At 52.4% G+C, this 57,671-nt stretch carries 46 protein-coding genes, 7 tRNA genes, 1 rRNA gene and 1 other RNA gene (1 of these 55 running past the window's edge); 42 read left to right on the forward strand and 13 right to left on the reverse strand.

The annotated features are described in order from the left end of the window. From rrf to EB241_RS17940, 3 genes are all read left to right on the forward strand, one after another. Nucleotides 1–115 (forward strand): 5S ribosomal RNA (rrf, locus tag EB241_RS17930). A 116-nt stretch (nucleotides 116–231) separates the two neighbouring features. Continuing rightward, nucleotides 232–308 (forward strand) — tRNA-Asp (locus EB241_RS17935). A 7-nt stretch (nucleotides 309–315) separates the two neighbouring features. Further along, nucleotides 316–391: transfer RNA gene (locus EB241_RS17940), tRNA-Trp, on the forward strand. A 280-nt stretch (nucleotides 392–671) separates the two neighbouring features. Here the strand turns inward: EB241_RS17940 and hdfR are convergent. Then, the gene (hdfR, locus tag EB241_RS17945; protein ID WP_124234465.1) at nucleotides 672–1,499 is read right to left on the reverse strand and encodes an HTH-type transcriptional regulator HdfR; all 828 of its coding nucleotides are present in this window, start codon (nucleotides 1,497–1,499) and stop codon (nucleotides 672–674) included. Between the two features lie 121 nt (nucleotides 1,500–1,620). On the opposite strand from hdfR, the gene EB241_RS17950 reads away from it, so the two are divergent. Then, nucleotides 1,621–1,959, forward strand: coding sequence for a DUF413 domain-containing protein (locus EB241_RS17950; RefSeq protein ID WP_124234466.1), 339 nt, complete (start codon nucleotides 1,621–1,623; stop codon nucleotides 1,957–1,959). A gap of 110 nt (nucleotides 1,960–2,069) precedes the next feature. Here the strand turns inward: EB241_RS17950 and EB241_RS17955 are convergent, their stop codons facing one another. Next, on the reverse strand, nucleotides 2,070–3,593 hold the full coding sequence (locus tag EB241_RS17955) for a YifB family Mg chelatase-like AAA ATPase (protein WP_124234467.1): 1,524 nt from the start codon (nucleotides 3,591–3,593) through the stop codon (nucleotides 2,070–2,072). A 345-nt stretch (nucleotides 3,594–3,938) separates the two neighbouring features. On the opposite strand from EB241_RS17955, the gene ilvL reads away from it, so the two are divergent. From ilvL to ilvA, 6 genes are all read left to right on the forward strand, one after another. Next, on the forward strand, nucleotides 3,939–4,037 hold the full coding sequence (gene ilvL / locus EB241_RS17960) for an ilv operon leader peptide (RefSeq protein WP_124234468.1): 99 nt from the start codon (nucleotides 3,939–3,941) through the stop codon (nucleotides 4,035–4,037). Between the two features lie 140 nt (nucleotides 4,038–4,177). Further along, a complete protein-coding gene (ilvG, locus tag EB241_RS17965; RefSeq protein WP_124234469.1) occupies nucleotides 4,178–5,824 on the forward strand; it encodes an acetolactate synthase 2 catalytic subunit in 1,647 nt (548 codons plus the stop codon). Continuing rightward, nucleotides 5,821–6,078 (forward strand): acetolactate synthase 2 small subunit, encoded by a 258-nt coding sequence (gene ilvM / locus EB241_RS17970; protein WP_124234470.1) that lies wholly within the window; start codon nucleotides 5,821–5,823, stop codon nucleotides 6,076–6,078. The genes ilvG and ilvM overlap by 4 nt, the downstream gene beginning before the upstream one ends. 18 nt (nucleotides 6,079–6,096) lie before the next feature. Next, the gene (locus EB241_RS17975; RefSeq protein ID WP_124234471.1) at nucleotides 6,097–7,026 is read left to right on the forward strand and encodes a branched-chain amino acid transaminase; all 930 of its coding nucleotides are present in this window, start codon (nucleotides 6,097–6,099) and stop codon (nucleotides 7,024–7,026) included. Nucleotides 7,027–7,083: 57 nt separating this feature from the next. Continuing rightward, nucleotides 7,084–8,934 carry a dihydroxy-acid dehydratase gene (gene ilvD / locus EB241_RS17980; protein ID WP_124234472.1) on the forward strand — a complete coding sequence of 617 codons (1,851 nt, stop codon included), beginning with the start codon at nucleotides 7,084–7,086 and terminating at the stop codon, nucleotides 8,932–8,934. Between the two features lie 5 nt (nucleotides 8,935–8,939). Beyond that, the gene (gene ilvA, locus EB241_RS17985; protein ID WP_124234473.1) at nucleotides 8,940–10,484 is read left to right on the forward strand and encodes a threonine ammonia-lyase, biosynthetic; all 1,545 of its coding nucleotides are present in this window, start codon (nucleotides 8,940–8,942) and stop codon (nucleotides 10,482–10,484) included. On the opposite strand, the gene ilvY is transcribed toward ilvA, so the two are convergent. Next, nucleotides 10,485–11,366, reverse strand: a complete 882-nt coding sequence (gene ilvY, locus EB241_RS17990) for an HTH-type transcriptional activator IlvY (RefSeq protein ID WP_124234474.1) — start codon at nucleotides 11,364–11,366, stop codon at nucleotides 10,485–10,487. 165 nt (nucleotides 11,367–11,531) lie between these two features. Between ilvY and ilvC the strand changes: the two genes are divergently transcribed. Next, nucleotides 11,532–13,010, forward strand: a complete 1,479-nt coding sequence (gene ilvC, locus EB241_RS17995) for a ketol-acid reductoisomerase (RefSeq protein ID WP_124234475.1) — start codon at nucleotides 11,532–11,534, stop codon at nucleotides 13,008–13,010. 306 nt (nucleotides 13,011–13,316) lie between these two features. On the opposite strand, the gene ppiC is transcribed toward ilvC, so the two are convergent. Next, the gene (ppiC, locus tag EB241_RS18005; protein WP_124234477.1) at nucleotides 13,317–13,598 is read right to left on the reverse strand and encodes a peptidylprolyl isomerase PpiC; all 282 of its coding nucleotides are present in this window, start codon (nucleotides 13,596–13,598) and stop codon (nucleotides 13,317–13,319) included. An 88-nt stretch (nucleotides 13,599–13,686) separates the two neighbouring features. On the opposite strand from ppiC, the gene rep reads away from it, so the two are divergent. Together rep and EB241_RS18015 are read left to right on the forward strand one after the other, a co-directional pair. Further along, nucleotides 13,687–15,717, forward strand: a complete 2,031-nt coding sequence (gene rep / locus EB241_RS18010) for a DNA helicase Rep (protein ID WP_124234478.1) — start codon at nucleotides 13,687–13,689, stop codon at nucleotides 15,715–15,717. A gap of 307 nt (nucleotides 15,718–16,024) precedes the next feature. Then, complete coding sequence (locus EB241_RS18015; protein ID WP_199737389.1) at nucleotides 16,025–17,770, forward strand: pectate lyase family protein; 1,746 nt, start codon at nucleotides 16,025–16,027, stop codon at nucleotides 17,768–17,770. A gap of 30 nt (nucleotides 17,771–17,800) precedes the next feature. Here the strand turns inward: EB241_RS18015 and gppA are convergent, their stop codons facing one another. Both gppA and rhlB read right to left on the reverse strand, forming a co-directional pair. Continuing rightward, on the reverse strand, nucleotides 17,801–19,285 hold the full coding sequence (gppA, locus tag EB241_RS18020; protein WP_124234479.1) for a guanosine-5'-triphosphate,3'-diphosphate diphosphatase: 1,485 nt from the start codon (nucleotides 19,283–19,285) through the stop codon (nucleotides 17,801–17,803). A 7-nt stretch (nucleotides 19,286–19,292) separates the two neighbouring features. After that, complete coding sequence (gene rhlB, locus EB241_RS18025; protein WP_124234480.1) at nucleotides 19,293–20,585, reverse strand: ATP-dependent RNA helicase RhlB; 1,293 nt, start codon at nucleotides 20,583–20,585, stop codon at nucleotides 19,293–19,295. Nucleotides 20,586–20,701: 116 nt separating this feature from the next. Here rhlB and trxA point away from each other — a divergent pair, with 116 nt between their 5' ends. The 23 genes from trxA to EB241_RS18145 all read left to right on the forward strand — a co-directional run bounded on the left by trxA (nucleotide 20,702) and on the right by EB241_RS18145 (nucleotide 43,036). Next, entirely contained in the window at nucleotides 20,702–21,034 is a 333-nt protein-coding gene (gene trxA, locus EB241_RS18030) for a thioredoxin TrxA (RefSeq protein ID WP_124234481.1), read from the forward strand. 384 nt (nucleotides 21,035–21,418) lie between these two features. Continuing rightward, nucleotides 21,419–22,678: a transcription termination factor Rho gene (rho, locus tag EB241_RS18035; RefSeq protein WP_016192346.1), complete on the forward strand. Its 1,260-nt coding sequence runs from the start codon at nucleotides 21,419–21,421 to the stop codon at nucleotides 22,676–22,678. A 316-nt stretch (nucleotides 22,679–22,994) separates the two neighbouring features. Then, nucleotides 22,995–24,074, forward strand: coding sequence for a UDP-N-acetylglucosamine--undecaprenyl-phosphate N-acetylglucosaminephosphotransferase (wecA, locus tag EB241_RS18040; protein WP_124234482.1), 1,080 nt, complete (start codon nucleotides 22,995–22,997; stop codon nucleotides 24,072–24,074). Nucleotides 24,075–24,128: 54 nt separating this feature from the next. After that, complete coding sequence (gene wzzE, locus EB241_RS18045; RefSeq protein WP_124234483.1) at nucleotides 24,129–25,157, forward strand: ECA polysaccharide chain length modulation protein; 1,029 nt, start codon at nucleotides 24,129–24,131, stop codon at nucleotides 25,155–25,157. 48 nt (nucleotides 25,158–25,205) lie between these two features. Next, nucleotides 25,206–26,336, forward strand: coding sequence for a non-hydrolyzing UDP-N-acetylglucosamine 2-epimerase (gene wecB / locus EB241_RS18050; RefSeq protein ID WP_124234484.1), 1,131 nt, complete (start codon nucleotides 25,206–25,208; stop codon nucleotides 26,334–26,336). After that, complete coding sequence (gene wecC, locus EB241_RS18055) at nucleotides 26,333–27,595, forward strand: UDP-N-acetyl-D-mannosamine dehydrogenase (RefSeq protein WP_124234485.1); 1,263 nt, start codon at nucleotides 26,333–26,335, stop codon at nucleotides 27,593–27,595. The genes wecB and wecC overlap by 4 nt, the downstream gene beginning before the upstream one ends. Continuing rightward, nucleotides 27,592–28,311: a dTDP-4-amino-4,6-dideoxy-D-galactose acyltransferase gene (gene rffC / locus EB241_RS18060; RefSeq protein ID WP_124234486.1), complete on the forward strand. Its 720-nt coding sequence runs from the start codon at nucleotides 27,592–27,594 to the stop codon at nucleotides 28,309–28,311. Before wecC ends, rffC begins: the two co-directional genes overlap by 4 nt. A gap of 4 nt (nucleotides 28,312–28,315) precedes the next feature. Beyond that, on the forward strand, nucleotides 28,316–29,446 hold the full coding sequence (gene rffA, locus EB241_RS18065) for a dTDP-4-amino-4,6-dideoxygalactose transaminase (RefSeq protein WP_124234487.1): 1,131 nt from the start codon (nucleotides 28,316–28,318) through the stop codon (nucleotides 29,444–29,446). A 1-nt stretch (nucleotide 29,447) separates the two neighbouring features. Continuing rightward, nucleotides 29,448–30,698, forward strand: coding sequence for a lipid III flippase WzxE (gene wzxE / locus EB241_RS18070; protein ID WP_124234488.1), 1,251 nt, complete (start codon nucleotides 29,448–29,450; stop codon nucleotides 30,696–30,698). Next, on the forward strand, nucleotides 30,695–31,762 hold the full coding sequence (locus tag EB241_RS18075) for a TDP-N-acetylfucosamine:lipid II N-acetylfucosaminyltransferase (protein WP_124234489.1): 1,068 nt from the start codon (nucleotides 30,695–30,697) through the stop codon (nucleotides 31,760–31,762). The genes wzxE and EB241_RS18075 overlap by 4 nt, the downstream gene beginning before the upstream one ends. Further along, a complete protein-coding gene (wzyE, locus tag EB241_RS18080; protein ID WP_124234490.1) occupies nucleotides 31,759–33,114 on the forward strand; it encodes an ECA oligosaccharide polymerase in 1,356 nt (451 codons plus the stop codon). The genes EB241_RS18075 and wzyE overlap by 4 nt, the downstream gene beginning before the upstream one ends. A gap of 30 nt (nucleotides 33,115–33,144) precedes the next feature. Continuing rightward, complete coding sequence (gene wecG, locus EB241_RS18085) at nucleotides 33,145–33,885, forward strand: lipopolysaccharide N-acetylmannosaminouronosyltransferase (RefSeq protein WP_124234491.1); 741 nt, start codon at nucleotides 33,145–33,147, stop codon at nucleotides 33,883–33,885. A 179-nt stretch (nucleotides 33,886–34,064) separates the two neighbouring features. Continuing rightward, a tRNA-Arg gene (locus EB241_RS18090) sits at nucleotides 34,065–34,141 on the forward strand. Nucleotides 34,142–34,206: 65 nt separating this feature from the next. Next, nucleotides 34,207–34,282: transfer RNA gene (locus tag EB241_RS18095), tRNA-His, on the forward strand. Nucleotides 34,283–34,297: 15 nt separating this feature from the next. Beyond that, nucleotides 34,298–34,384 (forward strand) — tRNA-Leu (locus tag EB241_RS18100). Between the two features lie 27 nt (nucleotides 34,385–34,411). After that, nucleotides 34,412–34,488: transfer RNA gene (locus EB241_RS18105), tRNA-Pro, on the forward strand. Between the two features lie 67 nt (nucleotides 34,489–34,555). After that, nucleotides 34,556–34,632: transfer RNA gene (locus EB241_RS18110), tRNA-Pro, on the forward strand. Nucleotides 34,633–34,667: 35 nt separating this feature from the next. Next, nucleotides 34,668–34,781: non-coding RNA, RtT sRNA (locus tag EB241_RS18115), on the forward strand. A gap of 1,193 nt (nucleotides 34,782–35,974) precedes the next feature. Beyond that, nucleotides 35,975–37,234 (forward strand): MFS transporter, encoded by a 1,260-nt coding sequence (locus EB241_RS18125; protein WP_124234492.1) that lies wholly within the window; start codon nucleotides 35,975–35,977, stop codon nucleotides 37,232–37,234. Nucleotides 37,235–37,272: 38 nt separating this feature from the next. After that, nucleotides 37,273–38,400, forward strand: a complete 1,128-nt coding sequence (locus tag EB241_RS18130; RefSeq protein WP_124234493.1) for a LuxE/PaaK family acyltransferase — start codon at nucleotides 37,273–37,275, stop codon at nucleotides 38,398–38,400. Nucleotide 38,401: 1 nt separating this feature from the next. Continuing rightward, on the forward strand, nucleotides 38,402–40,810 hold the full coding sequence (locus tag EB241_RS18135) for an acyl-CoA reductase (RefSeq protein ID WP_124234494.1): 2,409 nt from the start codon (nucleotides 38,402–38,404) through the stop codon (nucleotides 40,808–40,810). A 37-nt stretch (nucleotides 40,811–40,847) separates the two neighbouring features. Beyond that, nucleotides 40,848–42,149: a phenylacetate--CoA ligase family protein gene (locus EB241_RS18140; protein ID WP_233592647.1), complete on the forward strand. Its 1,302-nt coding sequence runs from the start codon at nucleotides 40,848–40,850 to the stop codon at nucleotides 42,147–42,149. After that, entirely contained in the window at nucleotides 42,146–43,036 is an 891-nt protein-coding gene (locus tag EB241_RS18145) for a GNAT family N-acetyltransferase (protein ID WP_124234495.1), read from the forward strand. Before EB241_RS18140 ends, EB241_RS18145 begins: the two co-directional genes overlap by 4 nt. A 404-nt stretch (nucleotides 43,037–43,440) precedes the next feature. Here the strand turns inward: EB241_RS18145 and EB241_RS18150 are convergent, their stop codons facing one another. The 6 genes from EB241_RS18150 to hemC form a co-directional block, all read right to left on the reverse strand. Beyond that, nucleotides 43,441–44,226 carry a condensation domain-containing protein gene (locus EB241_RS18150; RefSeq protein ID WP_158612425.1) on the reverse strand — a complete coding sequence of 262 codons (786 nt, stop codon included), beginning with the start codon at nucleotides 44,224–44,226 and terminating at the stop codon, nucleotides 43,441–43,443. Between the two features lie 78 nt (nucleotides 44,227–44,304). Further along, entirely contained in the window at nucleotides 44,305–44,520 is a 216-nt protein-coding gene (locus tag EB241_RS18155; RefSeq protein ID WP_124234497.1) for a hypothetical protein, read from the reverse strand. 1,126 nt (nucleotides 44,521–45,646) lie between these two features. Then, entirely contained in the window at nucleotides 45,647–46,837 is a 1,191-nt protein-coding gene (hemY, locus tag EB241_RS18160) for a protoheme IX biogenesis protein HemY (RefSeq protein WP_124234498.1), read from the reverse strand. A 2-nt stretch (nucleotides 46,838–46,839) separates the two neighbouring features. Beyond that, a complete protein-coding gene (gene hemX, locus EB241_RS18165) occupies nucleotides 46,840–47,964 on the reverse strand; it encodes a uroporphyrinogen-III C-methyltransferase (protein WP_124234499.1) in 1,125 nt (374 codons plus the stop codon). 17 nt (nucleotides 47,965–47,981) lie between these two features. After that, nucleotides 47,982–48,728 carry a uroporphyrinogen-III synthase gene (gene hemD, locus EB241_RS18170; RefSeq protein WP_124234500.1) on the reverse strand — a complete coding sequence of 249 codons (747 nt, stop codon included), beginning with the start codon at nucleotides 48,726–48,728 and terminating at the stop codon, nucleotides 47,982–47,984. Further along, a complete protein-coding gene (gene hemC / locus EB241_RS18175; protein ID WP_124234501.1) occupies nucleotides 48,725–49,666 on the reverse strand; it encodes a hydroxymethylbilane synthase in 942 nt (313 codons plus the stop codon). Before hemC ends, hemD begins: the two co-directional genes overlap by 4 nt. A gap of 286 nt (nucleotides 49,667–49,952) precedes the next feature. Between hemC and EB241_RS18180 the strand changes: the two genes are divergently transcribed. The 3 genes from EB241_RS18180 to EB241_RS18190 all read left to right on the forward strand — a co-directional run bounded on the left by EB241_RS18180 (nucleotide 49,953) and on the right by EB241_RS18190 (nucleotide 55,246). Next, complete coding sequence (locus EB241_RS18180) at nucleotides 49,953–52,508, forward strand: class I adenylate cyclase (RefSeq protein ID WP_124234502.1); 2,556 nt, start codon at nucleotides 49,953–49,955, stop codon at nucleotides 52,506–52,508. A gap of 165 nt (nucleotides 52,509–52,673) precedes the next feature. After that, nucleotides 52,674–53,939 carry an MFS transporter gene (locus EB241_RS18185; protein WP_124234503.1) on the forward strand — a complete coding sequence of 422 codons (1,266 nt, stop codon included), beginning with the start codon at nucleotides 52,674–52,676 and terminating at the stop codon, nucleotides 53,937–53,939. After that, complete coding sequence (locus tag EB241_RS18190; protein WP_124234504.1) at nucleotides 53,936–55,246, forward strand: BNR repeat-containing protein; 1,311 nt, start codon at nucleotides 53,936–53,938, stop codon at nucleotides 55,244–55,246. Before EB241_RS18185 ends, EB241_RS18190 begins: the two co-directional genes overlap by 4 nt. Before the next feature lie 27 nt (nucleotides 55,247–55,273). Here EB241_RS18190 and EB241_RS18195 read toward each other — a convergent pair whose 3' ends face one another. Continuing rightward, nucleotides 55,274–56,086 (reverse strand): helix-turn-helix domain-containing protein, encoded by an 813-nt coding sequence (locus EB241_RS18195; protein ID WP_124234505.1) that lies wholly within the window; start codon nucleotides 56,084–56,086, stop codon nucleotides 55,274–55,276. 263 nt (nucleotides 56,087–56,349) lie between these two features. Between EB241_RS18195 and EB241_RS18200 the strand changes: the two genes are divergently transcribed. The 3 genes from EB241_RS18200 to dapF all read left to right on the forward strand — a co-directional run. Further along, nucleotides 56,350–56,670, forward strand: coding sequence for a cupin domain-containing protein (locus EB241_RS18200; RefSeq protein ID WP_124234506.1), 321 nt, complete (start codon nucleotides 56,350–56,352; stop codon nucleotides 56,668–56,670). 180 nt (nucleotides 56,671–56,850) lie between these two features. Beyond that, entirely contained in the window at nucleotides 56,851–57,036 is a 186-nt protein-coding gene (gene lptM / locus EB241_RS18205) for an LPS translocon maturation chaperone LptM (protein WP_124234507.1), read from the forward strand. A 26-nt stretch (nucleotides 57,037–57,062) separates the two neighbouring features. Further along, on the forward strand, nucleotides 57,063–57,671 hold the 5' portion of the coding sequence (gene dapF / locus EB241_RS18210) for a diaminopimelate epimerase (protein WP_124234508.1). 216 nt of this gene lie beyond the right edge of the window; the window shows 609 of its 825 coding nt (coding positions 1–609); the start codon lies at nucleotides 57,063–57,065; its stop codon lies off the right edge, out of view.

Below are 57,671 nucleotides of genomic sequence, written 5' to 3' on the forward strand. Positions count from 1 at the left end.
CTGGCGGCTTTAGCGCGGTGGTCCCACCTGACCCCATGCCGAACTCAGAAGTGAAACGCCGTAGCGCCGATGGTAGTGTGGGGTCTCCCCATGCGAGAGTAGGGAACTGCCAGGCATCATACAGCAAGATGCAGGAACTATATTCTGCAAATTGAACGCCACTCAGATGACATGAATGGCGAAAGTAATACCTGAATCAGAGGTTACTTCTGAGTTCAGTACAGAATCGGTGGAGCGGTAGTTCAGTTGGTTAGAATACCTGCCTGTCACGCAGGGGGTCGCGGGTTCGAGCCCCGTCCGTTCCGCCACCCTTTTAGGGGCGTAGTTCAATTGGTAGAGCACCGGTCTCCAAAACCGGGTGTTGGGGGTTCGAGTCCCTCCGCCCCTGCCAGAAAATTATCCTTTACTTCGGTAAAGGATTTTTTTTGTCATTAATAATCCCTCCTTCTTTCATACAGACTGTCTCCTCAAATCTATAACGCGATGAAAATAAGTCTGGAAAGGTTGTTCCTGATAGCCATAGCCAGAGAATATGCCACTTAAATACAGCGTGTAGCACATGAAAACCACCTGCATACAGGTGGGGTGTACCATTTCTTTTTTAAAGTCTCTGTGTGGTTATGCAGAAAAATGCATGGATTAGTTGCATGACATTTTTCTGGAATAAACAATTACTGAGAATTTACCGGGAATTTAAGTAACTGACGAATGTGGGTTTGCTGATCGCTGTTTTGCAACCAGACGGCATATAGTGGCCGTACGGCTACTGGTGTGTCCGGGATTAAGGTTAAGTCCGGGTAGACTTTGTGCCAGATTTCCGGCAAAAAAGCACAGGAATTTGTGGTGTGTAACAGCTCCCTGGTAAGATGTGCCGATGTAGTGGTCAATACCGGGACATCATCAGCCCCCGCCAGGTAGCTTTCATGCTGATGAAAATCAGCACCCCACTCCAGCTTGATGTAATCATATTTTTCGTCGCATTTATCCGATTTTCCAGAACGAAACAGTGATAATGAGATATGCCCGATTTGTTGGCTGGTCAGTTCGTCCATTTTGGGAGCTTCAGTGGTGATCAGTAAATCCAACTGACGTTCGTGGAGTTGCTTGACCAGTAAATGACGCTGGGCAACCCTGGCCTCAAGATGCAAGCTCTCCCGATTCTCATAGAGCGTTTTTAGCCAGGGGGTGAGATAGGCTTCCCAAAGTGATGCACTGGCCCCAACAGACAGCTCATGATGCTGCTGAGTATGTGATACTTCTTTCTTTGCCATAATCCAGGTACTCATCAGACTTTCAGCGTACGGAAGTAAACGCTCACCAGCTGAAGTAAGTCTGATATTGTTACGATGTCTGGTAAAAAGATTCACTCCCAGTTGGTTTTCAAGCTGCCTGATGCGAAAACTCACGGCGGATTGAGTGAGATAGAGTGCTTCAGCGGCACGTCCAAAGTGGCGGGTTCTGCTCACTTCAAGAAAGGTTTTAAGTAATTCCGTATCCACATTCATCTCCTAAAAAACATTTGTCGTTATGATTTAAATGTTTTGTTTTACACTCTGTCAAGCGTATCTAATACTCCGCGCCATAAATAGCACGGCCATAGAAGAGTTAGGAGCGTGTAAAATGGCGGAAAGCTTCGCAACAACTAATCGTTTTTTTGATAACAAACATTATCCACGCGGATTCTCCCGTCACGGTGATTTCACCATTAAGGAAGCCCAACTTCTTGAGCGCTGTGGATATGCATTTAATGAATTAGACCTGGCGAAGCGTGAGCCAGTGACAGAAGAAGAGCGTCTGTTCATTGAAGTATGTCGCGGTATCCGCGAGGCGGAAACTGAAGCAGAACGAGTGTGGTCGAAATACATGTCGCGTATCAAACGACCCAAGCGCTTTCACACCTTGTCTGGTGGAAAGCCGCAGATGGAAGGCGTGGAAGACTACTCAGACAGCGAAGAGTAAGAACACAGGGGGCCAGTGCCCCTTTTTTTAACGCATTCGTTCAGCACCTCTCTCACCGTCAGTTTACGTGCGCTCCTTTATCGCAAATGAATCAGTTTTTTTGCACGTTATCACGACAAATTTTTTTGCAGATGGATAAGCAACCGGTCGATAGCCCGATAGCTCAGGGCTTCATTCAAATGTTCACGTTGTATTCTCTCTTCCCCAGCCAGATCGGCGATTGTTCGGGCGACTTTCAGGATACGCTGCCATGCACGAACAGATAAGCCTAATCGGGTCAACACCTCTTCCAGCCAGTGTGCATCAGCCTGGTGAATATGGCAGCTGCACTTAATCTCATCAGGCCCAAGTGCGGCGTTAATGATCCCTGCACGGACAAGTTGTCGTTTGCGTGCTGCAAGTACGCGTTGACGGATTGTCTCGCTTGATTCACTTATGGCGTGTGTGGCGTTGCTGAGTGTGCCAGGGGGAAGAAGAGGGACTTCCAGCGATAAATCAAAACGATCCAAAAATGGCCCGGACAGACGGCTGAGATAGCGGAGGATTTGCTGCGGTGTACTGCGATTGTGCGTACCGCTGTGATGTCCGGTTGGACTGGGATTCATTGCTGCAACTAATTGAAAGTGGGCAGGATAGATAACCCTGGCGCGTGCGCGTGAGATGCAAATAATGCCAGCCTCAATAGGCTCCCGCAGTGCATCCAGTGTTTTACGCTCAAATTCCGGTAGCTCATCCAGGAAAAGGATACCATTGTGCGCCAGGGATATTTCTCCGGGCCTGGGAAGGGAGCCACCGCCGACCAGCGCATAGCGGGAAGAGGTATGGTGAGGCGCTCTGAAAGGGCGCTGACGCCACTGACGTTGTATCTCTCCGCTACTGAGCAGACTTGCAATAGCAGCGCTCTCAAGCGCCTCTTGATCGTTTAAAGGGGGCATCAGACCAGGAAGTCGACTGGCCAGCATTGTTTTACCGGTACCGGGTGGCCCTATCAATAATAAGTTATGTCCTCCCGCTGCGGTAATTTCCAGCGCTCTCTTAGCCTGTTGCTGCCCAATAATATCCTGTAAATCTCCCTGTGCGGGGGGCAATTCATGTGACTCATAGTGGGCAATCTGTAATTCTGCCTGACCATTGAGGAAGGCACATATTTCCAACAGCTTATAACTAAGCAAACAATTTCCCTGACGGATCAACCCTGCTTCTTGCCGGTTATCGCCGGACAGAATGAGTTGCCGCCCATCGGCAATAGCAGCCATTGCGGCAGGAATAACGCCCTGAACTCCTCGTACAATGCCTGTCAGAGCAAGCTCTCCGAGGAATTCATAGTGCTCCAGTTTGTCTGCTGAGATTTGCTCTGAGGCTGCCAGAATGGCGATGGCGATGGGCAAATCATAGCGCCCACCTTCTTTGGGGAGGTCGGCGGGGGCCAGGTTGACCGTTATACGTCTTGCCGGGAAAGTGAACCCACAGTTGATCATTGCACTGCGAACACGTTCGCGAGCTTCTTTAACGGTGGCTTCTGGTAAACCAACTAACGTAAGGGCTGGCAGACCATTGCTCAGATGAACTTCAACAGACACCAGAGGTGCTTTTACACCGATGGCCGCACGGGTATAAGTTACGGATAATGCCATACACACTCCTTGTTAGTGGAGAGTGTGCAATGTTTTGGTTAGAGGTTCGATGCCTGATGGCGAATTCACTAACCGGCGCCGCAATTATTTTTCATTATCGACATGTATTGCCATAGATTCTGGAGAATGCTCACAATGCTATAGCCCAGGGCAGAGCAAACGCGGTTATCTGTTGTGCAAAGTGAATAATTTTCAGTATCGCTGTTATTACCTGAATATTCTTTGTTTTTTATAAAAATTCCAGAGGTGGACAAAAAACAAAATGATAAAAAAAGTTGAACATCTGGGGTTAACTGTGATAACTCTGTAGGCATTACTTCGAACAAGCGAAATTACCGAATTTAAATGAAAGCCCTTCTACGAGTTCTAAGCCTGGTCGTCATTAACGTCGTCGTGATTATTATCACGCCGTGCGGGGCTACGCTCGGAGGAAGAAAGGCTTAAAAATCAAGCCTGATTTCGAAAGAACCCCCGCACCGAAAGGTCCGGGGGTTTTTTTTCGGCAAGGTATTAATGACTGAGGAACTAAAAATGAGTGGCAGAGCAAAATGCTGTTGTTCCCAAAACAGGACGGGGAAATAACTATGAATGGTGCACAGTGGGTGGTTCAGGCGTTACGTGGGCAGGGTGTTGAAACTGTTTTCGGTTACCCCGGTGGAGCGATTATGCCCGTTTATGACGCGCTATACGATGGTGGCGTCGAACACTTACTGTGCCGCCATGAGCAAGGTGCCGCTATGGCGGCCATTGGTTATGCACGCTCTACTGGTAGGGTGGGTGTTTGTATCGCGACGTCTGGTCCCGGTGCGACCAACCTGATTACCGGACTGGCAGACGCGATGATGGATTCTGTTCCAGTGGTTGCCATCACCGGGCAGGTGGCAGGTGGTCTGATTGGAACGGATGCTTTCCAGGAAATCGATGTACTGGGGTTGTCTCTGGCATGTACCAAACACAGTTTTCTTGTTGAGTCGCTGGATGAACTTCCGGCAGTGATGGCGGAGGCGTTTGCCATTGCTCAGTCAGGCCGCCCTGGTCCGGTACTTATTGATATTCCTAAAGATATTCAGTTGGCTTCGGGTGAGCTTACTGCACATTTAATGCCGGTTGAAGATGAATTTGAACATCCGCTTCAGGAACTTCAGCAGGCTCGCGAGATGTTGGCCAGGGCCCACAAACCAATTTTGTATGTCGGCGGTGGCGTTGGTATGGCAAATGCCGTTAATACGTTGCGCATCTTCGCAAAAGAAACCGGTATTCCTGCGGTAGCCACACTGAAAGGCCTCGGTACGCCAGATTCACAGGACCCCTGCTATCTGGGAATGCTGGGGATGCACGGTACTAAAGCGGCTAACCTGGCCGTTCAGCAGTGTGATTTATTAATCGCCATAGGCGCTCGTTTTGATGATCGTGTGACGGGTAAACTGAATGAGTTTGCGCCACATGCCAACGTTATTCATATGGATATCGATCCGGCTGAGCTTAACAAGCTGCGTCGGGCGCATGTGACTTTGCGAGGCGATCTCAATAAGTTAATGCCGGAACTGTACCATCCGGTGAATATTGCAGCCTGGCGCGAACATGTTCAGGCCATGAAAGCAGAACATGGTTGGCGTTATGATCATCCGGGTGAGGTAATTTATGCTCCTCTGTTCCTCAAACAGCTTTCAGACCGCAAACCTGCCAGTGCCATTGTGACCACCGACGTCGGACAACATCAAATGTGGGCAGCACAGCATATGTGCTTCACCCGACCAGAAAACTTCATTACCTCAAGCGGGCTGGGCACCATGGGCTTTGGCCTGCCAGCAGCAGTGGGTGCGCAGGTTGCCCGTCCAAAAGACACGGTCATTTGTGTATCGGGCGACGGTTCCTTCATGATGAACGTGCAGGAGCTGGGTACCATCAAACGCAAACAGCTGCCAGTGAAAATCGTGCTGTTAGACAATCAGCGTCTGGGCATGGTGCGTCAGTGGCAGCAGCTGTTTTTTTCTGAACGTTACAGTGAAACCAACCTGTCCGATAATCCTGACTTCCTGACGTTGGCCAGCGCTTTTGATATTCCTGGCCAACGTATCACCCGTAAAGACCAGGTCGACGCTGCATTAGACGCTTTGCTGCACAGCGAAGGGCCATACATGCTACACGTCGCTATTGACGAAAATGAAAATGTCTGGCCGCTGGTTCCACCGGGTGCCAGCAACGAAAACATGATGGAGAGAATTTCATGATGCAGCATCACTTGTCTATTCAGGCTCGTTTCCGCCCGGAAATACTGGAACGTATTTTACGTGTCGTCCGTCACCGGGGGTTTCGTGTGTGTACCATGAATCTGGCATCGGTGAACAATACCGACAGTGTTAATATTGAAATGACGGTTGCCAGCCAGCGTTCAGTCGATTTACTGTCAACACAACTTAGCAAGATAATGGATGTCGCGTACGTCCAAATCCAACACCAGACAACACAACAAATCCGCGCCTGAGCGCGAAAGGAAATTAGCATGACGAAGAAAGCCGACTTTATCTGGTTCAATGGCGAGATGGTTAAGTGGGAAGAAGCAAAGGTAAGCGTGATGTCTCATGCATTGCATTATGGCACATCAGTCTTCGAAGGTATCCGCTGCTATGACTCGCACAAAGGTCCGGTCGTCTTCCGCCATCGTGAACATATGCAGCGCCTGCGTGATTCCGCGAAAATTTATCGCTTTCCTGTCGAAAAGAGCGTGGATGAGCTGATGGAAGCCTGCCGCCAGGTGTTGCGTGTGAATAACCTGAAAAGTGCTTACATTCGTCCGTTAATTTTTGTTGGTGATGTGGGGCTGGGCGTTAATCCACCAGATGGCTACAGCACCGATGTTATTATCGCTGCCTTCCCGTGGGGGGCTTATCTGGGGCCTGAAGCGTTGGAGCAGGGCATTGATGCGATGGTTTCTTCCTGGAACCGCGTTGCGCCAAACACGTTGCCAACCGCGGCCAAAGCAGGCGGCAACTATTTGTCTTCCCTGCTGGTAGGCAGCGAAGCACGCCGCCACGGCTACCAGGAAGGGATCGCGCTGGATACGCAGGGCTATATCTCTGAGGGAGCAGGCGAAAACCTGTTTGAAGTCAAAGACGGTATCCTGTTTACACCGCCGTTCACTTCTTCTGCCCTGCCCGGTATTACCCGTGATGCGATTATCAAACTGGCAGAGAGTATGGGCATTGAAGTGCGCGAGCAGGTGCTGTCCCGCGAATCCCTGTACCTGGCTGATGAGGTCTTTATGTCCGGTACCGCAGCGGAGATCACACCGGTTCGCAGCGTGGATCGTATTCAGGTAGGTGCTGGTAAACGTGGCCCGGTAACCGAGCGTATTCAGTCTGCATTTTTCGGTCTGTTCACCGGTGAGACCGAAGACAAATGGGGCTGGTTGGATCCGGTTAACCCACAATAACGACATTTTGCGGGCGTCCTTTGACGCCCGCGTACTATCTGATTCTGGAGTATGAGCATGCCTAAGTACCGTTCCGCCACCACCACTCACGGCCGCAATATGGCGGGTGCCCGGGCCCTGTGGCGGGCCACAGGAATGACCGATGACGATTTCGGCAAGCCAATTATTGCCGTGGTCAACTCGTTTACACAGTTTGTGCCGGGCCATGTACACCTGCGCGATTTGGGTAAACTGGTCGCGGAGCAGATTGAAGCTTCCGGCGGTGTGGCGAAAGAGTTCAACACCATTGCCGTGGATGATGGCATCGCGATGGGGCATGGTGGCATGCTTTACTCACTGCCTTCGCGTGAGTTGATCGCTGATTCTGTGGAGTACATGGTTAACGCACACTGTGCTGATGCGATGGTCTGTATCTCTAACTGCGACAAAATCACCCCAGGGATGCTAATGGCCTCTTTGCGTCTGAATATTCCGGTGATTTTTGTTTCAGGTGGTCCGATGGAGGCCGGTAAAACCAAACTGTCTGACAAAATCATCAAGCTGGATCTGGTGGATGCGATGATCCAGGGCGCGAACCCGAATGTCAGCGACGCTGACAGTGAGCAGATTGAACGTTCTGCCTGCCCGACCTGCGGGTCATGTTCGGGGATGTTTACCGCCAACTCAATGAACTGTCTGACCGAAGCGCTGGGCCTTTCGCAGCCAGGAAATGGTTCCCTGCTGGCGACCCATGCCGATCGTAAAGCGCTGTTCCTGAATGCCGGAAAACGTATTGTTGGCCTGGCGAAGCGCTATTACGAACAGGATGATGAAAGCGTATTGCCGCGCAATATCGCCAATAAAGCGGCTTTTGAGAATGCGATGACGCTGGATATCGCGATGGGCGGCTCAACCAATACCGTTCTGCACCTGCTGGCAGCCGCACAGGAAGGTGAGGTTGATTTCAATATCTCCGACATTGATCGTCTGTCGCGTAAGGTTCCACATCTTTGCAAAGTGGCACCAAGCACCCAGAAATATCACATGGAGGATGTTCACCGTGCCGGTGGCGTGATTGGCATCCTCGGTGAGCTGAGTCGTGCCGGCTTGATGGATAACAGCGTAAGAAACGTGTTGGGTCTGAGCCTGAAGGAAACGCTGGAGCGTTATGACATCATGCTGACCACGGATGAAGCGGTTAAGAAAATGTTTCGCGCGGGACCCGCAGGTATTCGCACCACCCAGGCTTTCTCGCAGGATACGCGCTGGGACACGCTGGATGATGACCGCAAAGAGGGGTGTATTCGTTCCCGCGAATTCGCTTTCAGTCAGGATGGCGGTCTGGCCGTGCTGTACGGCAACATGGCTGAAGACGGCTGTATCGTGAAGACCGCAGGCGTAGACAAAGAGAGTCTGACCTTCCGTGGGCCGGCGAAAGTATATGAAAGCCAGGACGATGCGGTCAGCGCCATCCTCGGTGGTAAGGTGGTTGCCGGGGATGTGGTAGTGATCCGCTATGAAGGGCCGAAGGGCGGACCGGGTATGCAGGAAATGCTGTACCCGACTACCTACCTGAAATCGATGGGCCTTGGCAAAAGCTGTGCGCTGATCACGGATGGCCGCTTTTCCGGGGGTACCTCCGGTTTATCTATCGGCCATGCTTCACCTGAAGCAGCCAGCGGCGGCACCATCGCGCTGGTGAAAGAGGGTGACATGATCGACATTGATATTCCCGGTCGCGGCATCAAACTGGATGTACCGGATAACGAATTGCATGCCCGTCGTGAAGAGGAAGAAGCCCGTGGTGAGGCAGCCTATACGCCTCATGACCGTGAACGGCAGGTTTCTTTTGCCCTTCGTGCCTATGCCTTACTGGCAACCAGTGCAGACAAAGGTGCCGTGCGTGACAAGAGCCAGCTGGGAGGCTGATAACGATGGCAGAATCTCAACCGCTACCCGTTGAGCCTTGCGGCGCGGAGTATCTGCGGGCGGTACTTCGCTCGCCAGTGTATGAAGTGGCGCAGGTTACCCCGTTGCAAAAGATGGAGAAGATCTCTTCACGTCTCGGCAACACTATTCTGGTTAAGCGCGAAGATCGTCAGCCTGTGCACAGCTTCAAGCTTCGCGGTGCTTACGCAATGATTGCCACGCTGAATGCAGAGCAAAAGGCGCGTGGGGTGATCACTGCCTCTGCGGGTAATCATGCTCAGGGCGTGGCGCTGTCGGCAACAAAAATGGGGATCAAATCCCTGATCGTGATGCCGGTGGCGACCGCTGATATCAAAGTGGATGCGGTGCGGGCGTTTGGCGGTGAGGTTTTCCTGTTCGGGGCTAATTTTGATGAGGCGAAAGGCAAAGCCATTGAGCTGTCTGAACAACAGGGGTATACCTTTGTACCGCCTTTTGATCACCCGATGGTGATTGCCGGCCAGGGCACGCTGGCGATGGAGCTGTTGCAGCAGGACGCGCACATCGACCGCGTGTTCGTCCCGGTGGGCGGCGGCGGCCTGGCGGCAGGCGTGGCGGTGTTGATCAAGCAGCTGATGCCACAAATTAAAGTCATCGCCGTGGAATCGGAAGACTCTGCCTGCCTGAAAGCCGCGCTGGAAGCCGGTCATCCGATTGATTTGGCGCGCGTTGGGCTGTTTGCTGAAGGTGTGGCGGTGAAGCGCATCGGTAGCGAAACCTTTCGCCTGTGCCAGGAATACCTTGATGACATCATCACCGTGGACAGCGATTCTATCTGTGCAGCGATGAAGGATTTGTTTGAGGATGTTCGCGCGGTGGCTGAACCCTCTGGCGCACTGGCTCTGGCCGGGATGAAGAAGTATATCCAGCAACATCAGATCAAGGGCGAACGCCTGGCGCACATATTATCGGGGGCCAATGTTAACTTTCACGGTCTGCGCTATGTCTCGGAGCGTTGTGAACTGGGAGAACAGCGTGAAGCGCTGCTTGCTGTCACCATCCCGGAGCAAAAAGGCAGCTTCCTGAAGTTCTGTCAGTTACTCGGTGGCCGCTTTGTTACCGAATTCAACTATCGCTATGCTAACGCCGATAGCGCCTGTATTTTCGTTGGGGTACGTCTGACGCGCGGACGGGAGGAGCGAGGCGAAATTCTGACGTTGCTGAATGAAGGTGGCTATAAGGTGGTCGACCTGTCTGACGATGAAATGGCGAAGCTGCATGTTCGCTATATGGTCGGCGGACATCCCTCGAAACCGTTGCGTGAGCGCCTGTTCAGCTTTGAATTTCCTGAAGCGCCTGGTGCGCTGTTACGCTTCCTGCAAACGTTGGGAACGCACTGGAATATCTCACTGTTTCACTATCGCAGCCACGGCACGGATTATGGCCGCGTGCTGGCTGGTTTTGAGCTGGGCGAAAATGAGTTGCAGTTTGAAGAGCATCTTCAGGCGCTGGGATATGATTTCCATGATGAGACCCATAACCCGGCGTTCAGGTTCTTCCTGGCGGGGTAGCTACATCAGGCTCCAGAATGCATCAATAAGCGGCTCGTTGAGCCGCTTTTTTTGTACGCAAACCCCAAGTTCAAACGGGGCGACCATCTCAATATTTTCCAGTACCAGAATACGGTTACGCACCGGTTCCGGGCTGTTCTCCAGCACCACATCCGGCAGTAACGCAATACCACAACCCAGCGCCACCATCGACACAATTGCTTCGTGTCCTGAGACGGTGGCATAAATTAATGGATTGGCAATTCGGCGACGGCGAAACCAGAGATCAATACGCTGTCGGGCGGGTCCCTGGTCGGGCAGGATGAAAGGGATTTGCGACCAGTCTGGCTCTGGCTGGGTCGCCTGGTTGCGCACCGGACAGGGCAAAGCGGGTGCAATCAGCAGCAGCGGGATCAGCCCGAGAGGAGTAAATCCAATACTGCCTGGCAGGGTCTCTGGCCTGCCTGCAATAGCGATATCAGCCTCGCTGCTTTGTACCTTCTCAACGGCATCGGCGGCATCGCCGGTCGTCAGTTTGATTTCGACCAGAGGATGCGCGGCACGAAAACGGTCAAGAATCGGCGGCAGATGGCTGTAGGCCGCCGTCACTGAACAGAACAGCCGCAGCTCGCCACTCAGTGATGGCCCATTCTGACCAATAACATGCCGCAGTTGCTGATAATGCAACAGGGTCTGCTGGGCAAACTGACGCAGCCTTTCTCCGGCGTCGGTTAGCGTAACGGTGCGGTTGTCCCGCAGGAACAGTGCCTGTCCCAGATCTTCTTCAAGACGTTGGATTTGCCTGGAGAGGGTGGAAGGACTGACGTGCATTGCTCTGGCGCTGCGGCCAAAATGGCGGCTCTCAGCCAGATGCAGAAACAGTTTTAAATCGCGTAAGTCCATGCGGCGGTGGCCTCATCTTGGCGTTGCATTTTTTGCAATGTGACGTTGTTAATATATCAATTTAAGCAATGGATTTCCTGTCATATGATAAGGGTTATTCAGGGCGAGCTGCCAAATGGTAGCCCCTGCCAATGAAAAATGTATATAACCCTATATGGAGTACCCATGGCTAACTATTTCAATACTTTGAACCTGCGCAATCAGTTAGCGCAATTAGGTAAATGTCGCTTTATGGCGCGTGATGAATTTGCTGATGAAGCGAGCTACCTGAAAGGTAAAAAAGTCGTGATCGTTGGTTGTGGTGCTCAGGGCCTGAACCAGGGTCTGAATATGCGTGATTCCGGTCTGGATATCGCCTATGCCCTGCGTGCTGAAGCGATTGCCGAGAAGCGTGCTTCCTGGCGTAAAGCGACCGAAAACGGTTTCAAAGTAGGGACTTACGAAGAGCTGATCCCGCAGGCTGACCTGGTGATTAACTTAACCCCGGACAAGCAGCACACCGCTGTGGTTCAGGCTGTGCAGCCGCTGATGAAAGACGGTGCGGCACTGGGTTATTCCCACGGCTTCAACATCGTTGAAGTGGGTGAGCAGGTGCGTAAAGATCTTACGGTAGTGATGGTCGCGCCGAAATGCCCTGGTACTGAGGTTCGTGAAGAGTACAAACGTGGTTTCGGTGTGCCAACCCTTATCGCGGTTCACCCGGAAAACGATCCAAAAGGCGAAGGTATGGCCATTGCCAAAGCCTGGGCGGCAGCAACCGGCGGTCATCGTGCGGGCGTGCTGGAATCTTCCTTCGTGGCTGAAGTGAAATCCGATCTGATGGGTGAGCAGACTATTCTGTGCGGTATGTTGCAGGCAGGCTCTCTGCTGTGCTTTGACAAGCTGGTGGCAGAAGGTAGCGATCCGGCTTACGCAGAAAAACTGATCCAGTTCGGTTGGGAAACCATAACCGAAGCGCTGAAGCAGGGCGGCATCACTCTGATGATGGACCGTTTGTCCAATCCGGCAAAAATTCGTGCCTTTGCCCTCTCTGAGCAGCTGAAAACCATTATGGCACCGCTGTTCCAGAAGCATATGGACGATATCATTTCCGGCGAGTTCTCCTCCGGGATGATGGCTGACTGGGCCAATGACGATAAAAAGCTGCTGGGCTGGCGTGAAGAAACGGGTAAAACCGCGTTTGAAACGGCACCACAGTTCGAAGGCAAAATTGCTGAGCAGGATTACTTTGATCAGGGTGTGGTGATGATTGCCATGGTGAAAGCAGGCGTTGAGTTGGCGTTCGAAACCATGGTTGATGCCGGCATCATCGAAGAGTCGGCATACTACGAGTCCCTGCACGAGCTGCCGCTGATTGCTAACACTATCGCCCGTAAGCGCCTGTATGAAATGAACGTGGTTATTTCCGATACTGCAGAATACGGTAACTACCTGTTCTCTTATGCGGCGGTTCCGCTGCTGAAAGAGTTTATGACTACTTTGCAGGTGGGTGACCTGGGCAAAGCGGCGGCAGGTTCGACGACGGTGGACAATGCACAGCTTCGCGACGTTAACGAGGCGATTCGCCACCATCCGATCGAAACCGTGGGCTGCAAACTGCGTGGCTACATGACCGATATGAAACGTATCGCGGTCGCAGGTTAATCTCCGTGCCGGTAACGTCCGGTGCTGAAAACAAAAAGAGCGGCGAGCCGCTCTTTTTTATGTGTAAATAAACACCACCTCCTGTGGAGGTGGTCAGCAACAAATTGGCTCTGCCAGTAATGCTACTCATGGGAAAATCCGAATCTGTTATCCCCATAGCTGATAAGGATTTAACCATGAGTAATGGGCAGGAAGAAGGCCAACCTCGTTAAAAGTAGTCTGAAGCGAAGGCTCTCAGAATCAGAGCTAAGTACGCCCCTCTGGGGCGCAATCATGCAGGTGGATTTTTATTCCCGCCATTCAGGTTCAGTGACGGTACAGCACCTTAATGATGTGATAACCGAACTGAGTGTGCAGGGGGCCATAAGGCACCAGAAGTGGGCAGGAGAACACCACTTTATCGAAAGCCGGGACCATCGCGCCCTGCTTGAATTCGCCCAGGTGACCGCCTTTCTTGCCCGACGGGCAGGTGGAGTGTTTTTTGGCCAGCTTTTCAAAATCAGCTCCCTGTTCCAGTTGAGCCAGAATGTCCTGTGCCTGTTTCTCTTCCTTAACAAGGATATGGAGTGCTGCCGCGGTTTTTGCCATGAATCGTACCTTGAGTCGTATGGATGCTGCTGGCTATACTAGCACGCTGTGATTTTTTTCCCTCTGTCATTTCATTGAGCGACTCCCTATGCGTCTTAATCCTGGCCAACAACACGCCGTTGAATTTGTCACCGGGCCTTGCCTGGTATTGGCAGGGGCTGGCTCAGGCAAAACGCGAGTCATTACCAATAAAATCGCCTATCTGATCCGCGACTGTGGCTATCAGGCCCGTCATATCGCGGCGGTAACCTTTACGAATAAGGCCTCGCGTGAAATGAAAGCGCGCGTGGCGCAAACGCTTGGGCGCAAAGAGGCCCGCGGCCTGATGATCTCCACTTTTCATACGCTGGGGCTGGAGATCATCAAAAAAGAGTTCGCGGCGCTGGGAATGAAGTCGAACTTCTCACTGTTTGACGATCAGGATCAGCTGGCGCTGTTAAAAGCGCTGACGGAAACGTGGCTGGAGAATGACAAAAATCTGTTGCAACAGCTGATCTCGACAATCTCAAACTGGAAAAACGATCTGATGGATCCTTCCCGTGCGGCGGCGGCCGCTCAGTCGGAGCGCGATAAAATCTTCGCCCATTGCTACGGCCTGTATGACCAACATCTGAAGTCATGCAACGTGCTGGATTTCGACGATCTGATCCTGCTGCCAACGCTGCTGTTTCAGCGCAATGAAGAAGTGCGGGAGCGCTGGCAACAGCGTATCCGCTATCTGCTGGTGGATGAGTATCAGGATACCAATACCAGCCAGTATGAGCTGGTGAAACTGTTGGTGGGGGCACGCGCACGATTTACCGTTGTGGGGGATGATGACCAGTCTATCTACTCCTGGCGCGGTGCAAGGCCGCAAAACCTGGTGCTGTTGAAGGAAGATTTCCCGGCGTTGCAGGTTGTCAAATTGGAGCAAAATTACCGCTCCACAGAGCGCATCCTGAAAGCGGCAAATATTCTGATTGCCAATAACCCCCACGTCTTTGAAAAACGGCTGTTCTCGGAGCTGGGCTATGGCGCTGAACTTAAAGTGGTCACGGCCAATCATGAAGATCACGAGGCCGAACGGGTGACGGGGGAACTGATTGCTCATCACTTCATCAATAAAACGCAATACAAAGACTATGCCATTCTTTATCGTGGTAATCATCAGTCGCGCGTTTTCGAAAAAATGCTGATGCAAAATCGTATCCCATACCGGATTTCTGGGGGAACATCGTTTTTCTCCCGGCCCGAAATCAAAGACGTGCTGGCCTACCTGCGGGTGATCACTAATGAGAATGATGACAGTGCGTTTATGCGTATTGTTAACATCCCGAAGCGGGAGATTGGTCCGGCCACGCTGCAAAAACTGGGCGAGTGGGCGCTACAACGAAACAAGAGTCTGTTCAGTGCCAGTTCTGATGTCGGACTGGGGCAAACGCTGACGGGGCGTGGCCTGGAGTCGTTGCAACGTTTCACTGGCTGGCTGCGTGACATTGCGGTGCTGGCAGAGCGTGAGCCGGTCAACGCGGTGCGGGATTTGATTCGGGGCATTGATTATGAGAGCTGGCTGTTCGAAACCTCGACCAGCCCGAAAGCGGCTGAAATGCGCATGAAGAACGTGAACACGCTGTTCCAGTGGATGACGGAGATGCTGGAAGGCAGTGACATTGATGAGCCGATGACGCTGACGCAGGTCGTCACACGCTTCACGCTGCGTGACATGATGGAGCGTGGTGAAAGCGATGAAGAAACGGATCAGGTTCAGCTGATGACACTTCATGCTTCGAAAGGGCTGGAATTCCCCTACGTGTATCTGGTGGGTATGGAAGAAGGTTTACTGCCGCACCAGAGCAGTATCGATGAGAATAACGTTGAGGAAGAACGCCGCCTCGCTTACGTCGGTATTACCCGGGCGCAAAAAGAGCTGACCTTCACGCTGTGCCGGGAGCGCCGCCAGTACGGTGAGTTGGTGCGCCCGGAGCCAAGCCGGTTTTTACTCGAACTGCCGCAGGACGATCTGAAATGGGAAACTGAGCGCAAGGTTGTCAGTGCACAGGAACGAATGCAAACGGGGCAAAGTCGGGTGGCCGGATTACGGGCTATGCTGGACAAGGCAAAGAACAATGCATCCTCATAGCCTGTCTCTCTGACACGTCTGTCTGAGGCGTTATTTTCGTTCTGCACGATGATTTTTCGCACCTTTGACGATCTGATGGATTAAAGCCGATTCTGTTTTTTTACACGTCCTGGCAGCCTGCTTGTCATCTCGCCCACAGACGATGACGTTAACAATTCCCCTGATTTATTATCTCTAAGTGGGAACCTCATCTCATTGGTTACCACCTAAGTAACATTCTTGAGACTGTAATGTGCTTCTGGAGACACCAATACGTGCCCCACCAGCAACCATCGGGACAGATCTCAGCTCTTTGTGAGGAATAATTATGATGATACAAAACAGAGTGACGGATTTGTCCACGATGACGCGTTCCGCCACTACGGCCAGCGCTGCTCAGGATCCCTTGCAAAAATCCCTGTCAGGTTGCAGTGGTGGCGGCTCTTTTTCTCCGACGTCAAACTCGCCCATCTCTTATGGCAAGCCACTGTCAGCAGACTCTTTGCAATCTAATTCAGCCGGGACGAACTCCGGCCAGCCAACATTGCAGTCAGCATTGACGACAATTGCAGCCCTGCTGCGGGAACTGTTGCCGCAGTTGCTTTCCCGTTTGTCGCAGAATAATCAGTCTTCTGATGCGGGTGGTCAGTCGTCATCTGGCTCGTCTTCAGGAGGTTCGCAGGGTGATACCAACAGTCCAATCGATTTTTCCAAATTTGCGTCAACGTCAGGCAGCGCCGCTGGCACTAACAGTGGTACATCGTCAGCGGGCAGTTTGAAAGGCACTTCGCTGGCGGCTGCATCCACGAGTGTGAATTCTGCGGCAAATGATTCGTCCACAGTAAAAATGACCTCGCTGGCAACGGCTCCCGCCAGCGATAATTCCACAGCAAAAGCGACTTCTCCGGCGGCCTCTTCAACTACTCAGTCGGCTGGTGGAAACGCCACGGCAGCCGATACCTCAGCAGTCAGCAGCACTGCCGGGACGACGGTCTCGAAACTGGCGACGTCTCAGTCTGCATCAGATGCTGTTGCCAGCGTATCTTCCTCCAGCTCAACAAGTAAAGTGGCTTCCTCCAGTTCAACAGATAAAGTGGCTTCTTCCAGCGCAACCTCTGCGGTTTCGGCCAGCAAGAGTAGTGGTCTTTCCGGGATGACGGGTTTCGCAAAAGCGGCTAACACCACCGGCGGTGCGGGAGGGAAAGTGGTGACGGTATCCACCGTTGAGGAACTGCAAAAAAGCCTGGAGGGTGATGAGCCGACAACTATTAAGCTTTCTAAAGATCTGTCATCTGCGAACAAAGTCGTACTGAAATTTGGGGCGAATAAAACGCTGGAAGGCACATCGGAAGGGACGGGGCTGCACAATATTTATCTCGCCAGTGACAAAACAGCGGGGAATGATGTTTTCCAGAACCTGAATTTCACCCATGACGATCGTTATCGCGCTAACGGCGATATTCCGCTCTTTATCAGCAATGGGTCGGGTTATTGGATTGACCACAATACGTTCTCCGGGACTAAAGATAAAGATGCTACCGGCGAGGATAAATTATTGTATGTAGGTGGCAAGGCAGACAATGTGACACTGAGCAATTCTGTCTTTAAAGATAATGAGTATGGCGTGATTCTGGGCCAACCCGATGATTCAGCGTCGGCGAAACAAACCTATGGCGGCTATCCGCGCATGACCATCGCGAATAACGTGTTTGATAACCTGGATGTGCGTGCGCCTGGGCTGATGCGTCAGGGACAGTTTGATGTGTACAACAACACCATCAACAATTTCCATCTGGGTTATAGCATTGCGTCCAATGCCACAGTGCTTTCGCAGTCTAACTATTTCCATGGGGGCTACGATGTTAATCACAAGAGTAGTAACGCTGGCGTACTGGATGATAAAGGCGATGCAGCAGGCTTTAAGGATATCGGCAGTAATGTCAGCTTTAAACAGAAATCAGCCACCACTAACTGGGTTCCTACAGAGTATAGCCGCACGGTGAAAACCCCTGAAGCGGCAAATGCCTACAATCTGGCAAATGCCGGTGCCGGGAAAGGTGGTTTCGCATCATAATAAAGCCCGCGTGTGCGGGTCTGGCATGGTTCAGTGAACGGTCAGTACCCAGTGCACGTAGCTTTGCCAGTGGCACTCCTGCTCAAGCAGTTCCGCTCTCAGAGGGTGAGAGGAGAGCCAGCCTGTAGGCAACGTCAGATTGAGCAGATCACCATCGGCATCAAGTTTTACCTTAGGTAATGTGTCATCACGTCGACGGCTGGCGAGGATGATTGCCAGTCTCAGCAGGCAACACAACCTTTCCGCAATACGTGGGGGAACGGTATTTTGCTGACTGAATAGCGCCAGATCGATACTGTTACTCTGGTTTTGTAGCAGGGTTGCTAACAGTTTTTTCTGTGCCGGGGTAAAGCCGGGGAGATCAAGATGACGGATCAGATAGGCGGCGTGTTGCGGAGCCTGCCTGAAATCAACGCTGAGGCCGATTTCGTGGATCAAACAGGCACTGTCGAGTAACTCCAGACAGCGTTCGTCCAGCTGCCAGCGCTGGCTGACCTGCTGAGCAAAGCTTTCGGCCAGCAGGCGCACGCGATCGGCCTGTTCTGCGTCAATATTGAAGCGGCGCTGAACGTTGCGCAGTGTGCGACTGCGAATATCGTGGTCGGTGGGCATATTCAGCATGCTGTACACTAACCCCTCGCGTAGTGCACCTCCTGCAAGGGTCATGCTGGTGATGCCCAGCTCGGTGAAAATGGCGATCAAAATCGACAGGCCGCTAGGGAAAACCAGCGCCCGTTCCAGCGTCAGTCCCTCAATTTCAAGTTCTTCCAGCTTGCCACACTGGATAGCACGCTGCTTCAGCTGTTGCAGTTTGTTCAGGGTAATGCGTTCATCCATACCCTGGGCGATCATTATCTCCTGAAGTGCCTGCACCGTGCCTGATGCTCCGACACAAACTTCCCAGCCATGCTCACGTAGCTGACTGACCACGGGGTGGATTATATTTTGTGCGGCCTGTTCTGCCTGGGCAAAATTATCTTTGGTCAGATGACGATTGCCAAAATAGCGCTCCAGCCAGGTAACACACCCCATTGAGAGGCTCAGCAGGGCGGTTGTTTGCGCACCACTGCCGGTCACCAGTTCCGTGCTGCCACCACCGATATCCACCACCAGGCGTTTATCCGACCCACCTGTAGTGTGCGCCACGCCCTGATAAATCAGGCGTGCTTCTTCCTCACCGCTGATCACATTCACCGGGCAATTAAGGATCTGCCGTGCTTTTTGCAGGAAAATATCGGCATTGGCAGCCAGACGCAACGTTGCTGTGGCAACCACGCAGATCTGGGCTGGCGGGATATCCTGTAATTGCTCGGAGAACAGGCGCAGGCACTGCCAGCCCCGTTCCATCGCTTCATCTGAGAGCAGGCTTTCGTCATTAAGGCCTGCGGCCAGGCGGACTTTACGCTTGATGCGCGCCAGGGTCTGGACATTGCCTGCCACTTCGCGCACCACCAACATATGAAAGCTGTTAGATCCTAAATCTATTGCAGCATAAAGCGATGATGCGCTCTGCATGGCAGTTTTAACCCGAACGTTTACGGTTAGCGTTACGCGGTGCACTGCCGCGACGATTGTTGGCGCCTCCACGACGTGGACCGTTACCAGAACGGTTTCGCGTCAGCCGCTTAGGCGGAGGCAAATCGGTCATTAGCGCATCACTGTTATAGCGGCTCACGCTGATACTGTGGCCGATATATTCTTCGATTGCCGGCAAGTTAAGCGCGTATTCTTCACAGGCCAGACTAATGGAGTGACCGTTTGCACCGGCGCGTCCTGTCCGACCAATACGGTGAACATAGTCTTCGCGGTCGTCAGGCAGGTCATAATTAAAGACATGGGTGACGGCGGGAATATGCAGACCGCGCGCGGCCACGTCTGTTGCGACCAGAATGTCCACATCACCTTTAGTAAAATCATCAAGAATACGCAGACGTTTCTTCTGAGCCACATCGCCGGTCAGCAATCCTACCCGGTGACCATCAGCCGCCAGGTGGCCCCAGATATCTTCACAGCGGTGCTTGGTGTTAGCAAAGATAATGGCACGTTCTGGCCACTCTTCTTCCAGCAATGTTTGCAGAAGCCGCATTTTTTCTTCATTCGAAGGATAGAAAAGCTCTTCTTTAATACGATGCCCGGTTTTCTGCTCCGGTTCTACTTCCACATATTCGGCGTTATTCATGTTTTCAAACGCCAGTTCGCGAACCCGGAAAGAAAGTGTGGCTGAGAACAACATATTCAGCCGCTGGTCAGCTGCCGGCATACGACGGAACAGCCAGCGAATGTCTTTGATAAAGCCGAGATCAAACATCCGGTCTGCTTCATCCAGCACCACTACCTGAATGGCACCTAAGTTAACGTGGTTTTGTTTGGCGTAATCGATAAGCCTACCGGTGGTGCCTATCAATATATCAACGCCGTTTTCCAGCACTTTTAACTGTTTATCATAGCCATCACCGCCATAAGCCAATCCTGACTTCAGGCCCGTCACCTGCGCCAGTGGTTCAGCATCTGCATAGATCTGCACAGCCAGTTCGCGGGTAGGTGCCAGAATCAGCGCACGTGGCTGATTCACCTGACGGCCTTCCGGTGCAGGGTGAGAAAGAAGATGATGAAACGTTGACGTCAGGAACGCCATCGTTTTGCCAGTACCGGTTTGCGCCTGTCCCGCTATATCACGTCCTGAGAGCGTGAATGGTAATGCCAGTGCCTGAATAGGCGTGCAATAGTGGAACCCTTTTTTTTCAAGGGATTCAACAACCTGTGGGTGCAGGGCGAAGTCGGAAAACTTCTTTTCGGTTAAGTGTGTTTTGCTCATAGTGTGGTAGAATATCAGCTTATTATTGCTTTACGAAAGCGTATCCGGTGAAATAAAATCAAACCAGGTTGGCATATTTTACGCCTACCTGCCAGACCTAATATTTTGGAGAAGACATGAGCAGCGATAAAATTGTTCACCTGACTGACGACAGCTTCGAAATCGACGTACTGAAAGCTGAAGCTTTGACGCTGGTCGACTTCTGGGCAGAATGGTGTGGTCCGTGCAAAATGATCGCCCCTATTCTCAGTGAAGTTGCTGAAGAATACGACGGCAGACTGACAATCGCAAAACTCAATATCGACGAAAACCCCGGTACAGCACCGAAGTATGGTATCCGTGGTATTCCAACCTTGCTGCTTTTCAAAAATGGCGAAGTCGTGGCGACTAAAGTGGGCGCGCTTTCAAAAGGCCAGTTGAAAGAGTTCATCAACGCTAATCTGGAATAAACCGTTTTTTTGGCGGCTGACAGTGGGGGCGTTCCTTATCTGTCAGGCGTCTGTTATATTTTCAGCTCACGGCTGGACGTTTGGCGTCAGGCATGTTAATTTAAATCATACTGCACTACGCACTTACCTGTAGTTTGAATCTTAGAATTGCTCCTTGTTGGACACTGTATACACCCTTTTACTACAGATATTCAGCAACCTGACGGTTAGTATCATCAGTATATCGGCCTCTTGTCCACTACCGTCTCCTCGTTTCGGATGCACGTTTTCCTGTACGTCATCGTCGGGAGAGTGACAAGAAAGCCATTAGCAGGCATGGATTTTTTACCATACCACTTACAACAAACATTTCGAGATTTACCTCTAGTTTAAGAACCCACCATTATGAATCTTACCGAATTAAAGAATACGCCGGTTTCTGACCTGATAACTCTCGGCGAAAATATGGGGCTGGAAAACCTGGCGCGCATGCGCAAGCAGGACATCATCTTCGCCATCCTTAAGCAACATGCAAAAAGTGGTGAAGATATCTTCGGTGATGGCGTGCTGGAGATATTGCAGGATGGATTTGGATTCCTCCGCTCTGCTGACAGCTCCTACCTTGCCGGTCCTGATGATATCTATGTTTCCCCCAGCCAAATTCGCCGTTTCAACCTCCGCACTGGTGACACTATTTCCGGTAAAATCCGTCCACCGAAAGAAGGTGAGCGTTATTTTGCCCTGTTGAAAGTTAACGAAGTTAACTATGACAAGCCGGAAAATGCCCGTAGCAAGATCCTGTTTGAAAACTTAACGCCGCTGCATGCAAACTCTCGTCTGCGTATGGAGCGTGGTAATGGTTCGACCGAAGACTTAACCGCACGCGTACTGGACCTGGCCTCACCGATCGGTCGTGGTCAGCGTGGCCTGATCGTCGCGCCGCCAAAAGCTGGTAAAACCATGCTGCTGCAAAATATCGCGCAGAGCATTGCTTACAATCATCCTGACTGTGTGCTGATGGTGCTGCTGATTGACGAACGTCCAGAAGAAGTGACCGAAATGCAACGCCTGGTTAAAGGCGAAGTGATTGCTTCAACCTTCGACGAACCCGCTTCCCGCCATGTGCAGGTTGCTGAAATGGTGATTGAAAAGGCTAAACGCCTGGTTGAGCACAAGAAAGACGTGATCATCCTGCTGGACTCCATTACCCGTCTGGCCCGTGCCTACAACACTGTCGTACCTGCCTCTGGAAAAGTTCTGACGGGTGGTGTGGATGCAAATGCCTTACATCGTCCAAAACGCTTCTTTGGTGCCGCGCGTAACGTGGAAGAGGGTGGCAGTCTGACTATCATTGCAACGGCGCTGGTGGATACCGGTTCGAAGATGGACGAAGTCATCTACGAAGAATTTAAAGGTACGGGTAACATGGAATTGCATCTTGCGCGTAAAATCGCTGAGAAGCGCGTGTTCCCGGCGATCGATTATAACCGCTCCGGTACCCGTAAAGAAGAGTTGCTCACCAGCTCTGAAGAACTGCAAAAAATGTGGATCCTGCGCAAAATCATTCACCCGATGGGTGAAATCGACGCAATGGAATTCCTCATTAACAAGCTGGCTATGACAAAAACCAATGACGAATTCTTCGACATGATGAAGCGCTCCTGAGAAGGTAAACCTGCCAGAAAATAAGGTAATGGCCGTATCTTACCCTTGCTTTCTGGCTTCTCAGGTCAAAATGAGCAGCTCAGTAGCAGCAAAAGCAACAAAACCAGCAGAACGCCACGCGCAGACGTGGCGTTTTTCTTTTGTGAGCTATACGATTAGGCAACTGGAGAATTAAATACAAGGTGCAATTCAGCATAAAAGACAGTCAGACGCTGTATTTCATACTGGATCACGACGGAAATCAGAGTTGAACATATGTTAATGGCCTGAAAATTGCTTACAACTATGCGCGATTCTTAGCAGAGAGCTGGTTAATGTGAATTTACTCAATATGAGTACTGAGCTTGCTTTAATTTTTGTGTTTTCGCTGGTTTTTCTTTTCTTCGCCCGTAAAGTGGCCAAACGCATTGGCCTGGTGGACAGACCTAACTACCGTAAGCGCCACCAGGGCGTGATCCCTTTGGTGGGTGGCATCTCTGTTTTTGCCGGGGTCGGTTTTGGCTTTCTTATCACCAACTACTACATCCCTCATTTTCAGCTATACCTCGGCTGTGCCGGTGCGTTGGTGCTGGTTGGTGCGCTGGATGACCGCTTTGATATTAGCGTAAAAATTCGGGCCTTTGTGCAGGCGGCAATTGCCGTGGTGATGATGACCACGGGCAAACTCTATTTGCTCAGTCTCGGCTATATTTTTGGCCCATGGGAGCTGGTGGTCGGTCCGTTTGGCTATGTATTAACGTTGTTCGCGGTGTGGGCAGCAATCAACGCTTTTAATATGGTGGACGGTATTGATGGCCTGTTGGGCGGCCTCTCCTGTGTGACCTTTCTGGCAATGGGCATCATACTGCTATTGGACGGACAGCAAAGTCTGGCCATGTGGTGTTTTGCCATGATCGCCGCCATTGTCCCCTATATTCTGCTAAACCTTGGCGCATTTGGTGGCCGATATAAAGTCTTTATGGGTGATGCGGGTAGTACCCTGATCGGCTTCACCATTATCTGGATCCTGTTGGAAGCGACTCAGGGCCAGTATCATCCTATTACGCCGGTAACTGCCCTGTGGCTGATTGCCATTCCGCTGATGGACATGGTTGCCATTATGTACCGGCGTCTGAGCAAAGGGATGAGTCCCTTTTCAGCCGATCGCCAACACATTCATCATCTGATCATGCGTGCGGGCTTTACCTCAAAACAGGCCTGTCTTCTGATAACCCTTGCGGCGGCTCTGTTGGCAGGCGTTGGCGTGCTGGGCGAATCCCTAAGCTTTGTGCCTGAGTGGTTAATGCTGGTGCTCTATCTGTTGGCATTTATGCTTTATGGCTACTGCATCAAGCGTGCGTGGCGAGTGGCAAGATTCATAAAAAGAGTGAAGAGACGGCTACGCCGGACAAAATAACTGACGTCAACCGGTTAAAAAAACTCAATACCCTGAACACGAGGAATATTAAGTATGACGCATCCTGACGTTGCAGATAACGAACTGGATATCCGTGGGCTTTGTTGCGCGTTGTGGCGAGGTAAGCGCTGGATTGTCGGTGGCGCGCTGCTGTTTGCGCTGCTGGCGGGTGTCTGGTCGCTGCTTGTGATGCCGCAATGGAGCACTACCGCGATCACCGATCGTCCAACGGTTAATATGTTGAGTGACTTCTATTCGCAGCAACAGTTTCTCAATAATCTGGATGCACGCGGTAGCAACAGTGCTTTCATGCCGCAATCCGTCAGTGATGATGCTTACCGTGAATTCGTTATGCAACTCTCGTCGTATGATACTCGTCGTGAGTTTTGGTTGCAGACGGATTATTACAAAAAACGCCAGGCCAACAGTGCGCCTGGCAATGCGGCATTACTGGATGAGCTGATTGCCAACGTGCAGTTTCAGCCAGCAGATGCGGCAAAAAACCTGAATGATACCGTTAAGCTGGTGGCCGAAACCGCGGCCGAGGCGAACGTATTGTTGCGTCAGTATGTGACCTTTGCTAACCAGCGTGCCGTTACTCATCTGAATGAGCAGCTGTCTGGAGCATGGGCGGCAAGGACGGTTCAACTGAAAGCGCAGGTTAAACGGCAGGAAGCGGTGGCGAAAGCCATCTATGACCGTCAGGTGAACAGCGTACAGCAGGCGTTAAAAATTGCACAGCAGCAAGGCTTCGAACAGGCGAAGACAGATACACCTTCCGGGCAGTTACCGGACTCCGAACTGTTTTTGCTTGGACGTGCAATGCTACAGGCCCGTCTGGAGAGTCTCCGGGCCAGCGGACCTGGCTATGATCTGGACTATGATCAGAACAAAGCGATGCTGAATACCCTGAATGCTGGTCCGACGCTGATGACCACTTTCCAGACATGGCGCTACCTGCGGACGCCGGAAGAACCAGTGAAACGCGACAGCCCACGTCGCCTGTTTTTGATGATTATGTGGGGTGCGGTAGGTGCCATCACGGGCGCAGGGATTGCGTTGGTGCGTCGGCGTCGTGATTGAATGCTGGCAGGCTGGCGTCATTTAACAGACGAAGGGAAGAGAGTAACAGTGAAAGTATTAACGGTATTTGGCACGCGCCCGGAAGCAATAAAAATGGCGCCGTTGGTTCATGCACTCACCCAGGACGGCGGGATAGAAGCGCGTCTGTGCGTCACGGCACAGCACCGCGAGATGCTGGACCAGGTATTGCAACTGTTTGCCATCGTCCCTGACTACGATCTCAATATTATGCGTCCCGGCCAGGGCCTGAGTGAGATCGCCAGTCGCATCCTCGAAGGATTGAAAGCCGTATTCAGCGAGTTTACGCCGGACGTGGTGCTGGTTCATGGCGACACCACCACCACCTTTGCGGCCAGTCTGGCCGCTTTTTATCACCGGATACCGGTAGGTCATGTGGAAGCCGGTCTGCGGACCGGCGATCTCTACTCTCCCTGGCCGGAAGAGGCCAACCGTACTCTGACCGGGCATCTGGCTTCTTATCACTTTACGCCGACTGAAACGGCCAGGCAGAATCTGCTACGGGAAAACCTGCCGGCAAGCCGGATGTTTGTTACCGGCAACACGGTGATAGACGCGTTATTTTGGGTGCGTGACAGGCTGATGCGCGATGAGGCATTACGTAATGGGCTGGCGACACGCTATCCCTTTCTCGACGCGAATAAAAAAATGATCCTGGTGACCGGGCATCGCCGTGAGAGCTTTGGCGGTGGATTTGAGCGTATCTGCAGTGCGCTGGCGGACGTTGCGCATCTTCATCCCGATGCACAGATTGTTTATCCGGTTCATCTGAACCCTAACGTCAGCGAGCCTGTTAACCGTATTTTGTGTGGCATCGACAACATTGTGCTGATCGAACCGCAGGAATATCTGCCGTTCGTGTATCTGATGGTGCGTTCCTGGCTGATCCTTACCGACTCTGGGGGTATCCAGGAAGAAGCACCGTCGCTGGGAAAACCGGTGCTGGTGATGCGCGATACCACCGAACGGCCTGAAGCCGTGGAAGCCGGAACGGTAAAGCTGGTGGGCACCGATGTCGAAAAAATTGTCAGTGAGGTCACGCGTCTGCTGACAGATGAAGAAGCGTATCAATCCATGAGTCGCGCCCATAACCCCTATGGCGACGGCCTTGCCTGCGAACGTATTGTACAGGCACTCAAAAATAACCGGGTTTCTTTATGACGTTCAACACCATATCCGTTATCGGGCTGGGCTATATTGGCCTGCCCACCGCCGCCGCCTTCGCGTCGCGGCGAAAATCGGTCATCGGCATTGATATTAATGCTCACGCGGTTGATACCATCAATCGTGGCGACATTCACATTATTGAACCTGACCTTGATCGGGTGGTGAAAGCGGCCGTGGAACAGGGCTGGCTGCGGGCCGCCACCCAACCTGAACCGGCCGAAGCGTTTCTGATTGCCGTACCAACGCCCTTTCAGGAGGGGTATCAGCCCGACTTATCCTTTGTGAAAGCGGCGGCGGAGTCGATTGCGCCCGTGTTGAAAAAAGGGGATTTGGTGATCCTTGAATCCACATCTCCGGTAGGTGCTACCGAGCAGATGGCAGCCTGGCTGGCGACGGTGCGCCGTGATTTAACTTTTCCTCAACAGGCCGGTGAGCAGGCGGATATCCATATTGCCTACTGCCCTGAGCGAGTGCTGCCCGGAAAGGTGATGGTTGAGCTTATCAAAAACGATCGGGTGATTGGCGGGATGACCGCGACCAGTTCGCAAATGGCCAGCGATCTGTACAACATTTTTCTTGAGGGTGAATGCGTGGTGACCAACTCGCGCACTGCCGAGATGTGTAAGCTGACGGAAAACAGCTTCCGTGATGTCAATATTGCGTTTGCCAATGAACTGTCGCTGATCTGTGCCGAACAGCAAATCAACGTGTGGGAACTGATCGCGCTGGCTAACCGTCATCCCCGTGTCAGCATTCTCCAGCCCGGTCCTGGGGTTGGCGGTCACTGTATCGCCGTGGACCCGTGGTTTATCGTGGCGCAAAACCCTGCCGAGGCTCGCCTGATCCGTACCGCCCGCGAAGTTAACGACGCCAAACCGCATTGGGTTCTGGAACAGGTGAAAAAAACCGTGGCAGCCTGTCTGGTTGCCAGTGACAAACGTGCCAGTGAACTGATCATTGCCTGCTTTGGCCTGGCATTTAAACCGAACATTGACGATCTGCGTGAAAGCCCGGCGATGGAGGTGGCAGCAATGATTGCGGACTGGCATCCGGGCCGCACGCTGGTGGTCGAACCGAATATCCAGCAATTACCGCAAGTGCTGGTTGATAAAGCCGTGCTGGTGCCGCTGGATGACGCTTTACCGCAGGCGGATGTGTTGGTGATGCTGGTCGATCACGCGCAGTTCAGGGCGATGGACAACGACCAGGTGAAATCTCACTGGATTGTTGATACCAAAGGCGTCTGGCAGTGAGCTATTCAGGCCAGTCAGTTAACAGGGTAAGGGGCCAGCTCACGCCGCTTGGCTGGGAGAACGCGTTCTTTAAGGTCAACAGCGCGTTGTTGCACCTGGATACACACCAGACAGCCATTGAAGATGCGCAGTTGCAGGCATTCCAGCGGGTGCAGGTTAAAGTACTTTCTCAGCAGACGGCCGAGCTGGATGCCCTGAATAGGCTGGGCTTTCGTCTGGTTGAGGGCGAAGCTGAACTGGTGCTGGGAATTAACACAGCTGGCAGACCGGATGGTATCCGTATTGCAAAGAAAGAACATATTCCTGCCCTGCGTGAGGCGGCCAGTGAAGCTTTTGCCTACAGCCGTTTCCGTTCGCCCTGGTATCAGCCCGGCGACAGCGGACGTTTCTATGCACAGTGGGTGGAAAATGCCGTGTTGGGTACCTTTGATCACCAGTGCCTTCTGGCGGTCAATGCGCCGGGCGATTTGCAGGGCTTCGTTTCCCTGCGTGAATTATCTGACGGCAGTGCGCGTATCGGCCTGCTGGCAACGTTGCCTCATGCGCAGGGATTAGGGGTGGGACAGCGGATGGTTGCGGCGGCGATTGACTGGTGCCGCGCCCGGCGTCTCAATCGCCTGCATGTGGCGACCCAAATGGGCAATCTGCCTGCGTTGCGGCTTTATCTTCGCTGCGGTGGCGTGATTGAGCGCACCGCATACTGGCTTTACAGGTAACCTTATGATTCCGTTTAACGCGCCACCCGTCATTGGCACCGAGCTTGAATACATGCAGTCTGCTATGAGCAGTGGCAAGCTGTGCGGCGACGGCGGTTTCACCCGACGCTGCCAGCAGTGGATGGAAAATAAATTCGGTAGCAAAAAAGTGCTGCTGACCCCGTCCTGCACCGCGTCGCTGGAAATGGCGGCGATGCTGATTGATATTCAGCCGGGCGATGAAGTGATTATGCCCAGCTATACCTTTGTTTCCACCGCCAATGCGTTTGTGTTGCGGGGGGCGACCATTGTTTTTGTGGATATTCGCCCGGACACGCTCAACATTGATGAACGCCTTATTGAAGCTGCGATCACCGACAAAACCCGCGCTATCGTGCCGGTTCACTATGCCGGCGTGGCCTGTGAGATGGATACCATTATGGCGTTGGCAGAGAAGCACAAGTTGTGGGTAGTGGAAGACGCGGCTCAGGGCGTGATGTCCACCTGGAAAGGCAAAGCGCTGGGCACCATTGGTCATATTGGCTGCTTCAGCTTTCATGAAACCAAGAACTACACCGCGGGCGGTGAGGGTGGGGCAACGCTGGTCAACGCGCCTGAGCTGATCGAGCGGGCGGAAATTATTCGTGAAAAAGGCACCAACCGCAGTCAGTTTTTTCGTGGGCAGGTGGATAAATACACCTGGCGGGACATCGGCTCCAGCTACCTGATGGCCGATTTACAGGCCGCTTATCTGTGGGCGCAGCTTGAGGCGGCTCAGCGTATCAATGACCAACGTTTGCGCCTGTGGCAGAACTATTTTCAGGCGCTGGAACCGATCGCGGCCAGCGGCAGAATAGCGTTGCCATCGTTGCCGGCAGCCTGCCAGCACAATGCGCACATGTTTTACATCAAGTTACGCGACAACGATGAACGCACGGCGTTGATCAACTGGCTGAAAGAAGCCGAGATCCTGGCGGTGTTTCACTATATCCCACTGCATTCCTCGCCTGCCGGGCAGCGTTTTGGTCGCTTCTATGGCACGGATCGTTACACCCGGTCTGAGAGCGAGCGCCTGTTACGTTTGCCGCTGTTTTATAACCTCTCTGATAATAATCAAAAGACGGTGATCAACTCTTTACTGAGCTATTTTTCCTGATATGTCACTGGCAAAAGCGTCGGCCTGGACGGCCGCTTCCACACTGATAAAAATCGTTGCCGGGCTGCTGGTGGTAAAAATGATGGCGGTGGCTTTTGGCCTTGAAGGCGTCGGTCAGGCGGGCAACTTCCGCCAGCTGATTACCGTGCTGGGCGTGCTGGCGGGGGCGGGGATCTTTAACGGCGTCACCAAATACATAGCGGAATATCAGCAACAGCCACAGCGTTTACGGGCAGCCACCGGCACCGCATCAGCAATGGTACTGGCGTTTTCCACCATGCTGGCGGTGGTCTTCCTGCTGTTTGCCGGGCCAATCAGTATTGGGCTGTTTGCTCACAGCGATTATCAAAATGTGGTACGCATTGTCGCTTTTCTTCAGTTCGGTATTGCCTGGGCTAACCTGTTGCTGGCCATTATCAAGGGGTTCCGTGATGCCAGAGGCAGCGCACTGGCATTAATTTGCGGTAGCCTGGCTGGCGTGGCGGCCTGGTTTGTTTGTTACCGACTGGGCGGCTACAGCGGTGCGTTGGTGGGCATGGCGCTGGTGCCGGCACTGCTTATCGTGCCTGCGGCGACAGTACTGGCGAAACGCGGTCATGTGCCTCTCCGCTTTCTCATTCCGACGTGGGATACAGGGATCGCCCGCAATCTCAGTAAATTTACCCTGATGGCGCTGATCACCTCGGTGACGCTGCCGGTGGCGTGGATGATGATGCGTAATCTGCTGGCAGAACATAGCGGCTGGGAGCAGGTTGGGCTGTGGCAGGGCGTGACCAGTATTTCCGATGCCTACCTGCAATTTATTACCGCCTCCTTTAGCGTATACCTGTTGCCGACCCTCTCCAGACTGACCACGCGCCAGGCTCTGTCACAGGAGATCTTTCGGGCGTTGCGCTTTGTGCTTCCCACCGTGATGGCGGTGAGTCTGACGGTCTGGTTACTGCGCGATTTGGCTATCTGGCTGCTGTTCTCCAGCAAGTTTACCGGTATGCGCGACCTCTTCGTCTGGCAGCTGACCGGCGATGTGTTCAAAGTGGGTGCTTACGTTTTTGGCTACCTGGTGATTGCCAAAGCGTCGTTACGTTTCTATATCCTGACGGAGGTGAGCCAGTTTCTGTTGCTGACGCTGTTCGCTCACTGGTTGATCCCTTTGCACGGGGCCACCGGAGCAGCACAGGCTTATATGGCCACCTACATCACTTATTTCGCGCTTTGCAGCGGCGTATTTTTTCTTTATCGCAGACAAATATGACGACAATGATTCATGTGCTCGGATCGGCCATTCCTCATCATAATCAGACCGTACTGACATTCTTCAACGACATCCTTGCAGAGGCGGTTCCCCGCACTGTGCGTCGACAGTTCTGGGTCGTCGGGCAACCTGTCGTGCAGTGGGAAAACCTGGATATTCGCTGGTTTGCGGATAAACGATCGCTGGCCAGGGAAATCGTGGCCCTCGCCAGTGCGGATCGCAGCAGGCGTTTCTTTTTCCACGGACAGTTTAATGCGGCCTTATGGCTGGCAATACTGACGGGTAAGCTGCGGCGATCGCAGGTTTGGTGGCATATCTGGGGGGCCGATCTCTATGAACAGGCCACCGGTGTTAAATTCCGCCTGTTCTATCTGATGCGCCGACTGGCCCATCGGCGGGTTGGGCACGTATTTGCCACGCGAGGGGATATCAGCTATTTCCGGCAACGTCATCCGGCTGTGTCAGCGTCCCTGCTTTACTTTCCAACGCGGATGGCGCAGGTCGATCTGCCGATGCCGCAAAAGCGTGACCGGCTGACTATCCTGGTTGGCAACTCAGGGGATGCCAGTAATCGTCACATTCAGGCATTACAGGATATTCACCGACAGTTTGGCGATAAGGTTGAGGTCATTGTGCCGCTCGGATACCCGGAAAATAACAGCGTTTATATCCGCCAGGTTCGTGAGGCCGGCCATGCATTATTTGCTGAAGAAAATCTGCATCTCCTCACTGAAAAGCTCGATTTTCCAGCCTATTTGCAGCTGATCTCCCGCTGCGATCTGGGTTATTTTATTTTTGAGCGCCAGCAAGGCATTGGCACGCTATGTTTGCTGATTCAGGCCAATATCCCTTTTGTGATTAACCGTAAAAATCCATTCTGGCAGGATTTAACCGAACAACAGGTGCCGGTGTTATTCGCCGGCGATCGGCTTGATGCTCCCGTAGTCACTGAGACAAAGCGGCAGATGAAGCAACTGGATAAAAGCGCCATTGCCTTTTTTGAGCCAACGTATGTGGCAGGCTGGAAACAGGCGCTGGCGCTGGCGGAAGGAGAAAATGCATGATGCTGTCGCAATTTTCCGGCCTGTTGTTGATATGGCTGATGTCGCTGGGGGTGATCCTGACTCTCACCTGGCGTGAGTTCCTGCGGGTGCGCTTTAACTTTAACGTATTCTTCTCACTGCTGTTTTTACTGACCTTTTACCTGGGTTTTCCGCTGACTGCTCTGCTGGTCTTTGGCTTTCATGTAAAGGTGGTGCCGCCCGAATTTTTGCTGGAGGCGATGCTCTCTGCCACCGGCTTTTATGCCATCTACTATGTCAGCTATAAAACCCGTCTGCGGCCCGCAAGCGGCAGCGTGTCGCGTCAGGTTTTTACCCTCAATCGTGTGGAAGCCCATCTTACCTGGGGTATCCTGACCATCGTTGCACTCGGTACGTTGCTGGTGTTTTTTATACATAACGGGTTTCTGTTGTTCAAATTGCGTAGCTACAGCCAGATATTCTCGGCTGATGTTTCCGGCGTGGCGCTGAAGCGTTTTTTCTATTTCTTTATCCCGGCGATGCTGGTGGTCTATTTCCTCAATCAGAACCTTCGCCGCTGGCTGTTCTTTCTGGTGGCAACGGTAGGATTTGGCCTGTTGACCTACATGATTGTGGGGGGAACGCGGGCCAACATCATCATCGCGTTTGCGCTGTTTTTGTTTATTGGCATTATTCGCGGATGGATTACGCTCTGGATGCTGGCGATGGCCGGCGTGGCGGGCATAGTGGGGATGTTCTGGCTGGCACTGCGACGTTATAACCTTGATGTCAGCGGCGCTGAAGCGTTTTACACTTTTCTCTATTTAACGCGGGATACCTTCTCACCGTGGGAAAATCTGGGGCTACTGCTACAGCATTACGACAAAATTGATTTCCAGGGGCTGGCACCGTTGATTCGCGATTTCTATGTATTCATCCCCGGCTGGCTGTGGCCTGACCGCCCTTCCATCGTGCTGAACAGCGCGAATTATTTCACCTGGGAAGTACTGAATAATCACTCTGGTCTGGCTATCTCGCCAACGCTAATTGGTTCGCTGGTGGTGATGGGCGGCGTCTGGTTTATTCCTTTGGGGGCGGTAGCGGTAGGCATGATCATTAAATGGTTTGACTGGCTTTATCAGCAGGGGCTGCGTGAACCAAATCGTTACAAGGCGGCGGTGTTGCAAAGTTTCTGTTTTGGCGCGGTGTTTAACATGATCGTGCTCACGCGTGAGGGTCTGGACGCTTTTGCCTCCCGTGTGGTGTTCTTCTGCCTGATTTTTGTTGCGGTGGTGGTGGTAGCGAAACTGCTTTTTTGGCTGCTTGACAGCGCGGGCCTGATCCGCAGCCGTAAAGTGGCGGTATCCCTGCCGGTACAGAACCGGCCTTTTTGATATGTCGCCGTTGAGCGTAAGGAATCGTTAATGGATGCCGTTTCTGCTGTCCCGCAGTATCAAATTCGTGGCTTTGTGCTATTAGGGTTTAGCGATATGGCCGGGATGCTGGACTATCTTTGCCGCGAGGGTGAGGTGAAAACCGGCACGCTGGTGGCGATCAACGCTGAGAAGGTGCTGACTGCTGAAAGTCAGCCGGAAATTTATCAGCTTATCCAACGGGCGGAATATAAATACCCCGATGGCATCAGTATTGTGCGTTCTATTCGCAAAAAATATCCGCAGGCCAGCGTGTCACGGATCGCCGGTGCCGATCTCTGGGAAGGGCTGATGGAGAGGGCCGGGCAGGAGGGGATACCGGTTTTTCTGCTTGGCGGTAAACCTTCGGTCCTGGCACAAACGGCGGATAAACTTCGTCGTCAGTGGAATGTGAATATTGTTGGTACTCAGGACGGTTATTTTTCGCCCGCCGAGCGCGATGCCGTGTTCGCCCGCGTTGCCGACAGCGGGGCGAAGATTGTCACCGTGGCGATGGGCTCACCACGGCAGGAAGTCCTGATGCAGGACTGTAAGGCTGTTTACCCTCAGGCACTTTATATGGGCGTGGGAGGAACCTATGACGTTTTCACCGGGCATGTGAAGCGTGCCCCGCTCCTCTGGCAAAAAATGGGTCTGGAATGGCTGTACCGCCTGATTTCACAGCCTTCGCGTTTACCACGCCAGCTCAGACTGCTGAAATATCTCAACTATCACTGGCGCGGCGAACTTTAATTTTGCTTTTTCTGACGCGGTATGGTGCCAAAAAACCGTGGTTTAGCATCAGAAACGACCTGAAAATGATTGTGCTTTAGACAGAATGCACAAAGCGTAAGCAAACTGACTTCATTGTGAAAAAAGCACTGGACAGGATCGGCTCAAATCCGTAGTATGCCCATCCGCAACGGCGCTACGCGCCCGTAGCTCAGCTGGATAGAGCGCTGCCCTCCGGAGGCAGAGGTCTCAGGTTCGAATCCTGTCGGGCGCGCCATTAAGTTGTGCGCAAGAGCTGCGGTGGTGGTTTTACCGCGTTAGTAAGATGAAGTAGCAGTAATGGTGGCTATAGCTCAGTTGGTAGAGCCCTGGATTGTGATTCCAGTTGTCGTGGGTTCGAGTCCCATTAGCCACCCCAGATTTTGAATGGTACGCGAAGGTGGCGGAATTGGTAGACGCGCTAGCTTCAGGTGTTAGTGTCTTAACGGACGTGAGGGTTCAAGTCCCTCTCTTCGCACCACAAAATCATTAGTACAGAAGAATTTGACGGCGAGTAGCGCAGCTTGGTAGCGCAACTGGTTTGGGACCAGTGGGTCGGAGGTTCGAATCCTCTCTCGCCGACCATATTTTAAAACCTTGCTGAGGCAGGGTTTTTTGCTTAAAGCCTGACGTATATAGTAAAAGCAGTATCCGGCGAGTAGCGCAGCTTGGTAGCGCAACTGGTTTGGGACCAGTGGGTCGGAGGTTCGAATCCTCTCTCGCCGACCATTTTCACAGAAAGCCAGCCTCCGGGCTGGCTTTTTCGTCTCTGCGGCTGACAGAGGATGAGAACCTCCGAAGGAGGTTTGCGCCGAGCGGAGCGAGACAACGTTGCGTCAGCAACGGCCCGCAGGGGAATAATCCTCTCTCGCCGACCATTTTCACAGAAAGCCAGCCTCCGGGCTGGCTTTTTCGTCTCTGCGGCTTGACCGTAGTGATATGGGGTTCCGGCGTAGAACCCTGAGATGATGGATGCCCTTTCCTGAGGTGATCAGCGTCATACCTGGAGCGCATGGATCCGGGAGTCATATCACATGAACAAGCGCAGAGTGGTGGGTATCGATATTGCCAAATCTGTTTTTCAGATCTGTGCCTGGATGGTTCCGTTGCCCTGAACCGAAAAATAGCGCGTCATAAATTGCTGGATACATTTCGCCAGCCTGAACCGGGCTGTTATCCGCGCATGACTCATGCCGGGCGCATAACTGTCCTCGCTGTCAGCCTGTAAAGTGACCGCTGCGGACCCCCTTTGATCGGTTTGCCTGACCGTTGCCAGCGCGCTGATTGTGATCACGCGGTATGGACAGCACGGTATCGCCCAGTCCACTGGTTTGCTGGCGAACAGCGCGCGGAAAACAGTAAGATATGTCCGGCGTCTTGCGGTCCAGGTCTCAGTTACATCGTGCCTGGGTCGGTGGCTGCGAACTGGCGCTCAGGGTGACTCGGCATGGCTGTATGTGCCTGCCCGCTCCGGTTTGCCAGCAAGCCAGTCCCTACCAGGACGTCTTCAGGCGTTGTCATAGTGCACCGGCATTGTGTAACCCCTGCACCTCTGCCTGATATCCAGTTGGTCAGGAGGGGGTGTTGCAGCGACGGTAAAGCGCAAAAAAATGACAGCCCATGGCCACCGGATAACGTGTCCTGAGCTTACCCATTAACGGGAACGATTCAGGAAGCCAGACATCAGGAGCGCGGCTGGCTTTTTAACACAACGATGCCTGTTTCTTTATTTTAATGTTTCTTCTTTTTTCACTGCACCATCTGTATTGATCTGTGGTGAGCATATCACCTTTATTCAGGTGACCTGATTCAATAAGCCACCGCATCAAAATAACGCTCAGTGATGTAAACTTGCTGTCTTATTGATGTTTTTTTGAAACGGTCAAGTTATTTACTAATAAATAGTACTCAACTGAATTTAAATGTTCTTTGATAAAATTCCAATAAAATTACCCTGGAAGATAATGATCGATTAATTGCGTTCAAAAGTGGTTTTTTTTTAAAAAATATAGAATGATTGGTTTTCAGTCTGTCGCAGATGCTATTTTTACAAGGATGATACCCGTTTCTTATGATTAACTCATTGCTTCCTATCAGCTCCAGAAAATCGATTATATTTTGTGTTGTGCTGGCTTTATTCGAGTTCATGACCTATATCGCCAGTGACGTAATTATGCCGGGGATGTTGACGGTAACGGCAGACATGCATGCTAAGGAAAGTTATGTGCCCTGGTCACTGAATGCTTACCTGCTTGGCGGCGTTGCTTTTCAATGGCTGCTGGGACCGCTATCCGATCGTTTTGGTCGGCGCCCTTTATTGTTAACCGGTTGCGCATTATTTTCCGTATCTTTATGTGTTACCGCATGGGCCAATAATATTCATTTATTTACTGTTCTACGCTTTATTCAGGGAATGGGGCTGGGGTTTGTAGTAGTGGTGAGTTACCCGGCCTTGCAAGAGTCGTTTAACGAGTCCGATGCTATTCGCCTGATTGCACTCATCGCTAATATTGCACTGCTTTCGCCTCTGCTTGGCCCGCTGATCGGTAGCTTCTTGCTCACGTTAATGACGTGGCGAACAATGTTCATTGTCATTGCCGTTCTGTCGGGGCTTTGTTGGCTGGGGTTACTGCGGTGGATGCCGGAGTCCATCGGCGTTCGGCGTAATGACGGTAGCATCATTGCTCCACGGCCAATGCAGATAGCAGCGATCGGCCGCGTCTATGGTGATTTACTGCGGCATAAACAATTTTTGTCTGGCTGCGTTGCACTGGGACTTATCGGTTTGCCGCTGATGACCTGGATTGCGCTTTCGCCGCTGTTGCTTATGCGCAACCTGGGACTGAGCACTCTGCATTACGCGCTGTGGCAATTTCCGATTTTTGGTGCGTTAATCGCAGGCAATATTACGCTTAATTTCATTGCGGACAAATTTAAAATAGAAAGATTGTTATTAATTTCCACCCTTCCTGTTTATTTTGGTTTGATATTGTCTCTCATTTTGACACCGTTGTTTAATAATATGGTTGTCCTTATTGTCGGTCTGTCTGTTTATGCTTACGGTTTTGGTATTTGTAACGCCACACTCTACAGAGTTACACTTTTTTCCAGTTCACACGGTCTTGGCGCAATTTCTGCCATGCTCGGCATGGTGTCAGTTGGCGTATTCAGTATAGGTGGAGCACTGCTGGCGCTTGCTGGAGCAGGCAACAGCCTTGGTAGCTATATCATTGCCGTCGCCATTCCGGCAGGCTTTGCGTTCTTACTTATTATGAACCTGCTAAGACATAAAGAGCGTAATAATGCTGCTCCGGGATCTGATGACTTCTGATTATTCAATGGACGTAACGACTATTAAGGAAATATAACGTGATATCCGTCCCTGCTGTCGATGAACTCTGTGCGATCGCCAGACCTTATCAGTGCGATGCAATGAGTGACCAGTTATTCCATAACGCCATGCTGGAAATCGTCTCTTTCCATGTTAAAAATACGCCGGGATACGCGCAATGGTTAATTCACCATCGCATCAACCCGGACGATCCGCAGTTGAAATCATGGGGAAATCTGCCGCCAATATTTGCCAATTATTTCAAACGTCATCTTTTGCTCAGTAGCACAGGTCAGAATGCACTGGAGCTGACATCGTCAGGAACCAGTGGGCAAAAAAGTCGGATGCGTTTTGACCACCGAAGCATCAAGGCCGCGCAAGGCATGGTCGACCATATTTTTCATCATTATGAATGGGTTACACCAGCCACACCCTGTAATTACCTCCTGCTGAGTTATGAACCTGATGAGGCGATCACGCTGGGTACAGCCTATACCGATCGGTTTTTGTGCAAATATGCCCCCGTCAAACAGGCCGTTTATGCCCTGCGTAATACCGGAAAAGGTCATGAATTCGATCCATTTGGCGTGATCCGCACACTCCAAACCTTCTCACAGGATGACGCCCCGGTACGCATTTTTGGGTTCCCTGCATTTATGTGGTTTGTTCTGGAAAGGATGCGCGATATGCATTTGCCCCCACTGACGTTGCCGCCAGGTTCATTAACGTTTTTCGGTGGTGGTTGGAAAACGCATGCTGATAAAGAAATACCAAAAGCAACGCTGTACGCACGGCTTGGTGAACAGTTAGGGCTGCCTGATGCACGTTGTCGGGATGGCTACGGTTCTGTTGAACACTGCGTTCCCTACGTTGAGTGCCCCCATCACCATTTTCATATTCCGGTCTACGCCAGGGCGTGGATCCGTGATACCCGCACGTTTGAGATTAAAGCATACGGCGAACGGGGATTCTTGCAGTTTGTCTCGCCCTACATCACTTCCAGTCCGGCCCATAGCATCGTGATGAGCGATGTAGCGATTCTGCATCGCGCCGATGAGTGTGGGTGTGGACTGGCGACAGACTGGTTTGAACTGCTGGGGCGCGCCAGTCAGCATCAGGCAAGGAGCTGTGCACTGGCGGCCTCAGAATTACTACAAGGAAAGTGATATGTATTTCATTTATGGCAAAGGTTACCCCTCCTTCACACCGGAACAGGCGTTAGTCTTGCTGACAGAGATGTTGGACGATACGTTGAGCCAGCCGCTGCCCACGGATGCGTTGTTTGCCTGTGTGGGACAGTTTGTGAAGCGACTGGAAGATAACGCCTTTTTACCCCAGCTTGATGCGGCGGTCCGCGAAGAAGTGAGCCAGTTCTGCCAGCCAGAGGCGTTGCGCTTCAAGCTTGAGCATGAGCTGGGTGATGCCCCCTTCTCGTTACGCCGTTTTAATTTCTCACGGCCGCATTTCGAGAGCTGGCGTCCGCTGGGCGTGGTGCTACATATTACCCCAGCTAATGCGCAAGCCCTTCCTTTTCTGGCGATCGTGGAAAGCCTGTTGGTGGGCAATATTAACTGGCTGCGTCCCAGTGCCAGCGAAAAAGGGCTGACCCTGGAACTGTTGCAGGGTTTTCTTGACTGCGATGCGACGAATACGCTGGCGAAATACTTCGCCATCCTGCCTGTGTCGACCGACAGGCTCGCTCTACTGATGGCGCATGTGGATGGGATTTCCGCATGGGGTGGCGATGCCGCGCTCAACGCTATACGTCATCAGCTTCCCGGCGGCTGTCGCTGGATCCCATGGGGACATAAAATCAGCTTCTCCTGGCTGATGCCGGATGCGATCGATGACAGGCAGATGGATGCGCTGGCGGATGAAATTTGTCGTTTCGATCAGCTGGCATGTTCCAGCTCACAGATAGTATTTGTCGATACGGAGTCGCTGTCCGCATTAACGGACATTGGCGACAGTCTGGCGCAGGCAATGCATCGCCGTTGCGGTCACTGGCCCTTTCAGCAACCGGATGAAAAGTCGGCGGCAGACATTACCAGTGCGCAAGCTATTAGCGAACTTGACAGGGTTTTTACCGGCGCGGACAACCGATGCTGGAATGGCGATAACTGGCGTATCTTGCTGCAAAACACGGTCGGGATCGAGCCTTCTCCGCTTTACCGCACGCTGTTGTTGCGTCCGCTACCACGGCACAAACTGATTCAGACCTTGCGTCCCTGGCGTCGTTATTTGCAAACCTGTAGCCTGGCGGCGACAGAGAAGGATATGGTGTTCCTCAGTCAGCTTCTGCTGACCGCTGGGGTTAATCGCATCACCCCCCTTGCTGGCATGCATTCAGGCTATAGCGGTGAACCGCACGACGGCATATTTGCGTTAAGCCAGCTGGTACGACGCGTTACTGTCACCCTCGACGCCGGGATATTGCCCGGATTAGCGACGCTCGATCTCCCGTCTCAGGCACCTTGCTTACCCGTCGATCAGCCTGTCATGGATAGAGCCGCCTTCACTGAAAATGCGATCCAGCCAGGCGCAAAGCTCTTTTTCCGCAGCGGTGGCAGCAGCGGCGTACCTAAACTGGCGGGCTTTACGTATCGTGACTACCACCTTCAGATGCAAGCCGCTGCCGATGGCATGTTCGCCGCAGGTCTCGATCCTGCGAAGGATAAAGTGCTGAGTCTGATGTACGCCGGAAATCTGTATGGTGGTTTGCTGAGTTTCTTCACCGTACTCGACAAAGCGGGCGTTATGCACCTGCCCATGGGGGGGCCGCATGATGATAATTATGAAGAGATTGCGAAAACGATCGTCAGCCAGCAGGTCAACACCCTGACAGGCATGCCCAGTACCCTGTATCAGTTGTTCCACCAGCAGGCGTCATTGCTGCGTAGTTATGGTGGCATTCACAAATTGCTGACCGGCGGTGAACATATAAGCGCCATTCAGCGTGCGTTTTTTCATGGCTTTGGTATTGAAATGGTTCGTTCCGCGCTATATGGCTCCGTCGATGCCGGGCCATTGGGATACAGCTGTAGCGCGAGTCCTGAAGGTGTGTTTCATCTGATGGCGGATATTCAGTGGCTGGAGATCGTCAATACGGAATGCGACAAACCTGTCGGGCCGGGAGAAGTGGGGCGTCTGCTGTTTACCTCCAGGGTCCGTGAAGGTCATCGCGTGGTTCGCTACGATATTGGCGACCTGGGTCGCTGGGTGGAAGGACGCTGCGCCTGTGGTGCGCTGACACCCCGGTTTGAACTGCTCGGCCGCCACGGCAACCTGATACGTATTGGCACGATGTTTATCCCTGTACAGCAACTGGCGCAGCTGGCAGAGGTGCCAGTACAGCTCATCCTTGACCATAATCCTTCCAGCGGATGGGAGCGTATCCGTATCCTGGCGGAGGGGGATACCACTGAGGTACAACGCCGGGTCAGTAGCCATCCTGAACTGCTGATGGGGCTGGAGGCGGGATTATTGGAGATTGAGGTCACATGCTGCCCGTTTGTCGCGTTTGAACGACACCCTCAAAGCGGTAAAACGCCACTGGTCATCGATAAACGTCGCTGAATGTCCACAGTCTGTTTGACCATAAGGATATATAAACATGACAAAGCAAGAGACGCACACTGCGAACGATATGCTCTTAGCCCTTGAAGAACTTGTAGCGTTCGCCCGCCGACACTCTTCATATTATGCCCGGCATTACCAGCACCTTCCGCAGAGTGGCTGGCAAATAGGCGACCTGCCGCTGGTGGAACCCTGCAATTACTGGCAAGGGAGCAGCGGGCTGACTCATTGGCCGGTTTTGACCGGACCGGTTAGCGATGGCATGGTATTTAAAACTGGCGGCACCACCGGTGCCGGCAAACTGTCCGTTTATACACGCAGCGAATGGCTTGCCTTTGTCACCAGCTTTGGCCGGAGCCTGGCCAACCATTTGCAGCCCGGCGATCGCGTTGCGAATCTGTTTTTTGCCGGGGACCTTTACTCCAGTTTCTTATTTATCCACGCTTCTCTTGCCCACATGGATACGCCGGTATGCGAATATCCGTTTAGCGGCGCGATGAAGCCACAGACGCTGTTTGACCAACTCAACCAACATAATATCCATGTCCTGGCTGGCGTTCCTTGCATGTTATTACAATTTGCGGCAAGAACAGCGGAGCGACAGCAGCAACTACCGGGTATTACGCTGCTTCTCTTTGGCTCTGAGAGCATATTTGCAGAACAGCTGTTGCTGCTTAAGCAGGTTTTCCCTAATGCCCGTGTAGCCTCTATTGGATGCGCAAGCGTGGATGCAGGTCTGATTGGTGCCAGCGATACGACCTGTCTTGTCGGAGAGCACCGGGTGTTTGAACCTGAAACGATCGTCGAAATCATTGATGAAGCCACTGGCGAACCCATTTTTGAGGAAGATCGCACCGGCATGTTGGTTATCACTAATCTGACGCGCAAACTCATGCCGCTGATACGTTATCCGGTTGGCGATCTTGCTGCCTGGCGTGAACCGCCGGGAACACCCGCCCGTAAGTTTATTCTGCAAGGACGAAGCAGCCTCGGATATCGTCTTCGCGTGGGCTTTTCCTCTGTTTTCCCTGATGAGTTCAATACGCTGATAAGCGAAACCTTAGGCAGACAACAGTGGCAGATGGTGCTGGATCATCACGACCATTGCGATTGGCTGACTCTGCGTATTGCCTTCTCCGGCAGTGATAGCCAGGCCGACGCGCTCTGTCACGCCATTCTGGAAAAAGACAGCTCACTCGCTGGCCTACTTGAAGCAGGTCAACTGCGTATGATCATTGAGTGGTGCAGGCAGGATGAGCTTGTCTGCAATTCCCGTACCGGTAAATTGCAGCGCGTTATGGACCGTCGTGCGTATTTAACAGAGGAAACGGAAAGATGATTGTTATCAGAGACTTCGTGGCAGATGATGCTGATGGCATCAGCGAACTGTTTCGCGAGGTTTACGGCGATCGCTACGTTTATTCTGACCTTTATATGCCCACGATGATCGTCTGGCATAACGCACAGCGTCACTGGCACAGCGCGGTGGCCGTTGAAAATGGTTGCATCATAGGCCATGCGGCGCTGTGGATGAATGAAGATGCACCCTGCGCCGAGCTGGCTATGTTTGCGACACACCCCAAAACCCGACGTCGTGGCGTGGCCACCAGACTGGGCAGACATCTGCGTTGTGAGGCCCGTAAACAACAGCTGACTATGCTGACGATAAAAATGGTATGTAGCCATCCTCATTCACAGCGGATGGCGAAAAATCTGGGCTTTGATGCTATTGCCCTGTTACGGGACTACGTGGTGTCGCCGTTTGAATCAGGGTCTCTTGAGAGTGTGATTTTGGGTGTTCTGCCCTTGCAGCCATGTCCGGTGCCCCAGATCGTGGGAATGCATGGGCAGCATCACTGGCTGTCGCTTTTAAGCGCCCGGTTTGGCAGTACACTACCTCCCTGTACGGTACAGACGACTTCAGCTCTGGAGATGACCGACATCGGCAATCGCGTGGAGGTCACACTCTACCAACCGACAAACAGAATCACAGATGAAATCACCCGACTTCCGCATAGCCGACTCATCTATCTGCGGGCTCAGATCAGCACGGCTCTGGCAGAGGCCCTGCCCATGCTTTACCGCGCAGGCTACCGGGATTCTGGCCTGATGCCTGATAACAGGGGGGGCTGGTTTTGGTTATTTCAGCGCGGCTTCAGACGACAGGAACTGCAATTGTGCTGCCCGATAGCCCAGATGTTACAAACGTATTTACTCTCAGCCTGATGGGGCCAGCTACAGCTGGCTGGTGGCTTTACCGGTCCACAACCGGGATATCGCCGTGCTGATAGCAGTCCTTTTCGGCAACCGTGTTGCATTATTCATTCCCCCTACGCCCGGACACCCGGCATTTACAGACTGGCTGAACGGAGTGTAATTCTTAACCAGGAATGTTACATACAGGGATGCTTTACCGTGTCGGCATTACTGCTTCCCTGCACGGTATTCAACACTCAGAAATGGATGACGACGATGCAACAGAGATGTGTTTCGGCGACGCAACGGAGATACAGCGACGCTTACTGCAAAAGAGTAACCCATGAAAATGCATGGGTTATCGTAGTCTGGCACAGATTCTGTTCTGAATGGCGGGTGCCATATCATCACCATACGGCACCTGCTCAACGCGGTCAGGTGCGCGACCGCAGAACCTCAGTGATACGCTGCCCCAGCAGGTGGCGATTTTCCTTATCGCTCATTATACCGGCATGATCACCCTTCACCTGCCCGATACGAAGCTGGCCGTCATGGTATAACCAGCTCCAGCCCAAATCCTCCAGGCTGGCCGTTTGCGCGACAAACCGGTTAAATCTGGCGGCATCGGCGAGCACCAACGGATCGACATCCGGCACCGGCAACGTTTCCTGTGCTGCCATCAGATGAACACGCGGAAGGAGGCGCATCAGCAGCGCGACGGCACTGAGCCAGATAACAGGCTCTTTGACCTGTTGCTGGTTGGCTGATAAGCGCATACGCGAGCGTTTTTCTGCCGCCAGACGTTGGATATAACGCACGTTTAGCGGTTTTCTCTCTTCGCCAATAACACGCTGCGTCATCACCGCAGAAGGCAACCCGCTAACGTATTGTTGCCAAAATGCGGCATCGTCCTGGCTGGCTGAGTCAGCCAGCCAGGACTGTTCTTCCTTGGGCAAAACGGCACTGTCCAGCTGTGGAAATGTCGGAAGTGGTGAACCTGCGACTAAAGCGTTATAGCTCTCTGCCAGCAGGGATTTCAGGATGGTCCATGAGCGTACATCGATCAGGCTGTGATGAAGCCACGCGGCCAGACAGTAGCGCTCGTCGTCGAGTTGATACCACCGGAAATGAGAAAGTGCGCCATCAGTACATTTGCGATTTGGCGTATTTTGCGTCAGCTGCTTCAGAAATTCCGCTTCTGGTGAAGTAAGTTTGCGCAAATCGGTCAGTTCGGGGAGAAGCCGACTGGCGCAAGTGCGCTGCTGCCATAAACGGCCATCCAGCCAGAGCAGTCGCGTTTACAACACAGGAACCTGCTGACCCAAATGTTCCAGCGCCTGTCTGAGCTTATCGACATTCAGTCGCTCATTGATATCCAGTGAGAATGAAAGCCAACAATTCGCCTGCTGATGCGTCTCCTCGATCAGGGCGATTTCCTGTTGTGCCAGCGTTGATGGCGTCATGTACGGGTAGTGGTTATCGGAAGAATGTAAGGTTGGGATGTTCGCATTCATAGTAATATCATGACCTTATTTTTTATTTACTTAATCTGCGCTCCAGGGCGCGATGAAGAGAGGGCAACTAACCGACGTTTCTGCACCGATATCTTTTGGCCGTTTTATCGGCGCATCGGGATTTCCGGTTGGCGGATAAAGGATTCAGACCGACGTGCATAGCTAAGGGTAAGGTGTGGTACCGGTAGGTAATCAGGGGGATCAACATCCAGTTACTCCATATTTATCTATAAGAAAAACCGGACTCTTTTTTTCTTATATCTCCGGTAATTTCTGGTTTTAAAATTATTTTTGTCGAAAAAAAGGCGTAACCACATAAGAAAAACTACCTTTTTTCGGAAGATTTCTGTTTTTCTGTTGCACAGGTGGGGATTGTGCAGGCAGCTGAAAACCGCGTGCGATACCAACCAAGATACGTGTTATCACCACTGACTGAGGCAACTCAGGCCTCGTTCATAAGGAATACCGTGAAGTGTTGTGCTGGCGTGACAACTGACTTTGGATACGGGGTATAGCGGCAATGTTGTTGGAATAAAGCCTGACAGGCTGCTTCACCCTGATATTTACCTCACCACTCGCGCTGTCTCATTTTGGTGACATATAATACTATGATTTTTATGTTATTTAATTATTCCTGTGCAGTCCGTCGTCAGCAGGCGACATCTTTAGCGAAGCGTTCCCTAATGTGAAGCGCTGCTGCCAACGGGTGTTTTAAGGTTTTTTAAATAACGTATTATTAATCAAGTTGTTATATAAAAAATTGCGCACGGTTTTTGCTCTGGCATGAGTTATGCAATAGTTGAAATGTAGATGCTCATTCCACATTTTATGCTTGCGCAAGCTTCATAAAGCCGGGAATGATGCAGAGCCCTTACGGTACCTGTTGTCCAGCCGCCACTATCGCCGCGAGGCCTTAATGGTACAGGGACACTACGTTGAGTCAGGTACCAGCCAAATTGTCTTACCGACCTGAACGTTTACACCTGCCGGACTGGCAGGTGTTTTTTTATCTGCAGAAACTCCCGGCTTTGCACGATGTCTGAGGGGGCTGATTTGTCAGGGGAGCAGAGCCGGACAGTAAAAAGCCGGGTGATCAACCCGGCTGATGGCAAAGCACGCGCTGAGGTTAAGGATTGTTTTTCAGCGTCAGTAACAGTCCGTCGCGACGCATCTCTGCTGCTTCTTCCGGTTTATGCTGGCGATCCAACGTGTCTGCCAGCCATGCGTAGTCAAAGGCATCAGGACGCTGTTTTAACGCTGCCCTGAAAGCATCGCTTGCCTGCTGCCATTCGCCATGCGTCATTAACAGTTGTCCCAGGGTGCTGTAAAGCAGTGGTGTGGCACCGTGCTGTTTAATCTGTTGATTAAGCGCTTTTTCCAGTTGCTCCGGGTTGCCGGTTTTCAGGCGTGGCATCAGTAGCACCAGGCGTTCGTCATAATGACGTTTCAGACCGGCCAGGATAATCTCCTGAGCGGTGGCATGATCATCACAAACAATAAGATGATCCGCCATTGCCACCTGTAACGCTGCGTCGTAACGGGTTTTACGACTCTGATTTTGCCACCAGCGCTTCAGGCCTTCACTGCCCTGTTCGGCCATTGCCTGGTTCATTAACCCCAGCCAGGCTTGTTGCTGCAACGTATCACGGTGGGTCTCATCAAAGACCTGCACTTTATTCATTGCGGGCAGGATATCCAGCAGAGAATTCCATGCGCCGGTCCGCACGTAGGCCTGTTCTGCAAGGCGCAGAACCTCAGGATGACGCGGTGCCACTTCCAGCAGGCGATCGATACCATGACGGGCCGCATGATCCTCATTTCGTGCCAGCTGGATCCGTACCCGCGTGATCTCCACCGGCAGCTGATCGTTACCGGCCAGCTCGGCTGCCCTTGCAAGATGCTGATTGGCGCGAATTTCATCACCGCGTTGCTGTGCAGCTTCACAGGCCAGCAGGTAGTTGACTACCGGCTGCTCTGCGTGATCGGCATTCTTCGACAGCAGTTTTTCAACCTGGCGGTGATCCCCTTCGGCCAGTTTCATCAGGGCAGCGTGCGTTTGCTTGCGGGCACGGTTACGTTTTCTGCCCAAAAACCAGCCGCGTGTGCGGCTACCGGTCCGTAATAAGCGACGCAGTAGCCACTCAACCAGCAGAATGACGATTAACGACAGGATCAGAATAATCGCAAGCCCGGTAACGCTGGTTTCAATGTTCCAGTTGCTGGTCTGGATCAGGACATAGCCCTGGTGACCTGCCAACATCGGGCCAAGTACGACGCCTGCCATCAGTAATAAAAAAAGTATCAGGACCTTAAGCATGGTTATTCTCCCTGCTGCCGTTGTCCGGCACCGGGCTGGGCCAGCAGGTTGCGCACGCGCGTTTGCATCAGTTGATCCAGCATTGGCTGGCTTTGCAGTGAATCCGGTACGTCCATGGAGATGCTCTGCTGACTCAGTTCATCCAGCTGAATGAGATAGGCTTTAGTAGCGGGATCGCGGGTATCAAACCACGCGCGAACCCAGGCGGAAACGGTATCGATAGATTGCTTATAGATCTCGTTCTGATGGCGTGGCACGGCCTGGGCAGCAACCAGTAAGCGTGAGCGAATATTTTCACGCAGGTAGATTTCCTGATTGGGTGCCAACAGAGGTTCTGCGGTGGTATCGCGGCGACGGATGGTAATAAAGTCATCCATAAAGTTATGCCAGCTTTTCACCAGATTTTGCCGCCATTCGCGCAGTGAGGACGAAAGCTCCCCACTGTCTGAATCCATTGGCGAGTCATCGTTGTCATTATCGGCAAGACGCAGGTTATCAACCCCGTTGGACAACTGATTCAGCTTGAGGATCACCCCGTCGTAATCAACCTGGCTGATTGCTGATAGCGAACTGATATCGTTGGTCAATGCCCGACGCACTTCAATCAGGCTGGGATCGTTCATCTCTGCCAGACTGTTATCGGCGCTTTTCAGCAAGGCGGCGGCCGTGGTTACATCCTGATCGCTCCAGAGCTTACGCCCAGCCAGTTTCACCAGATAATCGGCCTGAGCAAGAAGCCAGGTATGTGCATCGTTACCGGAGATCGTCGCTACTTTTTCTTTTAGCTGGTCAAGCTGCTGGCTCATGGTGGCCTGCTGCTGACGGGCAGTATTCAGCGCGTCAGTCTGTGCCGTCAGTTGCTGTTGCAAAGTCTGTGTATTGCTCAATGACTGCTGTTGCAGCTCTGAAAGCTGATTAGCCAGCGTCTGGTTAGCGGCGGACAGTGCCGCGGTCTGGTGCTTATCATTGATATACAGCCCAATGCCTGAAGCCAGTGCAATGGCAATCGCCAGCACGGCCAGTGCTGTTGCAGCATTACGAGGCTGGCGGCCAGGCTTTGGTGCTGTACTCTCTGCCGTTGGCGTGTTCTCATCAACCAGGACAGAGGAATCTTTTTGTTCCGTCATTGTGGTATATCCCCTATTTAAGTTTGTTGTAACGCCCGCAGCAACGCGTCGTTATCGGCACCCTCGGCCACCCTGATATCACGCCACCCCAGTTCTCTGGCTCGGGTGGCCAGACGTTCACTGACGACAATTACCCGGCAGTGCAGAAGCCATTCCTGACGATCATCATTGGGAAACAGTGAAAAAAGCTGTTCCAACATCTCACCGCTGGTCACCACCAGCGTGGTAATACCCAGATTACGCCAGCGGCGTCCTTCCGTCGCCCCTTGATACTGCTTTGCACTACGTTGATAGCACTCAACAAACTGTACATTAGCACCGCGCTGTCGCAAGGTTTCAGCCAGAAGATCACGTCCGCCATTCCCGCGCAGGATCAGCGCCTGCTTACCCGCGATCTGTTGTAACGCAGGTAATTGTATCAGCACTTCGCTGGTTTCTCGTCCCTCTGGCCAGACCACATCACGACCACTGGCGGCGTGAAAGGCCTGCCCGGTTGCACGACCTATAGCATAATAGTTCAGGTTGGCAGGCCAGCATCTGTCGTTTTTCGCCAGCGCCCTCTCTGCATAGTGAACAGCTTGCTGCGAAACAATAAACACCAAATCTCCCGCCTGCAACCCGGCCAGCCGACCGGGTAAACTGTCCAGTTCACGACCCGCGGTAAATTCAATCAGGGGCATTGACCAGGCAGCCTTTCCCGCCTGGCGTAAACGCTGTACCAGTTTTTCAGCGGCGGGGGCAGGTCGGGTGATGAGGATGGTCATCCGGGCGGCTTCCCCTGATAGACGTTAGCCAGGATCTCGCGACCACCGTTGTTAAGTAGCTCTTCTGCCAGTGAAATGCCCATTTTCTCCGCGTCTTCGCGTGGACCACGGCGTTCACCGCTGATCATGGCTTTACCGTCAGGAGAACCTATCAGTCCACGCAACCACAGCTGGTCATCCTGGAGAACAGCAAAGCTGCCAATAGGCACCTGGCAGCCACCTTCCAGGCGGGTATTCATTGCCCGCTCTGCCTTAACGCGTACGGCGGTATCTTCATCATTCAGGGCAGAGAGCAGAGCGATAGTCCGGCGATCATCAAGACGGCATTCAATTCCCACCGCGCCCTGACCTACCGCAGGCAGTGACTCTTCTGCGGGCATGGCATGACGAATTCGCGCTGACAGCCCCAGGCGTTTCAGCCCGGCGACGGCCAGAATAATGGCGTCGTAATCACCTGCATCGAGTTTGCCAAGCCGCGTACCGACATTGCCACGTAGCGAGCGAATAATCAGGTCAGGACGTCGTGCGCTGAGCTGACACTGGCGACGCAGGCTGGATGTGCCAACGACGGCGCCTTGCGGTAAGGCGTCGACTGAATCGTAGTGATTTGAAACAAAGGCATCAAGTGGGTCTTCCCGCTCGCAAATGGTTACCAGCCCCAGTCCTTCGGGGAAGGCAACTGGCACATCCTTCATCGAGTGGACGGCGATATCGGCCCGATCGGAGAGCAGCGCCTGTTCCAGTTCCTTAACGAATAATCCCTTGCCGCCGACCTTCGCCAGCGGCGTATCAAGGATCACATCACCTTTGGTTATCATGGGCACCAGTTCCACGCAAAGCCCTGGGTGAAAGGCCATCAGACGTTGTTGAACATAACGTGCCTGCCACAGTGCAAGCGGGCTCTTCCTGGTGGCAATTCTTAAAATTTTGTCTGGCATGCTGGTTACCGTTTTTATCGTTCAACGATTATCCTAACATTGACAGGTGAAGTCTGTCAGTTGCCACGGGCAGGGCGGGTGTTGAGACGGGGTATATGCTTTAGCTGGTCAGGTTGGTTTTAATCCGTGCTAAACTTTGTAGTAGCGCAACTTTCTTTACGGTCAACCAGCCAGATGTTAGATTGATCACGTTTCCGGCACTCATTCGCACGATTATTTTTAAATCAAGGGGCGAATTGAGGAAACAGGGTTATTTGTAAGCACTGGGACAATCAGGCGAGACGTCTTGTACCTCTATATAGAGACATTGAAACAGAGACTGGATGCCATCAACCAATTGCGCGTCGATCGCGCTCTTGCTGCCATGGGACCTGCGTTTCAACAGGTTTACAGTCTGCTGCCAACCTTATTGCATTTTCATCATCCGCTGATGCCGGGTTACCTTGAGGGTAGCGTTCCACATGGCATCAGCTTTTACACGCCCGATGAAAACCAGACGCTCTGGCTCAATGATTTACAAACTAAAATTGGGTCCAGCCTCGCGCGCTCCCGGCCTGGTGAAATGCCGATCACCGGCGTTTATTCTATGGGTAGTACCTCATCCGTCGGTCAGAATCTTACCTCGGATCTTGATATCTGGGTCTGTCACCAGTCATGGCTGGATAATGGCGAGCGCCTCTCCCTGCAAAAAAAATGCACGCTGCTGGAAAAATGGTGTGCGTCAATGGGGGTTGAAGTCAGCTTCTTCCTGATTGATGAAAACCGCTTTCGGCACAACGAAAGCGGTAGCCTGGGCGGCGAAGACTGTGGTTCAACCCAGCACATTTTGCTCCTGGATGAGTTTTATCGTTCCGCTGTCCGTCTGGCCGGCAAACGTATCTTGTGGAATATGGTGCCGGGCGAGGAAGAAGAGCACTACGACGACTATGTTATGTCGCTGTATCAAAAAGGCGTGCTGACGCCCAATGAATGGCTGGATTTGGGAGGGCTGGATACGCTCTCTGCCGAAGAGTATTTTGGTGCCAGCCTGTGGCAACTCTACAAAAGTATCGACTCGCCCTACAAGGCGGTGCTGAAGACGTTGCTGCTGGAAGCCTATTCCTGGGAATACCCAACGACCCGGCTGCTGGCGATGGATATCAAACAGCGTCTGCACGATGGTGAGATTGTGTCCTACGGCCTTGATCCTTACTGCATGATGCTGGAAAGAGTGACGCACTACCTTACCAGTATTGATGATCCTGCCCGTCTCGATCTTGTCAGACGCTGTTTCTATCTGAAAGTGCGTGAAAAACTGTCGGAACAGCGCGGAGAATCCGGCTGGCGGCGTCAAATTCTTACGCAACTGGTCAACGAATGGGGCTGGGACGCAGAGCGTGTGGCGATCCTGGACAGCCGGGCTGACTGGAAAATCGAGCGTGTGCGGGAAGCGCACAATGAGTTGCTCGACGCGATGATGCAAAGTTACCGTAACCTGATCCGCTTTGCCCGCCGTAATAATCTGAGTGTCAGCGCCAGCCCACAGGATATCGGGGTACTGACCCGTAAACTTTATGCCGTGTTTGAAGCTTTGCCCGGCAAAGTGACGCTGGTTAATCCTCAGATTTCGCCGGATCTGTCTGAACCACATCTGACTTTTATTCATGTGCCACCGGGCCGGGCGAACCGTGCCGGCTGGTATCTCTACAATCAGTCGCCTGATATGCAGTCGATCATCAGCCATCAGCCGCTGGAATATAACCGCTACCTTAATAAGCTGGTGGCCTGGGCGTGGTTCAACGGGCTGCTGACCAGCAAAACCCGACTGCATATCAAAGGGAATGAAATTTGCGATCTTGCTCGCCTGCAGGAGCTGGTGGCCGATGTCTCGAATCATTTCCCTTTGCGGTTGTCGGCACCCACGGCAAAAGCACTTTACAGCCCATGCGAGATCCGCCATTTAGCGATTATCGTCAATCTGGAGCACGATCCTACCGCTGCTTTTCGTAATCAGGTGGTTCATTTTGATTTTCGCAAGCTGGATGTGTTCAGTTTTGGCCAGCAGCAGCAGTGTCTGATTGGCAGTATCGATCTGCTGTACCGCAATTCGTGGAATGAAGTGCGGACGCTGCATTTTAGCGGTGAGCAGGCGATGATCGAAGGGCTGAAAACCATACTCGGCAAAATGCACCAGGATGCGGCTCCGCCCGACAGCGTTGAGGTGTTTTGCTACAGCCAGCATCTGCGTGGGCTGATCCGCACCAGGGTCCAGCAACTGGTTTCGGAATGTATTGAACTTCGCCTGTCCAGTACTCGCCAGGAGCCTGGCCGGTTCAAGGCGGTGCGAGTGGCGGGTCAGACTTGGGGACTGTTCTTTGAGCGGCTCAGTGTGTCGGTACAGAAGCTGGAAAACGCCATCGAGTTTTATGGCGCGATCTCTAACAATAAGCTACATGGACTATCAATAAAGGTAGAAACTGACCATGTGAAGCTGCCTTCGGTGGTGAATGGCTATGCCAGCGAGGGGATCATTCAGTTCTTTTTCGAAGATACCAGGGACGAGCGTGGCTTTAATATCTACATTCTGGATGAAACCAACAGGGTGGAGATTTATCACCACTGCGAAGGGAGTAAAGAAGAGCTGGTTCGCGATGTCAGCCGTTTCTATTCCTCATCACACGATCGCTTTACTTACGGCTCCAGCTTTACCAATTTTAACCTGCCGCAGTTTTATCAAATTGTGCAGGCTGACGGGCGTTTTCAGGTTATCCCTTTCCGCAGCCAGACGCTGGCACAACTCTGTGTCACCCTGTCAGAGAACGAACATAACGACGATTACGATCAGCGCTACCAGATGCACTGACATCGTGCGCCGCTGGTAAATAAATGCCATCTCTGACCCGGTTTTGGCATTAAAAGACAAATCATAATGACACTATTCACAGAGCAATACCGCCAGCCTCGTTTCTGCCAGATTTAAACCTATACTCGCACCATATTGGATAAAGGGAAATCCTGTGGGGAATATATGGATAAAGGAAATGAATTAACGGGCAATCAGGGAAATGAATTTGGTCTTTTTATTTCCATTCTTCTGTTGTTACTCGGCTGTATTTTGTTTTTTTTCTCTTTTGACCGACAAATTGTCTCTATTCTGAAAACGACGCTGATGCATGAAATGGGTATTGGCAATAAAGAGTATTCCTGGCTGATAACCGCCTTTATGTTCCCCTATATCATGATGTATTTCGTTTCGGGCGCGTTGGTGGATAAATTTGGCAGCCGCTATGTGCTGACTTTGCTGATGATCCTTATGTCGGTAGCCACATTGATTACCGGTTTCTCACGTTCGCTAACCGGTATGCTGGTAGGCCGCTTTATTCTTGGCGTGGCGGAATCCGGCGTGGTACCTGCCTTGACGTTGGCGATATTTACCTGGTTCAAGGCGCAACAGCGGGCTTTTGCTTTTCAACTGACCAATATCATTCAGTCACTGGGGTTGATCGTTGCGCCACCTTTTATCGCCTGGGTCACACTGGCTGGTGGCTGGCGCTGGGCATTTTTTATTCCCGCACTGGCCGGTATTATGATTGGTCTGATGTGGTTTATCGCCAGCCGCCGTCAGCCAGCTTCAGTGCAATCGCTGCCTGAAAACCAACACGACAGCATTTCGGTGTTGCAGCGTTATAAGTTCGTGCTCACTTCGGCTCCCGTCTGGACATTAATTATCGCCCGCCTGCTGACCGATCCTTTCTGGTTTTTTTATCAGTACTGGCAGATTGGCTTTATGCAGGAAAAACTGGGACTGAGCCTTGCGCGCGTGGGTGAACTGATGTGGTTTCCGCCTCTGGCGGCGGTGTTTGGGGTCCTGTTGGTGTGCCGCATTTCCGATCGGCTGGTGACCAGGGGAGTGGAGCCAACCCGCGCACGTCTCAATCTGATCTGGGCGGTGTCCTGCCTTGCGCCGCTGATTTTCTTCCTGCCAACGGTAGAAAATGTCTGGCTGGCGGTAGGCATCATGACGGTCATTAACTTTATGTGCACGGCCTGGCTGAGTATGGTGACGATCATGATGGGTGGCCTGGTACCGCGCGCGGCCATTGCCACCGCTATTGGCATTATGAGCGCTCTTGGAGGCATCAGCGCCATGCTTTTCAACGGTTTCGTCGGCACTATCATCGATATCTATGGCTATGCGTTGCCCGTTTATGTCGGTGCCGTCCTTCATCCCGCTGGCGCTATCGTGCTGGCCGTTTATTTCCTGCGCCGCAAAAATATTAAGGAGAAGATATGAGTGTGAGTGTCTCAACCATCGGCGAGGCATGTGCAGACTTTAACGTGTTGTATTGCCTACTGCATCATCAGGGAACGCTGTTTGCCGCCTGGTATGACGCTGGCCATCGCATCACGGTAGGATGCCGCCGTCCCGGCGCGTCAATATGGGAAATTTTTCAGCCTGACGGATTCTGGCTGCCGCAGCGCAATCGTCACGCCAATATCACCGACTATGACTCCCATAACTATCTGACGATGGCGACCGACAGCGAAGGCTATCTACATCTTTCCGGCAATATGCATGTTGATCCTCTGATCTACTTCCGTTCTGAGAAGCCGTTGGATATTTCTTCCCTGCGCGTTGTCCGATCAATGACCGGCGATCGTGAAGATCGCACTACCTACCCGCTCTTTTTTAAAGATCGTCAGGGGCGTTTGCTGTTTCGCTACCGTGATGGCTGTAGCGGCAACGGTGATGATATTTATAACGTCTATGATACCGCGCGACAGCAATGGTCCCGGCTTCTGGCGTCGCCGCTGTTAGATGGCGAAGGCCTGCGTAACGGCTATGCGCGCCCCCCGGTTGCCGGAGCGGATGGCTGGTGGCACATGATTTGGATGTGGCGTGAAACGCCACACTGTGAGACGAACAACAATTTATCTTATGCGCGCAGTCGTGACCTGCAACACTGGGAAACGTCAGCCGGACAGCGCCTGACGCTGCCCATTTCACGGGAGAGAGGTGAAATTGTCGATGACGCCGATGTGGGGGACGGTCTGATCAATATGGTGCAGGAGGTGGGCTTTGATCATCAGGGCAGGCCGCTGCTGATTTATCACCGCTACGACGAAAACGGTCATTCACAGGCCTTTCTTGCCAGACCGGATGGCGCGGGGAAATGGCAAAAAAAACAGCTAAGTCAGTGGCATTTTCGCTGGGATTTTAAAGGGCCGGGTTCTATTCCGCCGGACCTGATTCTTCAGCCGCCACGCCCGGTAGCGGACGGTATGCTGGAGGTCAGCTGGACGTCGCGATGGACAGGTTCCGGTCGCTGGCTGATTGAGGAAGCGTCATTAAAGGTGGTGGCTACGCTTCCCGCCAGCGTGACACTGCCTGAAAAGCTTTTCCAGCCCAACCAGCAGCTACATTCGGCCGCAGAAGTGCAGGTCCATGCGGCGCAAAACAGCGACTACAGCCCGCAGAATCAGTACTGGTTGCGATGGGAAGCGTTGCCAATTTGTCGCGACGAGCCTTATCCGGCAACGGTGGCGGCGGGCAGGCTGGAACTGGTTGAAGCCGTGCCGCACTGCGATGCCCCGTCTTAAAAGGTGTAGACAACATTCCGGCCAGGCTCACAGACACTGGCCGGGCGAAATTCCAAACTGCTTACGAAACAGGCGGGAAAAATAACTGGCTTCACTCAGCCCGACATATTTTCCCGCTTCCGATACCGTCATATTGCTGTACTGGAGGTGATACTTTGCCTGCAGCAGTCTCATGGTGGTCAGGTATTTTTGCGGCGATACGCCGGTATAGTCAGTAAAGCCTCTTTGCAACGTCCGGCGTGAAATCGAAAAATCACGGCACAGGCGATCAAGATCCAGCGGTTCGGCCAGATGAGTGTTCAGCCAGATAATAATCTGGCTAATGCGATCGTCGCTGGAAGAGAAGTCCTGGGTTTTATAACGCCACTGATTAAGCACGTGTAATGCCTCCAGGAAAATCATCTCCTTGTGGCTTTCGCAAAGCAGTTTATTTTCATATTGCATTGCCGAATGCGACAGCAATTTGTTTATAATTTTTTGCATAATGTGCGTGTTAATTTGCCACACGTTGCTTTCTTCAGGACGAATAAGCAGATGCTCAATATTTTTCAGGATGTTAAATTTGTCCGGTGCGAGATAAAGCAGATTGACCTGCTTTAAATTTTTCATTTCTTCAAACAGGTGATAGTCATGGCGATTGAGATAACATAACGTTCCGGCGGTTAATAAATAAGGCTTTTCATTAATGATATGAATGCCGCTGCCTTTTTCGACAAGAAATAATTCACAATATTCGTGCCGGTGTTCCACACAGAGGCTTTTTTCCGGCTGCCAGAAATGAAAAACGACTTTTTCATCAGGATGGCGAAAGTGCGTCTCGCGTGGAAGTGTAATGGTCATTGCTGAATATCCTTATCACGGGCACTCCCAAAAAATAAACTGTTATAATTAAACAGTTGGTCACGCTTGTAATTGCCACACATCACAAAAACGGAAAAACAGGCCCCGGGTTATAACACTCGCGTCAGCCAGACTGTTTTGCTGGCATGTTTGTACCAACACGTTTGATTCCCGTCACAATTCATTTTCCACCCGCTGGTAACTTACCGCCAGGTGGGCAGAATAGTGATTTGATTTACTGGTTCATTATTAAGGGAAGCGCCATGTTTTTTTTCTACAAAAATTCAAACCAGCAAAGAGCAGGTGAAGGCGTAACGCGCCGCGTGCTGGCTCACGCGGGTGGCATGATGTGCGTGGAGGTTCGGTTTGCGCAGGGGGCGATTGGTCCGATGCACACTCATCCTCATGAACAGCTTACCTATGTGCGGTCCGGCGTTTTCCTTTTTACCATCGGCAGCGAGCAGCATGAGGTAAGAGCGGGCGATACCTTATATAAAAAACCCAATATTCTGCACGGTTGCGTCTGTCTGGAAAGCGGGGTGCTGGTCGATATGTTTACCCCGCAGCGTGAGGATTTTTTGTAAGGGGCTGGTGTAAAACATCGGGGGAAAAGACCGCCCTGCCGTTTCACAGCAAGGCCGTGACATCATCCACATCCGCCGCCTGAGATGCGCTTTCCTGCACGTTTGCCATTTCCTGTTGCTTTTAACACTTCACCTGCGATGATAGGTAACCAACAGGCATTAATAACGAGCAGAATGAGCATGGACAAAATGACTTGCCGGATGGCGCTGGTGCTGGCTGTGACCAGCCTGGCGGGATGTGGATTGAAAGGGCCATTGTATTTCCCCCCCCCGGAACAACCTCAGAAACAGACGTCGACTGGCAGTAAACCAGCGCAGCAGCCAGAGGCCACCGCCACAGGCTCGGACCAACAAGCGGCTCATTAACGATGAAGCAACCACCGGAGCCAAAAATGCAGTTCTCCAAAATGCACGGTCTTGGCAATGACTTTATGGTGGTCGATGCCGTGACGCAAAATGTTTATTTCTCACCAGAGTTGATCCGCCGTCTGGCGGATCGGCATCTGGGGATCGGTTTCGATCAGCTACTGATTGTCGAACCACCCTATGATCCTGATCTTGATTTTCATTACCGTATCTTCAACGCTGACGGCAGTGAAGTCGCACAGTGTGGCAATGGCGCACGCTGTTTTGCTCGCTTTGTCCGCCTGAAAGGGCTGACCAACAAAAGTGATATTCACGTCAGTACTCAGACCGGCCGCATGGTGCTCAGTGTGACCCAGGATGAACTGGTGTGCGTTAACATGGGTGAACCTAATTTTGAACCACAGCAGGTTCCGTTCCGTGCCAACAAAGCGGAAAATCTCTATCTGATGCGGGCAGCTGAACAGACGGTGATGTGCGGTGTGGTGTCAATGGGTAATCCACACTGTGTGCTGCAGGTGGACAGTGTTAACACTGCCCAGGTTGAAATCCTTGGTCCGGTGCTGGAAAGCCATGAACGTTTTCCTGAGCGGGTCAACGTCGGTTTTATGGAAATTGTCAGCCGCGAGTATATCCGC

The sequence above is a fragment of the Erwinia psidii genome (assembly GCF_003846135.1).
GTDB lineage: Bacteria > Pseudomonadota > Gammaproteobacteria > Enterobacterales > Enterobacteriaceae > Erwinia > Erwinia psidii.

Bases quoted from the DNA above. Each gene is read 5' to 3' on its own strand.
- hemD (WP_124234500.1), bottom strand. From the start codon at position 48,728: ATGACCATCCTCATCACCCGACCTGCCCCCGCCGCTGAAAAACTGGTA.
- EB241_RS18135 (WP_124234494.1), top strand. From the start codon at position 38,402: ATGTATTTCATTTATGGCAAAGGTTACCCCTCCTTCACACCGGAACAG.
- rffA (WP_124234487.1), top strand. From the start codon at position 28,316: ATGATTCCGTTTAACGCGCCACCCGTCATTGGCACCGAGCTTGAATAC.
- lptM (WP_124234507.1), top strand. From the start codon at position 56,851: ATGGACAAAATGACTTGCCGGATGGCGCTGGTGCTGGCTGTGACCAGC.
- EB241_RS18075 (WP_124234489.1), top strand. From the start codon at position 30,695: ATGACGACAATGATTCATGTGCTCGGATCGGCCATTCCTCATCATAAT.
- wzxE (WP_124234488.1), top strand. From the start codon at position 29,448: ATGTCACTGGCAAAAGCGTCGGCCTGGACGGCCGCTTCCACACTGATA.
- EB241_RS18140 (WP_233592647.1), top strand. From the start codon at position 40,848: ATGACAAAGCAAGAGACGCACACTGCGAACGATATGCTCTTAGCCCTT.
- rho (WP_016192346.1), top strand. From the start codon at position 21,419: ATGAATCTTACCGAATTAAAGAATACGCCGGTTTCTGACCTGATAACT.
- trxA (WP_124234481.1), top strand. From the start codon at position 20,702: ATGAGCAGCGATAAAATTGTTCACCTGACTGACGACAGCTTCGAAATC.
- EB241_RS18200 (WP_124234506.1), top strand. From the start codon at position 56,350: ATGTTTTTTTTCTACAAAAATTCAAACCAGCAAAGAGCAGGTGAAGGC.
- ilvY (WP_124234474.1), bottom strand. From the start codon at position 11,366: ATGGACTTACGCGATTTAAAACTGTTTCTGCATCTGGCTGAGAGCCGC.
- EB241_RS18185 (WP_124234503.1), top strand. From the start codon at position 52,674: ATGGATAAAGGAAATGAATTAACGGGCAATCAGGGAAATGAATTTGGT.
- EB241_RS17955 (WP_124234467.1), bottom strand. From the start codon at position 3,593: ATGGCATTATCCGTAACTTATACCCGTGCGGCCATCGGTGTAAAAGCA.
- rhlB (WP_124234480.1), bottom strand. From the start codon at position 20,585: ATGAGCAAAACACACTTAACCGAAAAGAAGTTTTCCGACTTCGCCCTG.
- EB241_RS18195 (WP_124234505.1), bottom strand. From the start codon at position 56,086: ATGACCATTACACTTCCACGCGAGACGCACTTTCGCCATCCTGATGAA.
- hemC (WP_124234501.1), bottom strand. From the start codon at position 49,666: ATGCCAGACAAAATTTTAAGAATTGCCACCAGGAAGAGCCCGCTTGCA.
- hemX (WP_124234499.1), bottom strand. From the start codon at position 47,964: ATGACGGAACAAAAAGATTCCTCTGTCCTGGTTGATGAGAACACGCCA.
- ilvL (WP_124234468.1), top strand. From the start codon at position 3,939: ATGAAAGCCCTTCTACGAGTTCTAAGCCTGGTCGTCATTAACGTCGTC.
- rep (WP_124234478.1), top strand. From the start codon at position 13,687: ATGCGTCTTAATCCTGGCCAACAACACGCCGTTGAATTTGTCACCGGG.
- wecG (WP_124234491.1), top strand. From the start codon at position 33,145: ATGGATGCCGTTTCTGCTGTCCCGCAGTATCAAATTCGTGGCTTTGTG.
- EB241_RS18125 (WP_124234492.1), top strand. From the start codon at position 35,975: ATGATTAACTCATTGCTTCCTATCAGCTCCAGAAAATCGATTATATTT.
- hemY (WP_124234498.1), bottom strand. From the start codon at position 46,837: ATGCTTAAGGTCCTGATACTTTTTTTATTACTGATGGCAGGCGTCGTA.
- ppiC (WP_124234477.1), bottom strand. From the start codon at position 13,598: ATGGCAAAAACCGCGGCAGCACTCCATATCCTTGTTAAGGAAGAGAAA.
- EB241_RS18145 (WP_124234495.1), top strand. From the start codon at position 42,146: ATGATTGTTATCAGAGACTTCGTGGCAGATGATGCTGATGGCATCAGC.
- EB241_RS17950 (WP_124234466.1), top strand. From the start codon at position 1,621: ATGGCGGAAAGCTTCGCAACAACTAATCGTTTTTTTGATAACAAACAT.
- wecC (WP_124234485.1), top strand. From the start codon at position 26,333: ATGACGTTCAACACCATATCCGTTATCGGGCTGGGCTATATTGGCCTG.
- EB241_RS18015 (WP_199737389.1), top strand. From the start codon at position 16,025: ATGATGATACAAAACAGAGTGACGGATTTGTCCACGATGACGCGTTCC.
- ilvC (WP_124234475.1), top strand. From the start codon at position 11,532: ATGGCTAACTATTTCAATACTTTGAACCTGCGCAATCAGTTAGCGCAA.
- EB241_RS18190 (WP_124234504.1), top strand. From the start codon at position 53,936: ATGAGTGTGAGTGTCTCAACCATCGGCGAGGCATGTGCAGACTTTAAC.
- gppA (WP_124234479.1), bottom strand. From the start codon at position 19,285: ATGCAGAGCGCATCATCGCTTTATGCTGCAATAGATTTAGGATCTAAC.
- ilvG (WP_124234469.1), top strand. From the start codon at position 4,178: ATGAATGGTGCACAGTGGGTGGTTCAGGCGTTACGTGGGCAGGGTGTT.
- ilvM (WP_124234470.1), top strand. From the start codon at position 5,821: ATGATGCAGCATCACTTGTCTATTCAGGCTCGTTTCCGCCCGGAAATA.
- EB241_RS18155 (WP_124234497.1), bottom strand. From the start codon at position 44,520: ATGAATGCGAACATCCCAACCTTACATTCTTCCGATAACCACTACCCG.
- EB241_RS17975 (WP_124234471.1), top strand. From the start codon at position 6,097: ATGACGAAGAAAGCCGACTTTATCTGGTTCAATGGCGAGATGGTTAAG.
- wzyE (WP_124234490.1), top strand. From the start codon at position 31,759: ATGATGCTGTCGCAATTTTCCGGCCTGTTGTTGATATGGCTGATGTCG.
- wzzE (WP_124234483.1), top strand. From the start codon at position 24,129: ATGACGCATCCTGACGTTGCAGATAACGAACTGGATATCCGTGGGCTT.
- ilvA (WP_124234473.1), top strand. From the start codon at position 8,940: ATGGCAGAATCTCAACCGCTACCCGTTGAGCCTTGCGGCGCGGAGTAT.
- ilvD (WP_124234472.1), top strand. From the start codon at position 7,084: ATGCCTAAGTACCGTTCCGCCACCACCACTCACGGCCGCAATATGGCG.